This window comes from Bradyrhizobium sp. WYCCWR 12699 (genome assembly GCF_032144035.1).
In the GTDB taxonomy this organism is placed as follows: domain Bacteria; phylum Pseudomonadota; class Alphaproteobacteria; order Rhizobiales; family Xanthobacteraceae; genus Bradyrhizobium.
Genome location: NZ_JAVTJN010000032.1, coordinates 278,244 through 333,393 on the forward strand (window position 1 = coordinate 278,244; position 55,150 = coordinate 333,393).

58 protein-coding genes (2 of these 58 only partly in view) are annotated in these 55,150 nt (G+C 62.6%); 21 read left to right on the forward strand and 37 right to left on the reverse strand.

Annotated elements, in window-relative coordinates:
- The 3 genes from RPS27_RS16135 to RPS27_RS16145 all read left to right on the forward strand — a co-directional run.
- A protein-coding gene (locus RPS27_RS16135; RefSeq protein ID WP_313754115.1) for a hypothetical protein crosses the window boundary here: on the forward strand, positions 1-748 show its 3' portion. 110 nt of this gene lie to the left of the window's left edge; the window shows 748 of its 858 coding nt (coding positions 111-858); its start codon lies beyond the left edge, outside the window; it ends in the stop codon at positions 746-748.
- Positions 749-1,269: 521 nt separating this feature from the next.
- Positions 1,270-1,674 (forward strand): hypothetical protein, encoded by a 405-nt coding sequence (locus RPS27_RS16140; RefSeq protein ID WP_313754116.1) that lies wholly within the window; start codon positions 1,270-1,272, stop codon positions 1,672-1,674.
- A 2,095-nt stretch (positions 1,675-3,769) separates the two neighbouring features.
- A complete protein-coding gene (locus RPS27_RS16145; protein ID WP_313754117.1) occupies positions 3,770-4,546 on the forward strand; it encodes a hypothetical protein in 777 nt (258 codons plus the stop codon).
- 381 nt (positions 4,547-4,927) lie between these two features.
- Here RPS27_RS16145 and RPS27_RS16150 read toward each other — a convergent pair whose 3' ends face one another.
- From RPS27_RS16150 to RPS27_RS16230, 17 genes are all read right to left on the reverse strand, one after another.
- On the reverse strand, positions 4,928-5,755 hold the full coding sequence (locus RPS27_RS16150) for a hypothetical protein (RefSeq protein ID WP_313754118.1): 828 nt from the start codon (positions 5,753-5,755) through the stop codon (positions 4,928-4,930).
- Between the two features lie 670 nt (positions 5,756-6,425).
- Entirely contained in the window at positions 6,426-6,704 is a 279-nt protein-coding gene (locus RPS27_RS16155; protein WP_313754119.1) for a hypothetical protein, read from the reverse strand.
- 83 nt (positions 6,705-6,787) lie between these two features.
- Positions 6,788-7,402: an NYN domain-containing protein gene (locus tag RPS27_RS16160; protein WP_313754120.1), complete on the reverse strand. Its 615-nt coding sequence runs from the start codon at positions 7,400-7,402 to the stop codon at positions 6,788-6,790.
- Positions 7,403-7,879: 477 nt separating this feature from the next.
- Positions 7,880-8,296, reverse strand: coding sequence for a hypothetical protein (locus RPS27_RS16165; protein WP_313754121.1), 417 nt, complete (start codon positions 8,294-8,296; stop codon positions 7,880-7,882).
- Positions 8,297-8,488: 192 nt separating this feature from the next.
- The gene (locus RPS27_RS16170) at positions 8,489-8,806 is read right to left on the reverse strand and encodes a DUF1648 domain-containing protein (protein ID WP_313754122.1); all 318 of its coding nucleotides are present in this window, start codon (positions 8,804-8,806) and stop codon (positions 8,489-8,491) included.
- Positions 8,807-9,759: 953 nt separating this feature from the next.
- Positions 9,760-10,140, reverse strand: coding sequence for a P27 family phage terminase small subunit (locus tag RPS27_RS16175; protein ID WP_313754123.1), 381 nt, complete (start codon positions 10,138-10,140; stop codon positions 9,760-9,762).
- Between the two features lie 146 nt (positions 10,141-10,286).
- Positions 10,287-10,541 carry a hypothetical protein gene (locus RPS27_RS16180; RefSeq protein WP_313754124.1) on the reverse strand — a complete coding sequence of 85 codons (255 nt, stop codon included), beginning with the start codon at positions 10,539-10,541 and terminating at the stop codon, positions 10,287-10,289.
- Between the two features lie 4 nt (positions 10,542-10,545).
- A complete protein-coding gene (locus RPS27_RS16185; RefSeq protein WP_313754125.1) occupies positions 10,546-11,076 on the reverse strand; it encodes a hypothetical protein in 531 nt (176 codons plus the stop codon).
- Positions 11,073-11,282, reverse strand: a complete 210-nt coding sequence (locus RPS27_RS16190; RefSeq protein ID WP_313754126.1) for a hypothetical protein — start codon at positions 11,280-11,282, stop codon at positions 11,073-11,075. The genes RPS27_RS16185 and RPS27_RS16190 overlap by 4 nt, the downstream gene beginning before the upstream one ends.
- A gap of 11 nt (positions 11,283-11,293) precedes the next feature.
- Positions 11,294-11,626 carry a hypothetical protein gene (locus tag RPS27_RS16195; protein ID WP_313754127.1) on the reverse strand — a complete coding sequence of 111 codons (333 nt, stop codon included), beginning with the start codon at positions 11,624-11,626 and terminating at the stop codon, positions 11,294-11,296.
- Between the two features lie 170 nt (positions 11,627-11,796).
- Positions 11,797-12,420, reverse strand: a complete 624-nt coding sequence (locus RPS27_RS16200) for a hypothetical protein (RefSeq protein WP_313754128.1) — start codon at positions 12,418-12,420, stop codon at positions 11,797-11,799.
- Positions 12,421-12,566: 146 nt separating this feature from the next.
- Positions 12,567-14,378 (reverse strand): DUF3987 domain-containing protein, encoded by a 1,812-nt coding sequence (locus RPS27_RS16205; RefSeq protein WP_313754129.1) that lies wholly within the window; start codon positions 14,376-14,378, stop codon positions 12,567-12,569.
- 108 nt (positions 14,379-14,486) lie between these two features.
- Positions 14,487-14,891, reverse strand: coding sequence for a hypothetical protein (locus tag RPS27_RS16210; RefSeq protein WP_313754130.1), 405 nt, complete (start codon positions 14,889-14,891; stop codon positions 14,487-14,489).
- 86 nt (positions 14,892-14,977) lie between these two features.
- Positions 14,978-15,913 carry a ParB N-terminal domain-containing protein gene (locus RPS27_RS16215; protein ID WP_313754131.1) on the reverse strand — a complete coding sequence of 312 codons (936 nt, stop codon included), beginning with the start codon at positions 15,911-15,913 and terminating at the stop codon, positions 14,978-14,980.
- A complete protein-coding gene (locus RPS27_RS16220; RefSeq protein WP_313754132.1) occupies positions 15,910-16,317 on the reverse strand; it encodes a hypothetical protein in 408 nt (135 codons plus the stop codon). The genes RPS27_RS16215 and RPS27_RS16220 overlap by 4 nt, the downstream gene beginning before the upstream one ends.
- Before the next feature lie 231 nt (positions 16,318-16,548).
- Entirely contained in the window at positions 16,549-17,817 is a 1,269-nt protein-coding gene (locus RPS27_RS16225; protein ID WP_313754133.1) for a hypothetical protein, read from the reverse strand.
- A gap of 302 nt (positions 17,818-18,119) precedes the next feature.
- Positions 18,120-18,947, reverse strand: coding sequence for a L,D-transpeptidase (locus RPS27_RS16230; protein ID WP_211418536.1), 828 nt, complete (start codon positions 18,945-18,947; stop codon positions 18,120-18,122).
- A 315-nt stretch (positions 18,948-19,262) separates the two neighbouring features.
- On the opposite strand from RPS27_RS16230, the gene RPS27_RS16235 reads away from it, so the two are divergent.
- Positions 19,263-20,048: a protein phosphatase CheZ gene (locus RPS27_RS16235; RefSeq protein ID WP_194406026.1), complete on the forward strand. Its 786-nt coding sequence runs from the start codon at positions 19,263-19,265 to the stop codon at positions 20,046-20,048.
- 114 nt (positions 20,049-20,162) lie between these two features.
- On the opposite strand, the gene RPS27_RS16240 is transcribed toward RPS27_RS16235, so the two are convergent.
- On the reverse strand, positions 20,163-20,684 hold the full coding sequence (locus RPS27_RS16240; RefSeq protein ID WP_212067954.1) for a hypothetical protein: 522 nt from the start codon (positions 20,682-20,684) through the stop codon (positions 20,163-20,165).
- A 316-nt stretch (positions 20,685-21,000) separates the two neighbouring features.
- On the opposite strand from RPS27_RS16240, the gene groES reads away from it, so the two are divergent.
- From groES to RPS27_RS16255, 3 genes are all read left to right on the forward strand, one after another.
- The gene (groES, locus tag RPS27_RS16245; RefSeq protein WP_097657489.1) at positions 21,001-21,297 is read left to right on the forward strand and encodes a co-chaperone GroES; all 297 of its coding nucleotides are present in this window, start codon (positions 21,001-21,003) and stop codon (positions 21,295-21,297) included.
- A 117-nt stretch (positions 21,298-21,414) separates the two neighbouring features.
- Entirely contained in the window at positions 21,415-23,046 is a 1,632-nt protein-coding gene (gene groL / locus RPS27_RS16250; RefSeq protein ID WP_211418537.1) for a chaperonin GroEL, read from the forward strand.
- A 196-nt stretch (positions 23,047-23,242) separates the two neighbouring features.
- Complete coding sequence (locus tag RPS27_RS16255) at positions 23,243-24,454, forward strand: hypothetical protein (RefSeq protein WP_211418538.1); 1,212 nt, start codon at positions 23,243-23,245, stop codon at positions 24,452-24,454.
- A gap of 166 nt (positions 24,455-24,620) precedes the next feature.
- On the opposite strand, the gene RPS27_RS16260 is transcribed toward RPS27_RS16255, so the two are convergent.
- Together RPS27_RS16260 and RPS27_RS16265 are read right to left on the reverse strand one after the other, a co-directional pair.
- Positions 24,621-25,019 carry an META domain-containing protein gene (locus RPS27_RS16260; RefSeq protein ID WP_212067953.1) on the reverse strand — a complete coding sequence of 133 codons (399 nt, stop codon included), beginning with the start codon at positions 25,017-25,019 and terminating at the stop codon, positions 24,621-24,623.
- 132 nt (positions 25,020-25,151) lie between these two features.
- Positions 25,152-26,816: an L-lactate permease gene (locus RPS27_RS16265; protein ID WP_212067952.1), complete on the reverse strand. Its 1,665-nt coding sequence runs from the start codon at positions 26,814-26,816 to the stop codon at positions 25,152-25,154.
- A gap of 314 nt (positions 26,817-27,130) precedes the next feature.
- Between RPS27_RS16265 and RPS27_RS16270 the strand changes: the two genes are divergently transcribed.
- Positions 27,131-28,888: an ABC transporter ATP-binding protein/permease gene (locus RPS27_RS16270; RefSeq protein WP_211418541.1), complete on the forward strand. Its 1,758-nt coding sequence runs from the start codon at positions 27,131-27,133 to the stop codon at positions 28,886-28,888.
- 69 nt (positions 28,889-28,957) lie between these two features.
- On the opposite strand, the gene RPS27_RS16275 is transcribed toward RPS27_RS16270, so the two are convergent.
- The 5 genes from RPS27_RS16275 to RPS27_RS16295 all read right to left on the reverse strand — a co-directional run bounded on the left by RPS27_RS16275 (position 28,958) and on the right by RPS27_RS16295 (position 34,958).
- Positions 28,958-29,974, reverse strand: coding sequence for a TorF family putative porin (locus tag RPS27_RS16275; protein WP_194406020.1), 1,017 nt, complete (start codon positions 29,972-29,974; stop codon positions 28,958-28,960).
- A gap of 76 nt (positions 29,975-30,050) precedes the next feature.
- The gene (locus tag RPS27_RS16280) at positions 30,051-30,818 is read right to left on the reverse strand and encodes a hypothetical protein (RefSeq protein ID WP_313754134.1); all 768 of its coding nucleotides are present in this window, start codon (positions 30,816-30,818) and stop codon (positions 30,051-30,053) included.
- 30 nt (positions 30,819-30,848) lie between these two features.
- Positions 30,849-32,171 (reverse strand): glycolate oxidase subunit GlcF, encoded by a 1,323-nt coding sequence (glcF, locus tag RPS27_RS16285; protein WP_212067950.1) that lies wholly within the window; start codon positions 32,169-32,171, stop codon positions 30,849-30,851.
- Positions 32,168-33,406 carry an FAD-binding protein gene (locus RPS27_RS16290; RefSeq protein WP_212067949.1) on the reverse strand — a complete coding sequence of 413 codons (1,239 nt, stop codon included), beginning with the start codon at positions 33,404-33,406 and terminating at the stop codon, positions 32,168-32,170. The genes glcF and RPS27_RS16290 overlap by 4 nt, the downstream gene beginning before the upstream one ends.
- Positions 33,407-33,464: 58 nt before the next feature.
- Entirely contained in the window at positions 33,465-34,958 is a 1,494-nt protein-coding gene (locus tag RPS27_RS16295; protein WP_212067948.1) for an FAD-linked oxidase C-terminal domain-containing protein, read from the reverse strand.
- A gap of 267 nt (positions 34,959-35,225) precedes the next feature.
- On the opposite strand from RPS27_RS16295, the gene cycA reads away from it, so the two are divergent.
- The gene (gene cycA, locus RPS27_RS16300) at positions 35,226-35,621 is read left to right on the forward strand and encodes a cytochrome c-550 CycA (RefSeq protein ID WP_194406015.1); all 396 of its coding nucleotides are present in this window, start codon (positions 35,226-35,228) and stop codon (positions 35,619-35,621) included.
- A 199-nt stretch (positions 35,622-35,820) separates the two neighbouring features.
- Here the strand turns inward: cycA and RPS27_RS16305 are convergent, their stop codons facing one another.
- Positions 35,821-36,777, reverse strand: a complete 957-nt coding sequence (locus tag RPS27_RS16305; RefSeq protein ID WP_212067947.1) for an alpha/beta fold hydrolase — start codon at positions 36,775-36,777, stop codon at positions 35,821-35,823.
- A 332-nt stretch (positions 36,778-37,109) separates the two neighbouring features.
- Between RPS27_RS16305 and RPS27_RS16310 the strand changes: the two genes are divergently transcribed.
- Positions 37,110-37,292 carry a hypothetical protein gene (locus RPS27_RS16310; protein ID WP_194406013.1) on the forward strand — a complete coding sequence of 61 codons (183 nt, stop codon included), beginning with the start codon at positions 37,110-37,112 and terminating at the stop codon, positions 37,290-37,292.
- Positions 37,293-37,329: 37 nt separating this feature from the next.
- Here the strand turns inward: RPS27_RS16310 and RPS27_RS16315 are convergent, their stop codons facing one another.
- The 3 genes from RPS27_RS16315 to ykgO all read right to left on the reverse strand — a co-directional run bounded on the left by RPS27_RS16315 (position 37,330) and on the right by ykgO (position 38,594).
- Complete coding sequence (locus tag RPS27_RS16315; protein WP_194406012.1) at positions 37,330-37,590, reverse strand: hypothetical protein; 261 nt, start codon at positions 37,588-37,590, stop codon at positions 37,330-37,332.
- 126 nt (positions 37,591-37,716) lie between these two features.
- Complete coding sequence (locus RPS27_RS16320; protein WP_211418547.1) at positions 37,717-38,349, reverse strand: tetratricopeptide repeat protein; 633 nt, start codon at positions 38,347-38,349, stop codon at positions 37,717-37,719.
- Positions 38,350-38,468: 119 nt separating this feature from the next.
- Positions 38,469-38,594: a type B 50S ribosomal protein L36 gene (ykgO, locus tag RPS27_RS16325; RefSeq protein WP_006611362.1), complete on the reverse strand. Its 126-nt coding sequence runs from the start codon at positions 38,592-38,594 to the stop codon at positions 38,469-38,471.
- 340 nt (positions 38,595-38,934) lie between these two features.
- Here ykgO and RPS27_RS16330 point away from each other — a divergent pair, with 340 nt between their 5' ends.
- Positions 38,935-39,819 (forward strand): amidohydrolase family protein, encoded by an 885-nt coding sequence (locus RPS27_RS16330; RefSeq protein WP_063197425.1) that lies wholly within the window; start codon positions 38,935-38,937, stop codon positions 39,817-39,819.
- 200 nt (positions 39,820-40,019) lie between these two features.
- On the opposite strand, the gene RPS27_RS16335 is transcribed toward RPS27_RS16330, so the two are convergent.
- A complete protein-coding gene (locus RPS27_RS16335) occupies positions 40,020-40,754 on the reverse strand; it encodes an SDR family NAD(P)-dependent oxidoreductase (protein ID WP_211418548.1) in 735 nt (244 codons plus the stop codon).
- A gap of 85 nt (positions 40,755-40,839) precedes the next feature.
- On the opposite strand from RPS27_RS16335, the gene RPS27_RS16340 reads away from it, so the two are divergent.
- The gene (locus tag RPS27_RS16340; protein WP_249132064.1) at positions 40,840-41,259 is read left to right on the forward strand and encodes a winged helix-turn-helix transcriptional regulator; all 420 of its coding nucleotides are present in this window, start codon (positions 40,840-40,842) and stop codon (positions 41,257-41,259) included.
- A 10-nt stretch (positions 41,260-41,269) separates the two neighbouring features.
- On the opposite strand, the gene RPS27_RS16345 is transcribed toward RPS27_RS16340, so the two are convergent.
- Complete coding sequence (locus RPS27_RS16345) at positions 41,270-41,617, reverse strand: MerR family transcriptional regulator (protein ID WP_194406008.1); 348 nt, start codon at positions 41,615-41,617, stop codon at positions 41,270-41,272.
- A gap of 84 nt (positions 41,618-41,701) precedes the next feature.
- Between RPS27_RS16345 and RPS27_RS16350 the strand changes: the two genes are divergently transcribed.
- The 4 genes from RPS27_RS16350 to RPS27_RS16365 all read left to right on the forward strand — a co-directional run bounded on the left by RPS27_RS16350 (position 41,702) and on the right by RPS27_RS16365 (position 44,893).
- The gene (locus RPS27_RS16350) at positions 41,702-42,712 is read left to right on the forward strand and encodes an NAD(P)-dependent alcohol dehydrogenase (protein WP_313754135.1); all 1,011 of its coding nucleotides are present in this window, start codon (positions 41,702-41,704) and stop codon (positions 42,710-42,712) included.
- Positions 42,713-42,779: 67 nt separating this feature from the next.
- Positions 42,780-43,511, forward strand: coding sequence for a haloacid dehalogenase type II (locus tag RPS27_RS16355; protein ID WP_212067945.1), 732 nt, complete (start codon positions 42,780-42,782; stop codon positions 43,509-43,511).
- A gap of 27 nt (positions 43,512-43,538) precedes the next feature.
- Complete coding sequence (locus RPS27_RS16360; protein WP_211418551.1) at positions 43,539-44,006, forward strand: YbaK/EbsC family protein; 468 nt, start codon at positions 43,539-43,541, stop codon at positions 44,004-44,006.
- A gap of 56 nt (positions 44,007-44,062) precedes the next feature.
- Positions 44,063-44,893, forward strand: a complete 831-nt coding sequence (locus RPS27_RS16365) for an adenylate/guanylate cyclase domain-containing protein (RefSeq protein WP_194408176.1) — start codon at positions 44,063-44,065, stop codon at positions 44,891-44,893.
- A gap of 77 nt (positions 44,894-44,970) precedes the next feature.
- On the opposite strand, the gene RPS27_RS16370 is transcribed toward RPS27_RS16365, so the two are convergent.
- Together RPS27_RS16370 and RPS27_RS16375 are read right to left on the reverse strand one after the other, a co-directional pair.
- Complete coding sequence (locus tag RPS27_RS16370) at positions 44,971-45,327, reverse strand: hypothetical protein (protein WP_211418553.1); 357 nt, start codon at positions 45,325-45,327, stop codon at positions 44,971-44,973.
- 342 nt (positions 45,328-45,669) lie between these two features.
- Positions 45,670-46,656, reverse strand: a complete 987-nt coding sequence (locus RPS27_RS16375) for a tripartite tricarboxylate transporter substrate binding protein (protein ID WP_212067944.1) — start codon at positions 46,654-46,656, stop codon at positions 45,670-45,672.
- 147 nt (positions 46,657-46,803) lie between these two features.
- On the opposite strand from RPS27_RS16375, the gene RPS27_RS16380 reads away from it, so the two are divergent.
- Complete coding sequence (locus RPS27_RS16380; RefSeq protein WP_211418555.1) at positions 46,804-47,061, forward strand: hypothetical protein; 258 nt, start codon at positions 46,804-46,806, stop codon at positions 47,059-47,061.
- Here RPS27_RS16380 and RPS27_RS16385 read toward each other — a convergent pair.
- Positions 47,039-47,986, reverse strand: a complete 948-nt coding sequence (locus tag RPS27_RS16385; protein ID WP_212067943.1) for a LysR family transcriptional regulator — start codon at positions 47,984-47,986, stop codon at positions 47,039-47,041. The two genes, RPS27_RS16380 and RPS27_RS16385, sit on opposite strands and share 23 nt — an antisense overlap.
- A 121-nt stretch (positions 47,987-48,107) precedes the next feature.
- Between RPS27_RS16385 and RPS27_RS16390 the strand changes: the two genes are divergently transcribed.
- The 3 genes from RPS27_RS16390 to wrbA all read left to right on the forward strand — a co-directional run bounded on the left by RPS27_RS16390 (position 48,108) and on the right by wrbA (position 50,269).
- Positions 48,108-48,860, forward strand: a complete 753-nt coding sequence (locus RPS27_RS16390; protein WP_212067942.1) for an SDR family NAD(P)-dependent oxidoreductase — start codon at positions 48,108-48,110, stop codon at positions 48,858-48,860.
- A gap of 37 nt (positions 48,861-48,897) precedes the next feature.
- A complete protein-coding gene (locus RPS27_RS16395; RefSeq protein ID WP_212067941.1) occupies positions 48,898-49,596 on the forward strand; it encodes a pirin family protein in 699 nt (232 codons plus the stop codon).
- A gap of 73 nt (positions 49,597-49,669) precedes the next feature.
- A complete protein-coding gene (gene wrbA, locus RPS27_RS16400; RefSeq protein WP_212067940.1) occupies positions 49,670-50,269 on the forward strand; it encodes an NAD(P)H:quinone oxidoreductase in 600 nt (199 codons plus the stop codon).
- Between the two features lie 83 nt (positions 50,270-50,352).
- Here wrbA and RPS27_RS16405 read toward each other — a convergent pair whose 3' ends face one another.
- From RPS27_RS16405 to RPS27_RS16415, 3 genes are all read right to left on the reverse strand, one after another.
- On the reverse strand, positions 50,353-51,498 hold the full coding sequence (locus RPS27_RS16405; protein WP_212067939.1) for a GNAT family N-acetyltransferase: 1,146 nt from the start codon (positions 51,496-51,498) through the stop codon (positions 50,353-50,355).
- A 101-nt stretch (positions 51,499-51,599) separates the two neighbouring features.
- On the reverse strand, positions 51,600-52,952 hold the full coding sequence (locus tag RPS27_RS16410; protein ID WP_212067938.1) for an O-antigen ligase family protein: 1,353 nt from the start codon (positions 52,950-52,952) through the stop codon (positions 51,600-51,602).
- 3 nt (positions 52,953-52,955) lie between these two features.
- Positions 52,956-54,056: a glycosyltransferase gene (locus RPS27_RS16415; protein ID WP_212067937.1), complete on the reverse strand. Its 1,101-nt coding sequence runs from the start codon at positions 54,054-54,056 to the stop codon at positions 52,956-52,958.
- 245 nt (positions 54,057-54,301) lie between these two features.
- Between RPS27_RS16415 and RPS27_RS16420 the strand changes: the two genes are divergently transcribed.
- Positions 54,302-55,150: the 5' portion of a glycosyltransferase gene (locus tag RPS27_RS16420; protein ID WP_212067936.1), read on the forward strand. The gene runs 144 nt beyond the window's last position; 849 of the gene's 993 nt are visible here — the first part of the coding sequence; it begins with the start codon at positions 54,302-54,304; its stop codon lies off the right edge, out of view.

Here is a 55,150-nt window from a genome sequence, read left to right on the forward strand (position 1 = left end):
TTGGCTCTGCCGCAGCTGCGAAGATGTTTTCAATTCATATGAGACGCCTTTCGCAACCCATATATTCCATCCTTACGACCGCAATCCTGCAATTCATGTCCGTTACACGGATTGGATGCTTAAATTCTGTGTTTCTGTTGCTTGGCGCTCGCTCCTCTATTTACAGGAGGAGTACGGCCCCCGGGAGTTTAATGAACGACAGATTGAGCTAGCCGAGCAAGCGCTACAAACTTGGGCACGATACCTGCGTGGCGAATACAAGCACATTGGTGATTTCGAAGTTCACATCCTTCCATTTGGTGAGATTGCGGAGCATCAGGGCTTATCTTTCCCGCCAAATATCAATCGATACTTGATGAGAGCCATCGAGATTAACGCCGGATCGAGTGAATCAACCAGCTTTGTGTTTTCGAAGCTCGGACCATTCGCGATCTTCGGCTTTATAGAGTTAAAGCACCCTAAGCGCTGGAAGGGCACCAGAATCTCTGAGCGCAGCGGTTGGTTTCGACCGGGCGAATATAAAGTGCCAATTGAACTGGCCGAGTTCTTATCGGAAAGAGCAGTTCTGGGAAGGCAAGCAATGGAAAGAATATCACCGACTCAGCAGCAGAAGATAACAGAAGCCGTTAGGGCTAATCTTGGTCGCTTTGCACAGTCCGGTCTCTTTCGCGCGATGAAGCGCGATGTAGAAATGTTTGGTTCGCATGCCTTCACAAAATACGCGGCTAAGAACGATGATCCGACGTGAACGTCTGGTTCGCCGCGCGGAGAACAAGGCAACAAGTGTACGTTGGGCTCAAGAGGTGAAAAACATGAAGCAGTCCCTCGTCGTTGTGGGAGTCGTCGCCTGCAGCTTGTTCTCAGCTCATCCAGCTGTCGCTGAGCTACCGACTGAATTCTTGGGTCAATGGGCCGTATATCCTAGCGCCGAAAAATGCGGGGATGCCGAAGGGATATCAGTCTCGCCACAACGCGTCGAATGGAATCACGAGGCCACGTGTGGACGGATCGACAGCGTGCGCCCCGGAAGAACCCCTGACAACACCATAGTCAGCATGACCTGTGTGGATGCGGAGGGTTGGCAAAATGGAAGGCCGCGACCACCTCGAACATTTCGGGATACGCAGATTTGGCTCTTCTTCAAGGTTGGAGAGGCAGCCTTCATGGCGCAAACTTCAATGAAAGACAAATCTACGAACCTTTTCAAAAAATGTAATTGACCGACTTTGCCAAGGTTGTCCGACCCCGTACGTGAACTAGGACATCGAAATGAGAAAACTAATTCTTGCAGCGGCGATGTGCTCTGCAGTCGGCAGCTACGTGCATGCTGCCGCTCAGAAGAAGATGCCGATAGATTTCATTGGCGAGTGGTGCGCCCCGGAGAAAGACGGTGACACAACCACCTACACGCTGCCCAGTTGGACCGAAGATCATAAATGCACCGATATCCTGTCCATCGATCAATGGCAGTTCGTTTTCAACATGGGCGGCGAGGAGGAAATTTACTGCGATCCTGTGAGTGTGCGAACGAAGGCGGACACGGCGCCATCCGGCACGGCGTACTTCGCTACAATTTCGGCTAACTGTTATGCGGGCACTGCTCCGGATCGCAAGACACGCCGGACGGTTGAGTTCGAGCGGTACAAGGGCCGCCTGATGCTCAAATCCAAGTAGCGGCCGCGCGAAAGCAAAGGGCCTGCTCTCGCGGGAAGTGGAGCGCAGGGCCTCAAGTCCCGCGCTCCAGAAGATGTCGTTTCTCTATGAGACGGTTCGGAGCCGCCGACGCAAGCCCGTCACCGTAAGCAGCTCAGGACTTAGTCCTTGGGCCGAAAGTGAGCGCGCACATGCTCGGGCCGCCGATGGCGAACGCGAACGTAGGAACGCACCCAGTGCTTCTGGCGTTTACGCATCCGTAAACCTCCACACAGGTGGTCTTGGAGGTCCGGTTGAAAAGCTCGCACGAACATGCAAGTCTGCGAGTGTGCCCCGCGATCATGCCGAGTCTCCAACCGGGACCGGTTTACGCGGTCTGAGGCCTGCATCACGGGCAAGGTGGTGCAGGCCTTTACGCTATCAGGGGCCGACCGCATGCCCCAGACGCGGCTAACGTCATCCCATCGATCAGTGTCCATCATCATCTGTCATGCGTGCTGAATTGCAGCGCATGAGAGTGACCGCTTTCTCCCAAAGCTAAAACCGGAGCCGTTACCGGACCGTTCCTCAGGCCGTTTGGAATCAGCGCGAGCACATGGGAGACATTGGACACCCGGGTGCCAACGCGACGCAACGCACATCGTAGGCACTCTATGAGTTACGAACAGGGCCTGCCTGTTATTTGTGCGAATCCCTGTCTATATTGGCGCACTTCCAGAAAATGTCACTTGGTCGCAACATCCGGGCATTGCCGGGGATCAACCACTAAAGCGCTGCGGCATCCGATCAATGCTCCACGCAAGAGCTTCCGAATCATCAGACCCGCTTGGCCGCGAGCGCAGCGATCGGGTCGGGATGGTACGGGCTAATGCCGTGCGACACCATGCGCTTCGGCAGCCACGCCTGTTTGACGTTCGAGAGGTCCGCGCCAGAGCCGTCGACTCATCCTCACGAGGCAAAGGGGCTGAAGGGTCGTTGGCCTGTGCCGCGCGAAGATCGTCATGCATGGAGTAAAGGCGGCCGGCTGAACGCGAACAGTTGGTTGGCTATCTCGTCGCTGCGCCACCCAAGCGCGCCAGCCCAGCCTCAATCACGGCGATGTCGCCCTCGATCTGCTGGATCGTACTCGTGCAGTCGATCCCGGTGCATGCATTGAGATCTGCGATAAGTTTGCGGCGCTGTGTCCGAAGCTCATCAAGAGCGGCTTGGTCCCTGAGGGAAACGTAACCCTCCACGATCAGCTCGATAGCACCTGACACTTCATACCCCCCGAGCCTCACGCACACCCTCAAGCACTCCCCAAGCTAGGTCCGGGAGCGCACCAATAAGGTTACGCGTCTCAATCCCGCGCCTGGAGTTCGTATAGAACAACGCGCTTCCGCAACTCGTGCGCAGTGGCCGTCAAATGGGAGCCAACGGTCAGCCCGAGCCGCTCTAATTTCAGGAGAGCAACGGGATCACACACTCGATAGACAGTCCGGCTCCCAACACTGCAATGGCGCGCTGCTCCTCCGCGTTGAGATCAGTCCAGGAGATGCCCTCCGCCACCGGCCTCATTTGGTCCATGGGCTCCTCAAAATCCAAACGCGCGCCTGATCTGCCGCAGCATATCTATGGCCGCGTCGGTGTACCGCCCGTTGGTTAGGTATCGATCCAGTTGCGCTGTGCTAATCAGCGCCACGACTGCCGCTGCTAAGCCCTTAAACATCGGGCCTCTCCTGAAAGAGACCGCCAACCGGGCGTGTCGAAGTATTTAACCGTTCTTAGAATGCTCGCCGCAAATGGCGGCCTAATACGCAAATGGTGACATTGACTGGTAACCAGTTCCTTAATAGGCGATGCACGCCGTGGTATGAGGCGAGCGCTGCCATGACCGTTGCTGGTTATGTGCCGCGACGCGCGAACTGATACGTGCGGTCACGTCCGATGTCGGCCTGAAAACAGACATTGCAGTGAACCGCACCGCCGTTCTGCTAAGGGCCAAACGGCGACATCGGGTCTTCGTGCAGCAGCGACAAGCCACCTGCACCTTCCATTAACGAAACTGGCGAGATGGCTGGAGCAACATAATTTCGGCTCGTGTAATGTGACCTTGCTCCCACCGAATAGGCTGTGAATGGCTCCCACCCATATCGCCACCGGATTTCTTACAGCTCTCGCTCTATTGTTGGGCGCGTGTGAGGCTTCTGCGGAATTTCTGCCTGGTAACCCTTGCCCTGATGGCTACACGTGCTTCTCGGCGGAACCGCGCGACGGAGTGTGCAAACATCCTGACGTGGTTCTGGATGACAAGTTGAAGGTCACGCGGTTTGAAAACGATCAATTTTCACCAGAAAGGGAACGCGCGTGTATTGGACAAACGACCGGAGCCGTCGTTCGGGGCGGCGCTGGCCTTCAGCTAAAGCTCGATAATGGCAAGATGAAATTGTTCAAAGACAAGGCCGATTGCGAGCGAAATCCCGATACGTGCGAAATCTTCTCTCTGTACGACTATTTCCCGAAAGACAGATTATTCTTGGTCCACGATCAGGGATATGAAAGCGACGCTTGGTTTTTGGTTAGCCAACGAGATGGTCGTCAACGGAGGATTGTCGCACCTCCAGGCTATTCACCTAGCAAACGATGGTTAGCCTCGGTTAACGCTATCGACGGCCCGAGCGACGCCAACAACGGCTTCGACATTCTTCCGGCGGATATGAACGCGAGAGGACCGGCCATACATTATAGGCCGACGGAGTACGAAAATTGGGAATTCGTCCGTTGGGATGGCGATGAACGCCTCTTGCTAAATGTGACGGTTCATGAGGATGGCGGCTCGGCGATGCTGACACACCCAGCCGAAGTAACGTTGCTAAACGGGAGGTGGGTTCTCAACAAGTGGTCGCCACGCTAATCCAAGTGCGGTCGGTCAGGTCCGCTTTGGATCACAAGCAGCGGTCGTGGTAGACTGCATTGACGTCCGGTCTACTGCTGGCAACGGACATGGCCACGCACCCGTGGAGCACATCCGTTTATACCTCGACCGTTCGCCGGCTCACGCCCGCAGAAGCGGGAATGTGCACCACGACGTCGCGGATGGCGGCTTTGAGGAGCGCTCCGCTAGAAGGGTCGGGAAGCGAACAGACCCGCTCCCTAGTGTCAGCAACACTGACAAATGATAAATGCTGGCGCTCAGGCCCGGTGGTCGTTGTAGGCTGCGACTGGCCGGGGCCGATTTGCCGCTTCGTGGGCGACGCCGCCACGAGGCCTGCCTCATTAGTTGCGACTACTCCTGTCAGTCTGCAAACTCTAGTTCAAACCGGCCGACGCCGATCGGCTTAGAAGTAAATTTGACTGTCTTGCCTGAGATGGCTGCCAAGGTTCCTGATGCGAATTTGAAGACCGCCTTGCCTGAACTCTCCGTGCCAGCAGGTTTCCCATCTTTCATCACGACCGACCCGGCACCTTCCAGCATCTGCGTAACCGCAAACCCTCCAGTCGAACGATGGGTGCCGCCAGCTAACAAGAACGTTCCCTTGGTGCCATCCCACTCCGAGATGTTGATCGCAGAATAAATCGCGCCTTTCAGAAGACCATCTACGCCAACGCAGGAAAACTGGATACTGGTTAAGTTGTGTCCACTGCGATCGCCTATCGGCTCCGTGTTGCCATTGCCGACAACGTTGCATTCATAACGCCCGATAGTATCCGCCCGCGCCCCGCCGGTCGCACCCACCAAGACGAGTGAAGAGCACACGATAGTGGCAAAGAAATGCACTTTCATTTGGACTCTCCTTCTGATTGGACCGAGGAGAGCTTGCTCCAGAAGGCGAAGCCATTCCTTGACGGAAATCAACGTCTGGATTGAGGAACGTATCGCTTGAGGAGCGCCCGTGGTTTTTCCGCGAACAGAGCCGTGCCCGAGCGTCAGCAAATACTGACCGGGTTTCATGTCGTAAGTCGTTTTAGGGTTGCGATTGCCGGGGCCTGTTTTGCTTTCTCTGACGCAGATCAACGAGCCGCTCCGCGCACGAAGCAAGAGGCTCTTGTTGCGGAGCTGGACCGCGATGGCCACGACACGACAGATGCCCTGGCTCTTCTTGCCACCATGCGACACAGCCAAGCCTGCACCTGCAGGATCGCGACCGGCTATTGACGGAGTTCGGACGCTAGCCGAGCATTTGATATTCTTTTCGTCCGTTTACGTCTGCGAGCACAAGATCGCTGTACCCTGGCCGCTTCAGCGGCTGTGACACGCCGACGCAGCTCTAATAGTTCGCAATATGCTGCACGAAGCGGATCGTCGTAGTCGGGCGTCGCCGGCTGCTTTGAAGAATTCGTCGTGCCGTAGGATGAGTATCTAATCATCTTGAACACGCTGCGCTTGATATGCGCAGAGCGTATCAGGGCATTCTTGCCACGCAACGGAAGACGTTGGTTAAGCTTGATGTCTGCGCAAAAGGTTAAATCTGGAACGCCTCGCCACGCTGACCTTGCGCCTAATCGGCCCCGATGACTACTCGGTTTGCGAAGGCGGTCAGCCCATCGGCCGCACTCGCTACACAAGCGAGCGCGTCCCCGGCGTGTGGCGGTGGACTATCGTGGTGACGCTGCCCGGCCTGCCGTTCGGCGACGCGGCAACGCTCGACGAAGCGAAGTTCAAAGCGGCGTGGGACGCGTTCAAGGATCAGCACGGGGCTGGGAAGATCGCGAAGGCGTTCGAGACGATGGCGCACGCGAACCCGGGCGAAAAGGTTCTGGCGACGAGGAGCGCTCGCCAGTCGTGTGAATCCTCACGCCGCCGCCCGCCTCTCCAGCTCCCGCCACAGCGCCTGCGCCTGCCGATGCCATTGTCCGCCGCCCGTGTATTCCGGGTACTCAGTCTGGCCCTCGTCCGGATCGACGATGGCGGGCCACTGCCAGGGCTTGAGCTGCAGCTCATCGTGCAGCTCGTTGTGCAGCTGCTGACTGAGTTCGCCATCGCAGCCCTGCATCTGTTTGAACAGCTCGATCGCGCGCGGCGTGATATGCGAGCGCGGCGGGCGGTTGATCGGTGTGCGGGTTGTGACCATGGTACACCTCCAATGAAGGCACGGCGCAATGTCGGCTTTCTGGGTTTTAGCCGTCAGGGAAATAGAACACACGTAAGCGGCGATTAGTGTTCGCTTTCATCTTGCTTAGGCCCACGCAAGACGCTGTCGGAAGGCAAGCGTCTCTCGCGGTAACCGGGGCGATCGGCGGAGATGCGGGCGATGCGGGGTCCCAATTCGACAATGTCCATGAAGACATCGGCCTGTCGACGAAGCTCATCTGCAATCATTGGTGGTTGGGTGTCTATCGTGGAGACAACAGTGACATGGACCCCGCGTCGCTGCACCGCCTCGACCAACGGACGGAAATCGCCATCGCCGGAGAATAGCACCATTTGGTCAAGATGCTCAGCAAGCTCCATGGCCTGGACGGCAAGTTCAACGTCTAAGCTGCCCTTGATTTTGCGACGCCCGTGGGGGTCGATAAACTCCTTGGCCGGCTTAGTTACGACGGTGTAGCCATTGTAGTCCAACCAATCGATCAAGGGTCGGATTGAAGAGAACTGTTCATGGTTGTCAAAGACGGTGGTGTAATAATACGCGCGAACAAGCCTCCCGCGGCCCCCAAAATCCTCCAAAAGTCGCTTGTAATCGATATCGAATCCGAGAGCCTTGGCGGTTGCGAAGAGATTTGCGCCATCGATGAACAAGGCAATGTTGCGTGCTGTATTTGATGACATGAGGCGATACTCCGGCCCTGCCGATCGATTTCGATGGGCACCGCGATGTGGATTTTGGAGTGAGGAGGGGCCGCAATTCGCGGCAGTCCGGCACCATCTACCGCGCGTCTGGGTAAGCGCAGTGCGCCACCGCAAGCAACAGCAAAACGCTAACGCGTCGTTCCGCTTGCGAGTCTAGCCCGCACAAAATTGATCACGGCGGGCATCTGGTAATTGAATTAGACTAGGTTGCAGGCGCTCAAATTTCAAACCTCAAGCATGTGACGTTACGTCGCATCAAGAGGAGCAATGGCAGGTCGGCCAATCCACCGTACTACTCAGTTCGGGGTGACTTCGGTTTCTGGCCCCGTTGCTGCCATGCTGGGTTGCCGGTTCGAGGTCCGTAGCTGGGGGTGAACCAGACGTAGCGAGCCGCCGGTTCAAGGTCTCAGGTTGACCCAAAGCTGACTCGATTGCTGACGGCCTGCCTTGCCAACCTCAGATTTTGCCTAGTTGGCGATTAGTCCAACTGCCCCTGAAAAAGATGTGGCTGGCTATCTGTTCAAAGCGGCCAGCTATGAACTCAATTCGTCCGACGGCACGCTGATCGAGCCCACCGCCGCATGAATCCCGTTCAGCGTAGATTTCGACAATCTGTCCGTCCGAACTGCCTCTGATTGATTGTAGCACTCGACCACGAGCCACATGAAAAGGGCGCATTCCCGCAATCTCATGAATTCTCACCTCGATGATCTCGACTTTGGCAATGACCTCGCTTCCTTCCGCTGCCGGTGGGACCGCATCGACTAGGATCCGATGTTCGAATTGAGGACCACGGCAAGCCACGGCAGGAAAAGTAATCAGCACAGCAAAGATTGTGCTCGCGAGCCCTGCTCGACCGATCATAGCGGTCACCTCCACCTTCTTGTTTGGCAGTGGGTTATCATAACGGGTCAGGCACAAAACAATAGGATTCGATGTCGCCTTCTGGCCCGATGCTGACCCTCGCTCGGAGAGGCGCAACGTCTGCTTTCGGTAGGTGGGCCGACCAAGCCGCAGCGATCTTTCAAGGGCAGCTTGTGACCCAGAGGCGACTTGCGGGACCGTTCAGATGGTCGCTCTCGCCTTCATCAAAACGAACAGGTGAGAACCGGCGGCGATCAGCGAGAAAATGACTATCCCTAAATCAGCACCGTGCACATGCTGCGGCGCGTATGTCGAAGCCAACCAAATGAAGAGCCGAACGGCCACCATGAAGATAATCATTCCCCACATGGCTAACCATTTTGGAACGTACCATGTTGGCTCGCCATTCGGTCCCCATTGCATTGCAACGCGGTCGCGTCCGATCCGAGGACCAATATAAAGATTGAATGCGACCACCAACGCAACAGCGAAGCCAAATACGTAATCTGCGGGTAGCATGCTTTGCGCCTTCCAAAAGAACCGGCCAAACCTATCGCGAGACGAAGAAGCAATCTATGCTTGTCTAAATGGAACCGCTCGCGCCATTTCTTATGGTTGCTGTCCGGTTGACCGATTACGCGACGGCCGCTTGTGGCCCGTTACTGCCATGCTGGGTCGCCGGTTGGAGGTCCGTAGCTGGCGGTGAACCAGACGTAACGAGCCGCCGGCTCAAGGTCTCAGGTTGACCCGAAGCGGACCACCAGCATCTAGCCAAGAGGCGGGTGCATTCTATGCCATTTTGCACGCGCGGTTTCTTCTGATCCGCCGCGTCGTACTTCATCTTCTCTAAAATGTTTCCAATACCGGCGGGTGCAATATGTCCCGCACAGCAAAAGGAAGACGAAAAGCAGGACAAGCGGAAGAATGACGCTTTTCGCGAACTCGGTTGGATCGAAAATCTTCAGAAAGAAAAACAGGGCGAGACATACAACTCCAGCAACCGCAAAGCCTCGCACTCGAAATCGCCAAACTCGGACTTCGTCTGAAACATTCATCCTGTTCCTTCAGGGTACATACGCTCTCGCGGTTTAACCGGCTCTGCGGCTTTCGTCTTCGAATGGCGGACGACTGAGATGTCTCGTGAGACGCCCCTCATTACCCCATCCGTATCGCTTAGCGAACGGAATGTAGACAAGGCAGGCTAGGCCTAAGGTTATCAGCACCACGACGAGGCTGAGGCCGAGGAACATGTACGCGCTTGATGTACGCGCTTGATGTGCCCGCGACGACGAGGCCGAGCATAAGGGTGGAACGAATGCTGAAAGGCGACATGCCCGCTAAAGTAGCACGACGACCTCTCAGTTGGCAGCTCTCTGCCGATTAGGGTTTGCAGACCCTTAAGTCAGCTTCTGGCCCATCTCTGCCCTCAGGAGGTCCCGCCATCCCGTCCGCACTTGAAGGTAAAGCGGGCTCTAGTCCCCGCGCCACCCAATGCCGCCGCTCAGCGGCCGTCCCGGCGACTTAACCACTTCCAAATTCAGGCCGAGCCGCTGCAGGCTTCGCGTGATGTACGCTCGGCATGCCAACTCAACCTTCAGCGCCGGATGCTCGCGCATGCCGGACTTTGTCATGATCATGGGACCGTCGCGCGCAACTTCGTCGGCCAACTGCTCGGCACGATCCAGTGCGGCGCAAATCTGGGCTAGGATTTCGACGCCGCCAACATCCTCGATGCGATACATCGCCTGAACACGATCCCAGAGCGCGGCCCCATGCACACCAAGCTTCCTCGGCGGAGCGATTTCAGACGATGTCGATCCGACGACGGACAGAGGCGGTTGCTTGCGGATCATAGCCGCTGATCCCTAATGCTTTTGTCATGTTCGCTGCGAAAACCGCTCGCGCGATGAAAGCTTAGTATCGTTTCAATTTGACCGTGGCATCGGTCGGGCATCGGGCCGGCCAAAAAAGAAATGCATTCCCCCCCGACCAAAACCCTTCAATGGATCACGCGCGGCTCTTCGCCAACTTCAAGTCCAGCTTCAAGCCGATCTGCGACATCACGCAGGAGTTTGCAGCACGCACGCTTATGCAGCTCGGACAATTGGCCGGCCAGATAGTGCATCAAGACTGCAAGCCGCGCGATGAAACGCAACCCGTCGCCGTCCTCTTCGATCATCGAGCCGATCAGCATTGCGGCGCGCTCATAGAACGGCAACGACCACATCGCTCGTTCTGCCTCGTCATGCGGCATGATCTTACTTCCTCAATCTTGTGACCTTTCCGGCGCTGCGATCGATGGCATCAGTTTCAATCTCGTCGAGCCGCGCTTCGATGGCATCGAGCCTCGAATCGATGCTGTCGAGCCGCGATAACACTTCCTCGCGCAACGTGTTCACCGCAGTATCGGCGCCGCCCGTCCGGATCATGCGCTCCATTGGTCCGGTGATCGACGCAATTTCATCGCAGACCTCTTCGATGAGCCTGACCGTTCCCTCTCTGGTCGCAAGCTGGGACGTGTTACCGAGACGCTGATCGATCACTTGATTGACGAAACGCGTCCAATCCGCCGCGTACGCGTCTTGACTGATCTGCTGCTGTTTCCGTTCGGCAAGCATGGCCGCAACGGCCCGCTTCTCGACGTCAGTTGATGTTGGCTGGCGCGAGGGCCTCCAATCGGTCCGGTGAGTACCGTTATCAACGTCGCGGCGGCGCTCGCGCCGCCGAACCAGGATGGCATCGCATTCGGCAGCCTGTCGATCGATCTCTGCAGTTTCTTCGCGCGTCATCGTTGCCTCACAAGATCACAACACGGCGCTGATGGTCGCTGCTTCGCCGAATCAACAGTGCGACCGCGAAGCCTAAGCAGCAGCGCGTCAGCTTCAGCGGCCGCTTCGTCGATCTGGGCAAGCTGCTGATCGCTCAGAACCGATGAAACGATGCGGCGGTCTCGCTCCGCCGCGCTCAGCCAAGTGCGTTTCAGGATGTCCGCCATTGAAATTCATTTCATGTCGTCAGAACCGCTCGGCCCGAAAAAGAGAGGCGGCCCTTTGCATCGCGGACAAGAATGCCGCGCAGCTCGGGCGACGCCGCTTCCCACATCAGAAGATCATCGGCGGCGAACCGCACATAACTGTTGCCTGTCGCCGGGCCGCACATCGTCGCGAGCGCAAGATAGGCGGCGAGGGTATCCCGCACGACATGCTCTTTCGTTGAGCCGTCGTAGATGACCTTAAGCAGCTCTTTCTGTTCGTCCGTCAGCTCAACCCGATCACCTTTGCGGACTCCGCTTGGGACGCGACAGAAATGCACGATCCACCGAATGAGCTGTTCGCTCATCGGCATCATCGTAGGAGCTGCCTCGACCGGCTCGGGCGCTCTTGCGGGCATCTCGGCGAATACGATCCTAGTCATCATCGGACCAGCGCGGCCGGCAAACTGAGGATACGGTGCTCATGCTGTGCAGCGTAGACCCGGCCGAGCCTTTCACGACATCACGCGTGATCTCATCAGTCGTCCTTGAATTCCGGACGCCAGCGCTCGATGAAGTCGCTGACGACCTCCTCCAGCTTCGCTCTCACCAGGGCAGGCTTCCGCGTCTCCTCGATGCTGGCGCGGCGCGACGCCTCCAGCGCCTTGGCGAAGTCGTGGGTATGCACGTCGATGCGGCGGGACCTGAGCCCCTTGGCCTTCCGCTTATTGGTCCGACGTCGACGGACGGCGGCGAGGTCGTCGCTCAAGATGCGAAACCAGCGGCCCTTGCCGATCGTCGGCGCCGCGTTCGCCAGACCAGCCGCACACAGCGCTACCGGCGACCCCTGCTGCGCGTCCAGCGCCGGGGCTGTCTCGGACCGGGCGATCTCGGCCAGCGCCTGGGCGGGGCGGCTACGCACGGCTGATCCGGTTTTTGTGGCGGCGCGCTGAACCCGCAACGGTGCCCTGCCGCTGATGCGCAGCTGCCCGGCCGGCACCCTGATCACGACGCCGGCCCGCTCACCGGTTTCCGGGTTGATCCGAAAGCAAGGTCCGGCCGCCGGGCGTTCGGGCTCGGGGCGGCGCCAGCCGCGCACGACGACGACGTGGCCGGTACGCAAGGCCCGGCGCTGAGCTTTGTTGATCCGATGTCCGGGCATTGTTCGGTTTCTCCCGCAGTTAATGTTCGTCCAGTTTGTCGATACGCGGGCGCGAGGGCAGAGCCCAAACGTCGCCAATTAAAGTTCCAAAGCCCCTATTCTGAAGTAGTCCGCACCCGCGTATCGACAAATTGGACAAACTCCCTCTATGGTGATTTGCGCGGCGACCCCATCAGCGAGGCGACGAAAGCCTTGCGCTGCTCCTCCGTCTGCCGTTGCTGGTCGAACTGGGCGGCCACTTTGGGGTTGACGGCCCATTCCCGCTGAAGCGGTCCGGGCTTCGTCGGTTCGAGCCAGCCGGCGGCAACCAGCGGTGAAACGCAGGTCTGCAGGTCCAGCACCGACACGCCGCGCAGACAGGCCACATTGCGGATCAGATCACGCGAGGTGACGACCTTCTGCCCGCTGGTCAGTATCCAACTGGCGATCTTGCGCAGGCGCTCGCCACCGGTCAGCTCTTCGGTCGAGCGATAGAACTCCACCGCATGCGGCAGGATGAAGTCAACGACCAGCGTGTGGACGTGGGCGAGCGTCGTCGCCCCGATCTCTCTGAATGGATTTTCCGGATTGGCAGCCATGTGCAGGATGACCGCGAGCCGACCCGCGATGCCGGGAAGCTTGCCGATAAACGCCTGCAGCCCGTCCGCCAGTCCGGCGGCGGCCTGTTCAAGGTTATGGAGATGTTCGCGTAGCCCGTTCATTCGCGTGAGCGCGTCGTCGGACAGAGAGAACCGACGAGGCGGCGCCTTGATCAGCTTATAGACGAGGGCCTGATAGTCTTCGCGGTTGTCGTCACTCTTACAATCCTGTGCAAGGCGCGAGGCTCGCATGATGACCGGCACGAACCGTTGCAGCAATCCATCGCTGGTCAGCCCATGTAACTCCATCAGTTTGGCGGGCTGGATGCCGCCGATCAGACTGACCGACAAATTGTCGATGTAGAGTTCGCCGCGACCGATGCGATCAACCGCATGTGGTCCGCCATCGAAGGCCTGCAGCCAGAAGCCGCGATCAGCACCGGCACCGCGCGATGAACTGTACTTCTCCATACCGCCGATCCAGCCGGAAAATTCGTCACGCTTCACCAGCAAACCGTGCGGACTGCGCGAGAGCATTTCGCCTAGCTTCTCCGTCGTGGTGTCGAAGACGACGTAGCGCGGCGGCGGATTGGGCTTCTCGAATGTATAGTCTTTCTGCTTTGCGAGCGCCTCGTACTTCTGCAGACTGTTTTCATAAATTTTCCGCAACTCGTTCTGATGCCGCTCCAGTGGCCGAGTCACATCGTTGATAATCGGTGTCTTCTTGCGCGATGGATCACCGACCAACAGTGTCCACATGCGGGGATGCTCCCACCAGTTGCCGTTGCGCATCATCTTCACCGCGAAGCGATGATCCAGCGCGCCGCTAAAGGTGGTCAGCGCAGCCATGGCCAGCGCGGCAGGATCACAGCCGATCACCGTAGATTGAGAGGTGACATAGCGTTGCACCGTCTGAGGCAATACCTGCAGCGGAAACTCGGGCACGATGTAGCGTTCCCACGGATCGAATAGCGGCTCCGATCCTGACGACTGCGATGACGATGACGCCTTCGCTGCATTGAGCAAGGTGGCTTCGCGCTGCGTCAGCGGTTTATCCGCGACGGTTGCGAAATCGCCGTTGCCGAACCACACCAAGTCCGACTGCACACACCCGACGATCCATTGCGGATATTCAGTTGCCCACTCCTTGGCGATGGCGAAGGCGTCCTCATAGTCGCTGTACCAGCCGTCGAAGGCGGCGACGTCCTCGTCCGGGACACGTCCGCTGCCCGGCGCATAGCGGATGATGCCCCAACTGTCTTGTTCGTGAGGCTGCGGAACAGCGGGCCTGACCGCGACGTCCGGCGCATGGCCTCTGGCCTTCGTGAAGTCGTGCGGGCTTGTCTGTGCCGCGCCGTTGGGATTAAACTGGTCCTGCATCTCGGACTTCCTTGGTCAGGTCGGTCGAATGCGCTCTAAACTTCCTTGCTCTGCTCAGGTGCTGCCGCCCGACGTGGATTGAGACCGCGCCGGGCGGTTCTGCGTTTGTCAGGCGTCATCGCGCCACAACGAACGGCAAATGCTCTGCATCTGAGCCTCGCAACGTGAATAGCGCTCGATCACGCCGTCCAGTATTGTCCACTTCATGACGTCTTCAGCTGCGCTGTCCCAGAACTCGGCAAACTGCATCAGTTCACGCTTGGCATCCTCCTCTTTTGTGCACAGATACTGAAGATAACGATGGCCTTCTTCGTGTTGCCCACTAGTCTCTCGCTGCTGCTCGCGTGCGGCGATAATCTGGCAAAGTATTTCCGCTAGCCGATCTTCTTCAGCCAGCTTCGCGCGCTCGATCTCTTGAGGATCATCGATGCTGCGCAATATCTCGCGTCCTTCGGGACTGTTGATATCGTAAAACTGGCCGTCATCGATCAGCTTGGTGACATCATCACTCATGTTCACTCTCCTCTCGCTCTCGGTGTTGCCCTCGGCCCGATCTCGAAAATGCAAAGCCCGGCGCGCTGATCGGCCGGGCGTGGTGGTCATTGCGCAGCCTCGCGGGCTCGCTTCAGAAACTTCGGCATGCCGGTGTCGTCGTCGACATCGTCGAGCAGGCCCTTGGCGGCGGCCTTATCGCAGAGATCGTCCCACTCATGGTCGTGGCCGACATACTCGCCTTCCGCATCCGCTTCGGTCGCGCGCAGATGACAAAAATTCTCATAGCCCTTTTCAGCAGCGGCCTTGGTCTGCTCGGACGACAGCGGACTGCCGCTCTTGAGCAACGGTTTGAGTAACATGCGAATGCTGAATGCAAGGCAATCGAGCAACTGATGCTGCTCGGTCGCATCGCGAATGGTGCCTATAGCCTCAACAACATCGCGAACACGCCATGCCAGATCGTTATGTGCAGCTTGGCTGCGCCCGCCTTTATCGATCCGTGTGTCCAACTTGGACACGTCGCCCTTGGTGGTCCTGCGCGCCCGGCCGTCCTTGCCGACTGTCCTCGTCAACTGGTCAATCTGTCCAGTTGATTCCAGCTCGGCCCGGACGGTGCCGACCGTCACATGGCTGGCCTTCACCGTCTCAGCGATCTGGCGGTTGGACTTCTCCGGCGTCGCCTTCAGCAGCTTGGCGATCAGCTCCCGCTTCTGCTCGGTGGTGAGATGGCGGCGGTGGATGTTTAGGGAGACAGCGAGAGCGTAAGGATCGCGGGTGCTTTCGCAGTGACCGACGACACGGAAGTGCTGATCTTCATCGAGTCTAATCCCGGCAGCGAGCAGCGCCCTCAGCCGGTTGCGACCGTCGAGTAAGTATTGCACGTCACCGGCAACGTCGTGCCAGATGATAATAGGGTAGAGTAGCCCGCTCTGCTTGATGTCCTCGGCCAAGGCGTCGAACTCTGCGCCCTCCATCATCGGAAACAGCTCGGCCGCCGGATGGACCGGCAAGACGTCGCGCCAAGAGTTCGGTGCGGTCATGACGAGGCCTCCACGCTCTCGCGCGCGGCTGTGCTCGCCTGCTCTCGCTCGCGGCGCCAGTCGGCGGCGGCCTCCAGCGTGATCCGGACGTAGCCGGACTTGCGCTTGCCCTTGTTGACCCGCGTCTCGTCCTCCGGGACAGTCGCGCGCATTTCGCGCGGCCCTTTTCCGGCGGCCCTCAGCTTGTGATAGTAGGCCGGGCTCATGTCGTGGATTTCGCAGAACTGCGGAATCGTCAGGACGGCGGGCGGTAGCGGCGGGCTCTCGGGCTTCTTGGGCCGGCCTCTCTTCTTGGTGTCTGTGGCTTTGCGTGCACTCTGCTTGGCAGTAGCGCACTTCGCTTTACGATTCAGTTTGCCCGCGACCTTGGCAGCCTCGATCGCGGGGCGGACATGCTGTCGCATGACGGCCTCCAAAAAAACGATCCTTGGCAAGCGGGCGATTTGCAGTCTGATGGGCGTGGATGGCAATGTCACGCCTGCGATTGCGGGCGCGCCGAAAATAAAGTGTGGTACGACGAGTCGGTTTTCGCTTGCGGCCGACAAGTTTGGGTTTGTAGTGCGAGCCGAAAGTCTGATTCACACAAATGCATGAAAAAATCGGTTTGCGTGCAGAGCGAGCCGCGCACCAATTTATCAGCGACTCGTCGCCGCCCTGATCGTGATCGGCGTGACGTTGCTCGCGGGCCCAGGTCGCGAATGATCGATCAGCGAGGCGCGCGACAGCTCATCGCCCTTCTTCGACTTGTTGATGTAGCGCGCATAAAACGCTTCGATGACTTGCGTGCTGGTGTCGTGATTTGTGGCGACAAGCGCCATCGGCGTCCCGCTCAGCAGCGCACGATTGATCGAGCTGTAGCGAAGGCAGTACGGCAACAATGTTGTATCGAGCCCGAGGCTTTTGATCACCGCGCGGAAGCGGTCCGCGACGTCCCAGACCTTGACGAGCAGCGGCTCGTTGCCGGTACGGGTGTTAGCCTTCTGCCTGAGCAGCGCAGCCAGTCGCGGCGAGATCGGCACATCATAATCTTTCTTCTTCTTGGCCGTCTTTTTGCGAGTCAGGCCCTTGCGCGACTTCGGCACCGTCAGCACCGGCTTGGCCGGGTCATCGTCGTTCAGATGGCGCGGCTTCAACCGCCACACTTGACTTTCTCTGGCGCCGCATTCGCTCATGATGTCGATCAACAGACCGAAATCGTCACCGCGCTCCGTTGCTTCATCGTGACAGGCATACATGATCGCGGTGACTGTCGCATCCGGCAGGATGAAATTGTTGCGCACCGGCTCGGTCTCGTCGTCGTCGTTCTTGGCCGGACCGCGCAACCCTTCCTTCCACACCTTGCGGTTCTTGATCCGGGCGTCATCGTCGGCCGCCTGATTCAGCGCCGAGCGCAGCGACTTGGCGTAGCGTGCGACCGACTCCGGCGCCAAACCCTTCGCCAGCATCGAGGCCCACCATGTGGTGAAGTCGCGCTTCTTCAGCAGCGCGACCGACTTGCCGGCCAACATGGGGGGCAGATGCTGCTTCATCAGCGTCGTGGCGTTATAGGTGCTGCGACCGGCGGCCTCCAGATCGTCCTTGTAGGCCTCGACCGATTCGAGCACGGTGGCGACGGCGCCTGAGTTGCCTTCGCCGTCCCGCGCCAACGCGAAACACTTCTCGACCATCTGCGGATAGCTCAGGATCGTTTCGCCGTTAGCGTCTTCACGATCATCCGCAAGACCGATCTTGCGCACATATTCAGGCTTGCGCTTGACGAGCAGCGACCATGATCCCGCCGCCAGTGCATTCTTGCGATAGAGCGCATGGATGCACGGCGCGAGCATCTGGGTATGCTTGCCCGGTGTCAGTCTTGCCCGGCTGGTGCGGGTTTCCAATTGCGATGAGCGTATCCGTGGCGCCATGGCTGATCCCTTCAGTCCCTCAAAAGTCCCTAACTACTGGATAGATAGGGGTTGAGCAGGGTAGAGCGCAATGGACAAAATGCAAATGATTACAGTCGCTTGTGTAGGATCAGTGTATCAGAGTAGGGTGCCGTGGGCAGCGCTTTTTCCCCTTGTGGGAGAAGGTGGCGCGAAGCGCCGGATGAGGGGTATCTATCCACGAACTCAAATCGTGAGAGTGGGACTCGCGGATAGATACCCCTCACCCGGCTTCGCCTACGGCGAAGCCACCCTCTCCCACAAGGGGAGAGGGTAAAGACGAATCACATCACCACGACCTTGGTGCCGACATTGACACGGCCATAGAGGTCGATGACGTCCTCGTTGCGCATGCGGATGCAGCCGGAGGAAACGTTGGTGCCGATGGTCCAGGGCTCGTTGGAGCCGTGGATGCGATAGAGCGTCGAGCCCAGATACATCGCGCGGGCGCCGAGCGGGTTCTCGGGGCCGCCTTCCATGTGCCGGGGCAAATCGGGGCGACGGGCGATCATCTCCGCCGGCGGCGTCCAGTCCGGCCATTCGCGCTTGGCCGTGATCGACTTCACGCCTGACCAGGTGAAACCGGGGCGCCCGACACCGATGCCGTAGCGCATCGCCCGACCGTTACCCTCGACGAGATAGAGGAACTTGTTCGGGGTATCGACCACGATCGTGCCGGGAGTTTCCTTGCCGCTATAGTCAACGAGTTGTTTCTCGAATTTCGGATCGAACTGACGCTGCCGCGGATCGACCGCGTCCTGCTGCAGCGCGCCTTGCTGATATCCGCCTTGCTGATATCCGCCCTGCATCTGCGGCTCGCCCATCGGCGGCAGACGGCGCTGATCGTAATAACCCGGCTGCTGCTGATACACCGGCCGCTCGGGCGCGTAGGCCGGACCGCGGCCGGGACCATCGCCGAACAGGAACTCGATGAAGCCGCCGCCCATGTTGGCATTGGAGGCGACGCGCACCGGTGCCGGCGGCACCTGCGGCGCATAGAGCACCGCGGGCGGATCGTTCGGCACGGTGTTGTCAAACGCGCTGGCGTCGTTCGCGCCGGCAATGAAGGTGCAAGCGCTGGCGAGCAGCGCGACAGGCATTTTCTTGAACATCGACGTACTCTGTACTGTTTCGTCTAGATCACATGCGTCGTGGAAGGCGCCTGGCTGATCCGCCGCCGCGACGTGGTCAATAAAGAGCAAAAGCCGTTTTGTTTGGTAAACGGAACGCGGGTTTGGATTCACCACGTCGTCAGGCGCACGGCAATTTGGCGATCAGCGTTTATTTTTGATGAACGCGGCGCGGCCATGGTTAATCGCTTCTTTGCACGGCGTCGCGCGAGCCCGCACAACAGTTCCTGCTGTGAACTTCGTGTTAAATCGCTTCTGTCTACAAAGACGCGTGAGTGAGGTGGGGGGAGTATCCTGATGGCTGTTCACCGCAAACGTTTTCGCGTTGAGGATATCGCTGGTGGCGAGATGCCGATTTTGGACGTAACTGAAGAGGCAATCCCGATGCATAGCGAGATCATGGCCGAGCTACGTGCGATCCGCGCCCAGATGGCGAAGGGCGTCGTGGCGGCACCGCTGTCCGGCAGCGCGGCCATGGCGGCGATCGATGCCTCCACCGCCCACGAGCTTTCCGAAGCCCGCACCATGCTCGAAACCTATCGCGCGCAGATCGAACAGTGCGAGAAGCTGAAGGTCGAGCTCGACCTCATCCACGACGCCATCGATCGCACCAAGCGCGAGATCGCGACGCTGCACGGCAAGAGCTTCGACGGCGGCGAGATGGCCAAGGTCAATGGCGAGCTCGGCGCGGTGGTCGGCGGTACCGAGCAGGCGACCCAGCAGATCCTCGAAGCCGCGGAATCGATCGACCAGGCCGCCAGCGCGATGTCCAAGGTGGATTCGATCGACCAGCAGAAGCGGCTCGCCGACGACATCCAGGAACGCGTCATCTCGATCTTCGAAGCCTGCAACTTCCAGGACCTGACCGGCCAGCGCATCAGCAAGGTCATGACCACGATGAAGTTCATCGAGCAGCATATCAATGCGATGATGGACATCTGGGGCGGCGTCGACGCCATCAAGTCGCATGTGCCGGCCCCAGTCGACAATCGCACCGAGGACGAAAAGCTCCTCAACGGTCCGAAGCTCTCCGGCGACGTCGGCCACGCCTCGCAGGACGACATCGACGCGCTGTTCGACTGAACGGACGCGGACCGACAGAAAAAGCAAAACGCCGGCGCGAGCCGGCGTTTTTTGTTTTGGCTGTATCACCAGCAACATCCCCCCTCTCACACAAGAGGAGAGGGGAAGAGCAAATCACGCTCTCGGCGCGCAGCGGACGTAGACCATGTTGCCGTAGCGGGTGGCGGCGTCCTTGTCGATGAAGCGGGTGATCAGGACGCGGCCGTCGAAGGAGACGATTTCGCGGTCCTGCTCGCCGGGGGTGGGTCCCGCCGGTCCGATGTAGTTCTTGCCGCTCGGCGAGCCCTTCAGCCGCAGCTCCTGCGGCGTCGCCTGGTCGGCCAGATGCATGATCACGCCGCCGGAGGAACCGGCGGTGATCACGTAAGGGTTCTTGCACTGGGCCCGGGCGGCCGCCTCGGTGCGGGCGCGGTCGGCCGGGTTCTGGAACGAGGCCAGGCCCCAACGGCCCACGATCTCGTCGGCGCGAATGGTCGCAGGCATTTCGGGAGCAACGCCCGACTCGGCGTCGGGCGGCGGCGAGGACGACGAGAAGGACGGCAGGCTCATGCCGCCGCCGCAGGCGCCCAGCAGCAGCGCCAGACAAGAGGCGGCCGCCAGATTGGCAACCGTGCGCGCGTGAGCTGAACTGATCATGGCATTCCCCCGGACAAAACCATGGCCGCACCCCTCCCGCAGCCAAGCGCAAAAAAGCTGCCGGAGCAATGACGTCCTTTGATACGTCTGCGCCCCGAACAAGTTTCCAATGCCAACATCCTATATCCGCCTCAACAACCGCTTAACCACCTTTGCTTGACAGGATCGCGGCCAAGCCATATTTCCGGGCCCACTATTAGCACTCGGAAAGCCCGATTGCTAAGCGCGCCGTTCGATCCTCGGGATAGGGGCCGGACGGAAGCGCCGCCCCACCCACTTCCACACCTTCCGAAGCGAGCCTCCAAAGGGAAACGTCATGGCTAAATCCAAATTTCGTCCGCTGCATGACCGTGTCGTGGTCAAACGTATCGACGCCGAGGAAAAGACCAAGGGCGGCATCATCATTCCCGACACCGCCAAGGAAAAGCCGTCCCAGGGCGAAATCGTCGCCGTCGGCCCCGGCGGCCGTGACGAGGCCGGCAAGCTGGTCCCCATCGACCTCAAGGTCGGCGACCGCGTGCTGTTCGGCAAGTGGTCGGGCACCGAGGTCAAGATCGACAACGAAGACCTCCTGATCATGAAGGAGTCGGACATCATGGGCGTTCTGGCCTAAGGCCATCCGCCTGAACAGCCGCTGAATGTGATGCCCGGATCCGAGCGGTCCGGGCATCCATCATTCCGCCCGACAGCACAAGACAAGACACATCACGAAACACGAGGGACTGCAGACATGGCTGCCAAAGACGTCAAATTTTCCGGGGACGCGCGCGAACGCATGCTGCGCGGCGTCGACATCCTCGCCAACGCCGTCAAGGTGACGCTCGGCCCAAAGGGCCGCAACGTCGTCATCGAGAAATCGTTCGGCGCGCCCCGCATCACCAAGGACGGCGTCACCGTCGCCAAGGAGATCGAGCTCGAGGACAAGTTCGAGAACATGGGCGCCCAGATGGTGCGTGAGGTCGCCTCCAAGACCAACGACCTCGCCGGCGACGGCACCACCACCGCGACCGTGCTGGCCCAGGCCATCGTGCGCGAGGGCGCCAAGGCGGTTGCCGCCGGCATGAACCCGATGGACCTCAAGCGCGGCATCGACAGCGCGGTGGCCGCCGTCATCAAGGACATCGAGAAGCGCGCCAAGCCGGTCGCCGCCTCCTCCGAGGTCGCCCAGGTCGGCACCATCTCGGCCAATGGCGATGCCGCCATCGGCAAGATGATCGCCCAGGCGATGCAGAAGGTCGGCAACGAGGGCGTCATCACCGTCGAAGAGAACAAGTCGCTCGACACCGAAGTCGACATCGTCGAGGGCATGAAGTTCGACCGCGGCTATCTCAGCCCCTACTTCGTCACCAACCCCGAGAAGATGACCGCCGAGCTCGAGGACGCCTACATCCTCCTGCACGAGAAGAAGCTCTCGGGCCTGCAGGCCATGCTGCCGGTGCTGGAAGCCGTGGTGCAGTCGGGCAAGCCGCTCGTCATCATCGCGGAGGACGTCGAGGGCGAGGCGCTGGCCACGCTGGTCGTCAACCGGCTCCGTGGCGGCCTGAAGGTGGCCGCGGTGAAGGCGCCGGGCTTCGGTGATCGCCGCAAAGCCATGCTCGAGGATCTCGCCATCCTCACCGGCGGCCAGCTCATCTCCGAAGATCTCGGCATGAAGCTCGAGAACGTCACGGTCAAGATGCTGGGCCGCGCCGGCAAGGTCGTGATCGACAAGGAGAACACCACGATCGTCAAGGGTGCCGGCAAGAAGCCGGAGATCGAGGCCCGCGTCGGCCAGATCAAGGCCCAGATCGAGGAGACCACCTCGGACTACGACCGCGAGAAGCTCCAGGAGCGCCTCGCCAAGCTCGCGGGCGGCGTCGCGGTGATCCGCGTCGGCGGCGCGACCGAGATCGAGGTCAAGGAGAAGAAGGACCGCGTCGAGGACGCGCTCAACGCCACCCGCGCCGCGGTGCAGGAAGGCATCGTCCCCGGCGGCGGCGTCGCGCTGCTCCGCGCCAAGAAGGCGGTCGGCCGTCTCAGCAACGCCAATGCCGACGTCCAGGCCGGCATCAACATCGTGCTGAAGGCGCTGGAAGCTCCGATCCGCCAGATCTCCGAGAACGCCGGCGTGGAAGGCTCGATCGTGGTCGGCAAAATCCTGGAGAACAAGTCCGAGACCTTCGGCTTCGATGCCCAGAACGAGGACTATGTCGACATGGTCGAGAAGGGCATCATCGACCCGGCCAAGGTGGTGCGCACCGCGCTGCAGGACGCCGCCTCGATCGCCGGTCTGCTGGTGACCACCGAGGCCATGGTCGCCGAGTCGCCGAAGAAGGAAGCCGCGCCCGCCATGCCCGCCGGCGGCGGTATGGGCGGCTTCTGAGGCCGACTTCACCTGACACGATTGCGAAGGCCGCCTCCGGGCGGCCTTCTTTTTGGGAACGATGGGGACCGCTTTCCAATTCAATCCACGGCCAAAAACCACTACGGTGGCGCCGATTCTATTGTTTGAGCATGATCTTTTCGGAAAACCGCTTCACACTTTTCCGGATCATGCTCGTTGCTCGAGGATGTCGTCGATGCGCGCGCTTCTGGTTTGTTCGACAGCCCTGTTGGCAGTTCTGCTGGCAGTTTCACCGGAGGTCGCCTCCGCCCAGATGAAGCTGTCGCCCAAGGCCACGGCGCCCGGTGGCGTGGAGACGCGCTATTTCACCTCGATCGACGGGCTGATGGACGGCAATGCCGACGTGATCCTGAAGGAGACCCGCCAGGGCAAGACGGTCACGGCGGCCGTGCTCGACGTCTGCTATCCCGTCGCGAAGAATTCCGACCGCAAGGACCGCTTCGTCGTCAATCTCCAGGTCGCGGGCCAGAACCTGACCGGCACCACGCAGAGCGTCGGTGAGAAGGCGCCCGTCAGCGTCAAGCTGCTGCGCAAGCAGAGCGGCGACACCTTCGAGTTTCGCGGCCAGATCAGCATCGGCCAGGTGGTGACCGAGGTCACCTCGCCCGACAATTCCGATCTCAGCGAGAAGGAATTTCAGGATAATCAGACCTCCGACGACGGCATCACGCCCCAGCCGAAGGATTTCACCGACGTCTCGCCGGAGGCGATTGCGGTCAAGGTGAAGCTCGACACTGCAACCGACTTCCTGAAGAGCCTGAAGGGCCAGGACGTCGAGGTGACGCTGGCGAGCCTCAATGTCGGCTGCGATGCGCTGCGCGCAGGCGAGCAGACCATCAACATGTCGGTCGATCCCGAGCGCGCCGGCGCGCTGCTGGCGAAGTTCAAGGCGACGCCAGGCGTCACCGCCGCGGGCTGGACCGCCGGAATGACCGAGATGGACCGCACGATCCGCTTTCCCGCGGCCGACTGGCGCGAGGGGGACAAGATCAACCGCAACAAGCTCGCGAGCACTGTTGCGAACGTCCTGAGCCGAACGCTCGCGGCAAAGCCGGTCTCGCAAAGCTTCAACCCCGCCACCGGCAAGCTCAAGCTGGTGTTCAAGCGGCCGAACCAGGATTTTCCCGCGCTCGAGCTGACCGACACGATCGAGGTCGCAGGCCTCGTCTCGCCGGACAAGCCCGGCACCACCGACAAGCTCATGCTCTGGATCGGCAGCCCCGCGACGACGACCGCCGACGAGAGCAGCGGGCCTAAGCTCAATCTCTCCGACGACGCCTCGGTGGACGAGGAAGGCGAGCAGCCCGACGACAACGGTTCGATCGAGGCGCTCGCCAAGGAGCTCAGGGGCCAGCGCTGGGACGCCGACAAGTCGGTGTGGAAATAGGCCGAGCTGTCGTGCCCCGGACGCAGCGCAGCACTTCAGTGATGCGCTGCTGAGCGGGGCCCAGAGCCACAAGCAAAGTCGCGGATGAAAGACTGGGTCCCGGCTCTGCGGCGCATCGCTTGCGCGCTGCGCCTTGTCCGGGACACGAGGGCAACGTTCGCGAGAGTTAATTCCCCGTCGTCCTGAAGCGCAGCGACTTCGGGCCGATCAGCGTCAGCACGTCGCCCTGGCGCTTCCAGGTCTCGACACTGGAGAGGGCCGCGACGAGCTCGTCGTCGGCCTGGGCTCTCGCCGGCGGGCAGGAGCGATCCTGGATCTGCCCGGGCACGAAGATCACGGTGTTGCCGGCGACCGAGAACTGGCCCTTGCCGCCCTTGCACCAGAGCTCAAGCACGACCTCGCCATGGTCGCCGATCTCGATGTTCGGAATCCGCTTGGAGCCTGCTTGCGGCAACGCTTCCAGCGTCATCTCGGTGCCGAACGGAAAGCCGTCCTCGGCACGCGCGAGCGTGGACATCGCGAGCATTGCAACCGCCGCACACACCATCTGCTTGAGCGAAACCATGAGACCTCTCGTCCGACCCGATTTGCGGCACCTTCTATAAGACGGCGGCCCCATTGAGAAGGTTCGCCCGCACGCAAAAATCCCCGCGGGGGGCGAACCTCGCGGGGATTTGTCGAAGCCGGACGTGGCCCGTTACTTCAGGACCAGCGCCGTGAACGGATAGACATAAGCCTGCAACGTCACGAGCACACCGACGAGGCAGGCCAGCACGATCGAGTGCCAGAACACGAAGCGCAGGATCGTGCCCTCGTGGCCGTACCAGTTGGTGGCGGTGGAGGCGACCACGATCGACTGCGCGTCGATCATCTTGCCCATGACGCCGCCGGACGAGTTCGCCGCCGCCATCAGCACCGGCGACAGGCCGAGCTGCTCGGAGGTGATCTTCTGCAGGTTTCCGAACAGCACGTTGGACGCCGTGTCCGATCCCGTCAGTGCGACGCCGAGCCAGCCGAGCAGCGTGCCGAAGAAGGGATAGAGCACGCCGGTTGCGGCGAACGCCAGACCCAGCGTCGCATCGACGCCGGAGAGCCGCGTCAAGGTGCCGATCGCGAGCATCGCGGAGATCGTGATCAGCGAGATCGCGCACAGGCGGATGGTGCGGCCGTATTCAGTCAAGAGCCGGCCGGGACCGACGCCCATCAGGACACCGGAGATGATCGCCGCGATCAGCATGCCCGTGCCGGTGAACGACAGATAGGTGAAGCCGAACACCGCGCTCTCTTTGGTCGGCCCCGGCGCCACCGGCGGCATCTTGTTGATCATCTGATGCAGCTCGGGCACGGGGTAGTTCCACACGAAGATCGAGTTCGCCCAGGTCTTGAAGGCGCCGTTGCCCCAGATCAGCATCACGATGCAGACGATGATCCACGGCAGCAGCGCGCTGAACAGCTCGCTCTGCGTCAGGGGCGTCTTGTCGAGCGGCTTGGCCGCCGCCATGGTGGCCGCCGATTCATCGCGGCCGCGCAGCGCCGGCGACAGCCAGAGCTGCCTGGGCTGCCAGACCTTCAGGAACAGGATCAACGCGCCCATCGAGATCAGCGAGGCGCCGATGTCGACGATCCAGGGATTGACGTAGTTCGAGATCACGAATTGCGGGACCGCGAACGAGATGCCGGTAACGAGGATCGCCGGCCAGACGTCCTTCATGCCCTTCCAGCCCGCGAACGCCCACACCACCCAGAACGGCACGATCAGCGAGAAGAACGGCAATTGCCGGCCGACCATGGCGCCGAGAATGTAGGGATCGAGCCCGGTGACCGAGGCGAGGCCCTGGATCGGCGTGCCCAGCGCGCCATAGGCGACCGGCGCGGTGTTGGCGATCAGCGACAGGCCTGACGCTGCGAGCGGCGAGAAGCCAAGGCCGATCAGAACCGCACCGGTGATCGCGACCGGCGTGCCGAAGCCCGAGGCACCCTCGAAGAACGCGCCGAAGGAGAATGCGATCAGCAGCAATTGCAGCCGCCGGTCCTCGGTGACGCCGCCGATGGCGCGCTTGAGCAATTCGAAGCGTCCCGTGCTCACCGTCACCTGGTAAAGGAAGATGACGTTGAGCACGATCCAGCCGATGGGGAAGAAGCCGGTGACGATGCCGAGCACCGAGGCCCGGATCGACATGTTGGCCGGCATGGTGAAGACGAAGATCGTGATCAGATTGGCCACGATCACGGCGATGATCGCCGCGATATGCGCCTGGACGCGGCCGCTCGCGATCAGGACCAGCAGCGTGACGACCGGCACCGCTGCCGCAATCGTCGACAGCACCGGGCTGTGCAAGGGATCATAGATTTGATTCCACATGGTCTTCCTCCCCCACGCATGTTTGCGGCAGGCGGCCCGCGTGGAGAGCCGAACCTGCTTGACGCTGAAGCGATAACCCCCGAGCTGGACGCGAATTCCTCGCGACTGTGGCGGTTCCCATCCGCTCACAAGCTCGCGAAATCCCGGAGCACCCCTACTCCGCGCCGTCGAGCACCATGCTAGGGTTGCCGGGTGCGACAAGACAACGCAAATTGCAGACCTTGCGACTTTAGTCTAAGCGCGCCGCTTTCCGCCATGGCTTCAAGTCCTTGGCTCCGGGCACTTGTCCACATTCCCCCGAGGAGACCCGCTCTGTGAAGAACATCAGCGCCACGCTCGCGATCGTCTGGCGAATCGCCGTCCCTTACTTCCGGTCGGAGGACAAATGGGCCGGCCGCGGCCTGCTCGCCGTCGTCGTCGCCATGGAGCTGGTCCTGGTCGCGATCAACGTGCTGCTCAATCAATGGCAGAACCGGTTCTACAGCGCGCTGCAAGCCTACGACCTGCCCGAGTTCATCAAGGAGGTCTGGATCTTCCTCGGCCTTGCCTTCACCTTCGTCGCGCTCGCCGTCTACAAGCTCTATTTGAACCAGTGGCTGCAGATCCGCTGGCGGCAATGGCTGACGCAACATTATCTCGGCGAATGGCTCGACGGCGCCACCCATTACCGCATGCAGCTCAAGGGCGATGCCGCCGACAATCCGGACCAGCGCATCACCGAGGACGTCAAGACCTTCGTCGAGCAGACGCTGACCATCGGCCTTGGCCTTCTGTCCTCGGTCGTGACGCTGGCCTCCTTCGTCGTCATCCTCTGGGGCCTGTCCTACAAGGCCCCCTTGTACATTTACGGCACCGATATCGTCGTCCCCGGTTTTCTGGTCTGGGCCGCAGTGGCGTATGCGATCGCCGGTACCGCGCTGACGCACTGGATCGGCGCCCCGCTCATCAATCTGAACTTCGAGCAGCAGCGCTTCGAGGCCGATTTCCGCTTCAACCTGATCCGCGTCCGCGAGAATTCCGAGCAGATCGCCCTTCTGAAAGGCGAGAACGCCGAGCGCGGGCGTCTGCTGCAGCGCTTCGGCTTCGTCATCGGCAATTGGTACGACATCATGAGCCGGACCAAGCGCCTGACCGCCTTCACGGCCAGCTACAGCCAGGCTGCCACATTATTTCCCTATGTCATGGTGGCGCCCGCCTATTTCGCCAAGCGCATCCAGCTCGGCGACATGATGCAGACCGGCTCGGCGTTCGGCAGCGTGCAGGACGCGCTGTCCTTCTTCGTCACCGCCTATCGCTCGCTCGCCGAGTGGCGTTCCGTGATTGCCCGCCTCGACGGCTTCGAGATGTCGGTCAGTTCGGCCGCCCACGGCGCGGCGCTCGAGCCGACCATCGACGTCGCGCCATCGCAGGGCAAGGCGATCGCGCTTGAGCAATTGCTGGTCAAGCTGCCGAACGGCACGCCTCTGGTCGCAGCCGACGGCTTCACGATCCAGCCTTCGGAGCGGGTGCTGGTGACCGGCCCCTCCGGCTCCGGCAAGTCGACACTGTTCCGGGCCATGGCCGGCATCTGGCCGTTCGGCACCGGAACGATCGCCATTCCTGAGAAGGCGAAGCTGATGATGCTGCCGCAGCGGCCGTATTTCCCGATCGGCCCGCTCGGCGACGCCGTCATCTACCCGGCCGGGCACGGCTCCATCGCGCCCGAGAAGATTCGCGACGCCCTGGTTGCGGTCGGCATGCCGCGCCTGGCGGAGCGGCTCGACGAGGACGGTCACTGGAACAGGACATTGTCGCTCGGCGAGCAGCAACGCCTTGGGCTCGCCCGCGCGCTGCTGCATGGGCCGGACTATCTCTTCCTCGACGAGGCGACCGCCTCGCTGGACGAACCATCCGAGGACCGGCTCTATCGGCTGCTGACGGAGAAGCTGCCACAGGCCACCATCGTCTCGATCGGCCACCGCTCGACGCTGGACGCCTTCCATACCCGCAAGGTGGCGTTGGTGCAGGACGACGAGATCCACGTCCTCGGCAAGGCCGGCGAGCCGGCCCGGGAGCCAAGCGCGGCGCGCTGAGCACCCGCCCTCAAAACAAAAGGGCGGCAGATTGCTCTGCCGCCCTGGTAGATGGTCTCGGGACGAAGCTTACTTCAGGTTCGTCATCGCCGTCAGGTCGAAAGACAGCTTGGCAATGCCGGTCGCACCGCACCACTTGGAGCCGACGCCCGACGGATTGATGCTGCTGAAGCTGCCGCTGAAGGTGGCGGTGTTGTCGCTGGTGAACGCGTTGCAGTTCGCCTTCGAAAGATCGGTGTCGGAGTAGCGAAGATCCAGCGTCGCGACCTTGTAGGTGAAGCCGACACCGATGTTCCAGGTGTTGTAGTCGGCATATTTGATGCCGTTCGGGAACGGACCGCCACCCAGCGGGCTGGCGATGCCGGTGCCGTAGAAGGAATCGGAGGTACCGAACCACTGACGGCCGAATTCACCCGACACGTACATGCCGACGCCGCTCGCGCCGAAGGTCGTGCTCGGCGCGGTCCACTTGGCGGTGACCGAGGTGTAGTTGCCCCAAGCGCCGGTGTTGAGGAAGTTCGGCGAATAGTACTCGTTGAGGCCGACGCTCCAGTTGTCGTTGATGGTGTAATTCACCTTGCCATAGACTTCGAAGAAGCTGACGTCCTTCTTCATGACGTTGCCGTTCACCAGGGCGTTGGTGGCGCACTCTGCGCTGAGCGCGTTGCCAGCGGTGTCGACGGGCGCGCCGTAATAGCAGGTCCCACCCGGATACAGGTAACCCCAGACGCCGATATCGAAGGCGAAGGCGCCGAAGGTCGGGCGGATACCGCCGTAGATGTCGATCTCGGCCGCGGCGCGGTTCGGGAAGGAGATGCTCTCACCGGCCACGCCGATATAGAGCTGGAAGTCCTTGGTGACGTTGTAGCGCGGCTCGAAATAGGCAGCGACCGATGGCTTGTGGTTCGACTGGGTGATACCGCGGAAGACGTAGTCGTTCATGATCGCGGCGCCGAAGGCGACATCCCACGGGTCGAAAGCAACCACCGGCGGGGCCTTCTTGGCCTTCACCGCCATGTCCGCCGCGAAAGCCGAACCCGTCGTCACCATTGCCAGCGCCGTTGCCAACAAAGCTACTTTCTTCATTTCGATCCCCATCACCAGTTCTTACCCAGTCGGATCCCGGAAGCCCCCCGGGGCGAACGACCCGCGCAAAATCGCGTTACCGCGACAATTTGGATTGAGGGATGTGGGCCGTGAAGCAAAAATCACGGGCATCTGCCGACTTTTTGGGCGTTTTGGCGATTCCACGAAAGGTTGTCGGGCTGTGTGTCTTCTCGATCACATTATATGCCTTCCAAAATGCACGGAGGGACCGTGCAAGTACGGGGAAGGCAGCCAGCGTGGCTGCCGGGCTACGAATCAGCCACGTAACGGAAAGGGCGGCTTCCGGAGGTAACCCATGGCGATGCAAAAAGGCCGCAGCGTCACCGCAGCGGCCCTCCCGTTGGCGATCGCCGTTCTGGCTGGGACCTAGCTCTGCTCCTCGGCCGGCGCCGCTTCCGCAGAAGACGAAGGCATCGCCCAACTTGTCTCGGCTGCCGGCTCGGGCGCGGGAGCCGGAGCAGGCGGCGGTGCTGACGGCTTCGGCGCGGGAGCTGCCTTCGCCTTCTTCGGTGCCGCCTTCTTCGGTGCAGCCGGCTTGGCGGCTTTCTTCACGGCCTTCTTGGCCGACTTCTTCGGAGCCGTCTTGGCGGCCTTCTTCCCAGCCTTCTTGGGGGCAGCCTTCTTCGATTTCTTGGCAGATTTCTTGGCAGATTTTTTGGCAGACTTCTTCGCGGACTTCTTGGCTGCCTTCTTTGCGGTTTTCTTCGCCGCTACAACCTTCTTGGCCTTTTTGGCCATCTTGCTTTTCTTCTTCTTCGCTTTCGCCATCGTGATCCTCCTGTTGCCGCCGAACAATGGTCGATCGGGCGTCTTCAGTCGTCACCCCCGGGAGGAAAGTTCAGGCCCTGAAAGCTCAACCTTGCGCGTTCAGTGCCGGCCGCGACCCGCCCGTAGCCCAATCGAGAAGCTCAATCGTGTGTACGACCGGAACTGACGTGCCACTGGCTATCTGCACCATGCAGCCGATATTGCCCGCGGCAATCATGTCCGGCTCGACGCTCGCGATGTTGGCGACCTTGCGATCGCGCAACCGGCCCGCAAGCTCGGGTTGGAGAATGTTGTAAGTCCCCGCCGAACCGCAACACAAATGGCTCTCCGGCACATCTTTCACCACGAATCCATTCTTGGAAAGCAATTCTTTCGGAAGGCTCGTGATTTTCTGCCCGTGCTGCAACGAACATGCGGAGTGATAGGCGACGACGATGTTGTCCTGTCGCGCAGGCGATTCCAATCCGAGGCCGGCGACGTATTCGGTGATGTCCTTGGCGAGCGCGGACACCTTCGCCGCGTCGGCCGCAAACGCCTTGTCCTCGCGCAGCAGATAGCCGTAGTCCTTGATCACGGTGCCGCAGCCGGACGTGGTGACGAGGATGGCGTCGAGCCCCTCGCCTGCCGCTTCCTTTTGCCAGGCGGTGACATTGGCGCGGGCGCGGGCCAGGGCGTCGTGGTCGTTGCCGAGATGATGGGTCAGCGCGCCGCAGCACTGCTCGTCCCTGACCAGGACGACCTCGATGCCGTGGCGGGTGAGGAGGCTGATGGCGGCCTGGTTGATGCGCGGCGCCAGCACCTGCTGGGCGCAGCCCTGGAGCAACGCGACGCGGCCGCGCTTCTTGCCGAGCGCCGCGAACACGCTGCCCGGCAGGGCGCCCCGCGCGGGCAGGCGCTGAGGGGCCAGCGCCAGCATTGCCTTGATGCGCTGGATCAGGCCGGGCGTAGCCGAGGGTCGCGGCGTCGGCAGGAACACGGCAAGCGGACGGGCCAGCCGCGCCAGCACCATGCTGATGCGAAAACGCTGCGGGTCCGGCAGCACGAAGGCCAGCACCTGGCGCAGCAGCCGCTCGGTCAGCGGCCGCTGATAACGCTGCTCGATCCTGACCCGGGCCTGGTCGACGAGGTGCATGTAGTTCACCCCCGAGGGGCAGGTCGTCATGCAGGCCAGGCACGACAGGCAGCGGTCGACATGCTTGACCACTTCCGCCGTCGGCGCCTGGTCCTTCTCCAGCATCTCCTTGATCAGATAGATGCGGCCGCGCGGGCTATCGAGCTCGTCGCCGAGCAGCACATAGGTCGGACAGGTCGCGGTGCAGAAGCCGCAATGGACGCAGGCGCGCAGGATCTTGTCGGCCTCGGCAATGTCGGGATCGGCGAGCTGCGTCAGGGAGAATTCGGTCTTCATGCCGTGGCGCCCCGCGTCAGCCGCCCCCGGTTGAGGATGGTCTTCGGATCGAAACTGGCGCGGACCCGCTCGCTCAGGGCGGCAACACCCGACGCCTGCGGATGGAACACATCGACATTGCGCCTGACGTCATCGACCGCCCGGATCAGCGTAGCGTGCCCGCCGAGCGCATTGGCACGCGCGCGCACCATCGGGCCATGCGCGTCATCCTTCGGCGGCAATGCGGCCCAGATCAGGCCGCCGCCCCAATCGTAGATCACCTCGCCCCCCGTCTCGCTCGCCAATTGCGTGCCGAGCACCGCACCGGAGGCCGGCGGACACACGATCCGCCAGACCGGCCAGGCGCCGAGCGCGCCGCTGGCCGCGAACGGCAGCACGTCGCGGATCGTGGCCCATAGCGCCGCGGAAGCCGCGTCCTCGATCAGCGTCGCGGTGCCAAACGGCGCCAGCAATTCACGCAGCGAGCCGGCGCGATGGGCGGCGGAGGCCGTGATGCCTTCGAGCCGCAGCATGGTCAGCGCCTCGCCCTGGCCTGCGATGTCGCCGAGCCCCTCGGTCTCGGCCCGGAGCGCCGATTTCGGCAGATGCGCGGCAGCCGAGACGTCGAAGGGCGAGCCGAGCGCCGCGGTCATGGCCTTGTTGGCGATGGCATCGTCGAGCCCGCGCAGCAGCAGCGTCCGCTCCGCCTCGGGCTTCGGCATCACCTTCAGCGTGACCTCGGTCATGACCGACAAGGTGCCCCAGGATCCCGCCAAGAGCTTGCAGAGGTCGTAGCCGGTGACGTTCTTCACCACCTTGCCGCCGGTCTTGAAGCTGTCGCCGAAGCCGGAGACGGCGTGCGCCCCCAAGAGGTGGTCGCGCGCCCCGCCCGCCCTGATCCGGCGCGGACCGGCGAGCCCGGCTGCGATCATGCCGCCGATGGTGCCTGATGGCGGCATGCCGAGCAGCGGCGCCGTGTCCATCGGCTCGAAGGCGAATTGCTGGTTCTTGGCATCGATCAGCGACAGCACGTCGGCCAGCGGCGCGCCGGCCTGGAGGGTGATGATGAGCTCGTTCGGCTCATAGGAGGTGATCGCATTCAGCGCGGAGAGGTCGAGCACCGCGTTGGTTGCCATCGCATGGCCGATGCTGCGCTTGCTGCCATGACCGATGATCTCGAGCGGCTGCTCGTTGGCAATCGCCGCGCGCACCACCTCTTCGACGTCTTTGGCATCTCTGACTTTAAGCGTATCCACGGTAGAGGCGGTACCCAAGTTCAGAATGAAAAGCAATTCGACGCTTGCAGCGATCGCGTTAGAACCGCGGCAGATCCGGAAACGCGAGCTTGCCCGCATGGACATGCATGCGGCCGAGCTCGGCGCAGCGATGCAGGGTCGGAAATACCTTTCCGGGATTGAGCAGGCCCTGGGAATCGAAAGCGCATTTCAGCCGTTGCTGCTGGTTGAGGTCGATCTCGCTGAACATGTCGGGCATCAGGTCGCGCTTCTCGATGCCGACGCCGTGCTCGCCGGTGAGCACGCCGCCGAACTCGACGCAGGCGCGCAGGATGTCGGCGCCGAACGCCTCGGCGCGCTCGATCTCGCCGGGCTTGTTGGCATCGTAGAGGATCAACGGGTGCAGATTGCCGTCGCCGGCGTGGAACACGTTGGCACAGCCGAGCTGGTATTTTTCGCCGAGCTCACGGATGCGCGCCAGCGCCTTCGGCAGCGCGCCGCGGGGAATGGTGCCGTCCATGCAGAGATAATCGGGCGAGATGCGGCCGACCGCCGGAAACGCCGCCTTGCGGCCGGCCCAGAACAGGTTGCGCTCGGCCTCGGAATTGGAGATCTGCAGCGTCACCGAGCCGCAGCCTCGCGCGATGGTCTCGACCCGCGTGATCAGCTCGTCGACCTCGATCTTGGGGCCGTCGAGCTCGATGATGAGCAGCGCCTCGACGTCGAGCGGATAGCCGGCATGCACGAAGGCTTCGGCCGCGTGAATCGCCGGCTTGTCCATCATCTCCATGCCGCCGGGGATGATGCCGGCGCCGATGATGCGCGCCACGCATTCGCCGGCCGCCTCGACCTCGGCAAAGCCGACCATCAGCGCGCGCGCCGTCTCCGGCTTCTGCAGGATGCGGACCGTGATCTCGGTGATGACACCGAGCAGGCCTTCGGAGCCGGTGATGACACCCATCAGGTCGTAGCCGGCATTCTCGCACCCCTTGCCGCCGATGCGCAGGATCTCGCCGCTCATCAGCACGATTTCGCAGCCGAGCACGTTGTTGGTGGTCATGCCGTATTTGAGGCAGTGCACGCCGCCGGAATTTTCCGCGACATTGCCGCCGATCGAGCAGGCGATCTGCGAGGACGGATCGGGCGCGTAGTAGAAGCCGGCATGAGCGACCGCCTGGCTGATGGCGAGGTTGGTGACGCCGGGCTCGGTGACGACGACGCGGTTGTCGAAATCGATCTCGCGGATGCGCTTGAACTTGCCGAGTCCGAGCAGCACGCCGTCTTCCAGCGGCAGGGCCCCGCCTGACAGCGATGTGCCGGAGCCGCGCGGCACAACCTTGATACCTTGCCCTGCACAATATTTCAGGATGAGCGCGACCTGCTCGGTCGTCTCGGGCAGCACCACGACCATCGGCGGCTGCCGATAGGCCGTGAGCCCGTCGGATTCATAGGCCCGCATTTCGGCCGGCGTATCGATCACGCCCTCGCCGGGGACGATTGCGCGCAGCGCGGCAACGATCTCAGCGCGCCGCGCAAGCACGGCCTGGTCGCTCGCGGGCATCATAATGGCCATGACTTATCCTTCCGGCTCACGCCGCATGATCGATTTTGTCTCGGCAAATCAATCACGTCCGCGCCCGTTTGGGTAGGCTATCCGAAAGTCGGATCGACGATCCCTCACCAGTTCGCTCTGGGACAAGTCGGAAATCATGAAACCTGTCATGGTTTGGTGGCTTGTCCAAGCCGAGCAGGCCTGCCAAAACCGGCAGGTCGGGCGATTGCCGATCCGGCAAGAGACCGACCAGGCCAGACCCACCAGGGAAGAGACGAAGAGCATCCGATGACAAAATTGACCTTTGGCGCACTGACGATCCTCACCATGATTGCCACCGCACCCGCCGCGATGGCGCAGGATGTCGCGGCCGGCAAGACATCGTTCAACAAATGCCTGGCCTGCCACGCGATCGGCGAAGGCGCCAAGAACAAGGTCGGCCCCGAGCTCAACGGCCTCAACGGCCGCAAGTCGGGCACCGTCGAAGGCTACAGCTATTCGGACGCGAACAAGAATTCCGGCATCACCTGGAACGAGGCCGTGTTCAAGGAATACATCAAGGACCCCAAGGCCAAGATCCCCGGCACCAAGATGGCGTTCGCCGGCATCAAGAACGAGACCGAGATCAACAATCTCTGGGCCTACGTCTCCCAGTTCGACAAGGACGGGAAGACCAAGCAGTAAGCCCGCAAAAGACAGTCGCTGCAGCTTCGGGCTCCGACCCAATCAGGACCGAAGCTGCAGTTTTTGTTTGGCGCCCGCTCTCCATGGCGTCATCGCGATAATCCAGTGCACATCCCGGCTGCAGTGCCGTAGCGTGAGCAAAGGCGCAAAGCGCCGTGCCCACGATCTCAGCCCGGAGCAGCGTTCACTCGAAAGCGCTCTAATCGGCCGCCGCTTGCGCCGGGACGATTCTTCCGATCAACGCCTCGATCTCCGTCTTCACCAGATCCGGCACCGCGTTCTGCACCATGTGGCCTAGATCGGGCAGCACGATCAGCTTCGCATTCGGCACCATGGCCGCGAACGGGCGGGCGTGGATGGCGGTCCTCACCGTCTTGTCGGGCTCGCCGGCGATGATGGTGACCGGGGCTTTGATCTCGCCATAGCGCGGAGCCTGCGCGGCGACGGCTTGCTTCAGCGTCACCAGATCATAGGCGTTGGCGATGAATTGGCGCGGGCGCAGCAGCAGGGGCGTTGCGGACTCCTGCACGAAACCATCAGGCATCACCTGCGGCAGGAACACGCTGCGCGCACCGGCGTCAGTGAGGAAATAACCGAGCGGCAGGGTGATGGTGTAGGCGAGCAGCGGCCCGATCACCGGCGTCGCGATGATCTCGTTGTAACGGCCGACACCGCCGCGCCAGGGATGGGTGACGGGCGCGAGCATGACGAGGCCCGCGACGCGGGTCTGATGATCGAGCGCCAGCCGCGCGCCGAGCGCGCCGCTCCAGGAATGCACGACGAAGACCGCGCGCGCGATCCCGAGCTTGCCAAGCGCCTCGTCGATCATCCGCGCCTGGACCTGCGGGGTGGAATCCTCGCGCCGCGCGCGCGTGCTCCAGCCATGGCCGGGACGATCCACCAGGATGACGCGATGGGTCCTGGCGAGGAGGTCGCCCAGCGGGCGCCGCATCGCTTCGAGATTGGCACTTGCGCCGTGCAGCATCACGATCGGCACCCCCGCATCGCGCGGGCCGATGTCGACGACGTGAAGCACAGCGCCCTCGACCTCGACCATCTCGCCCTGCGGCGGAAAGGCGCGCTGCACGGCGACGATTCCGGCCTGCGTGACCAGCGCCAGGACAACCAGCGCCGTCACGACTGACATCACGATCATGGAGATAATCCGGGAGATCCAGGGCACAGGGCAGCTACGGGTCCGATGGGTGGCAGTTTCGCGGCCTCGGCTTTCGTTGCGTCCACCGAAAATGCCGGGGCTGTGGATATGTGCATAATTGCGGAACGTAAAAACTCAATGGAATCAACAATATTCCAAGAGGGCACGCAAGCCTCGGAACAGCTTCATGCGGCCGTCATCGCGGTTTCCTTATAATCGCCATGGTCGGTTCCGCCATCTAGGCGCGGGTGGGCGCCGATCTTCCTCGCAGGCCTCAGGGGATGTGGGAAAGATCGGCAGAAATTGTCCTGGTTTGAACCGGAGGAATTTCGATGAGCTTCAGATCAAACGACACTGCGATCGACGAAATCGTCGCGAGCTGCAACGGCGACCTGCGCGGTGCCGTGCGGGCGCTGCTGCTGATCAACGAGCATCTCGAGACGGAGCTGGCAAAGGCTTACGCCGCAGCCGCCGATCGCGGCCTCGTCGAGCGCGGCGGCAGCGTCTTGCATTAGCTCGTCCTGCATCAGCTCGTCTTGCATCAGCTGCAGGCTAGTTCGTACCGTCCTCGTCCTTTTCCTCGTCCGGCGTGAGCGCGGGACAGACGCGAATCGTCGAACGGGCAAGCTTGGCATCGGCCCTGGATTTGTAGGGACCGTCGCCGAACCAGATATCGCCGATGATGACCGGATTGCTGGTCACGATGTTGCACTTTCCGGTGGCGCGGTTGCCGACCACCCAGAACAGTCCGTCGGCGAAGCTCACCGTCCCCGACGCCAGCAGCAAGCACCCCGCAAAGATCAAACGCTTCATGGCTTTCGCTCCTGCCATGCAGGTAGGCTCGCGGCGGCGCCGGCAATAGTGCTCACGATGCCGCGCTTCCGATCGTGGTTAATCCATGCGGGCTGCAATCGCTCGAAAGCTGATCGAGTTGTTCGGCTAGATATCGCGTCCCTCGACCTTCTCGGTCAGCGCCTTGACCTGGTCGGGGATCTTCTCGAGATGCGGATTGACGGCGAGCGCCTTGCGGTAGGCGTCGAGCGCGCGCTTCTCGTCACCGACCTCCTGCATGATCATGCCGAGACCTGCGAGCGCGCCGAAATGGCGCGGCTCCCGGACCAGCACCTGCTGGATATCCGCGAGCGAGCGGCCATAGTCGTTCTGCATGTAGTAGAGAGTGGCGCGCCGGTTCCAGGCCTCGATGTAGTCGGGCCTGAGCTTGATGACAGAGTCCAGGAGCTTGATCGCGACCTCGATCTTCTTGGCGTCGACCGCGGTCTTGGCGCGCGCCATCAGCAAGGACGCGGTGTCGCTCGGCGTCTGCAGCCAGATCGCCCAGATCCGCGCTTCGACATGCTTGGCGCTGGCCTCGTCGGGCGCCGCCTTCAGCGCGCCGAACAGGAAATCCAGATTCTTGGTGCGATCGACCTTCGGCAGCTTGGCCGGCGCTTCGGGAAGCTTCTTCTGCTTGCCGGGGGGTTCAGCCTGCTGTGCCAAGGCCGGCGCGAGCCCAGCGGTTCCCAGCACGAGGGCCAGACACAGGGTGCGCGCGAAAAGGAATCTCACTGCCATGGTGAAAGTCTAAACGCGCAAAGCCGCCCTTGCAAAGCAAAGGCGGCGTCAAACTCGTGTGAGCCGTGGTCTTGCGGAGCGCGTCAGGCGTCCGGCAGGGCAATATCAGCCTTTGCTGATCAGCCCTGGCGAGCCTTGAAGCGGCGCTGCACCTTGTTGATCACATAGACCCGGCCCTTGCGGCGGACCAGGCGGTTGGCGCGATGGCGACCGCGCAGCGATTTCAGCGAGTTACGGACCTTCATGGCGGAATCCTGAACGTTCGAAAGGCCGTGTTCGGCACTACCGTTGCGGCACGCGCGAATGTGGCAAAATGAGATTTTTCCCGCTGGCGGACGACCGCCCGGGACGGGGCGGTTCTTAAGGCATGGCGGGAGGTCATGTCAATGTTAACTGCCGCGTTCCCAGCCGGCAAATTCTGGAAAACAACCCCATGCACAGTAGATGCGGCCGGATCGGCCCGATTTGGCCCGTCCGGGCTCGACCGAGCCAAGGACTTTTGCGGACAGCGATTTCGCCGCCACCGATGCTTGCCAATTTCGTTATATCATATAATCAATTTGGCAACCCGTCGGGAGGACACCCATGCCGAAGCTGAAGCTGCCTGATATCGACAAAGTCGTCGCCATCGACATCCACACCCATGCCGAGGAGCCCTGCGGCTGCCACCCCGACGACGGCTATGACGATTTCCAGGCGCAGATGGCGGAATACTTCAAGTCGCCGAACAAGCATCCGCCGACGGTGCCGGAGACAGCGGCCTACTATCGGTCCAAGAACATCGCCGCCGTGATCTTCCCGGTCGATGCCGAGCGCGAGACCGGCTTCCGCCGCTACAACAATTACGAGATGATCGAGGCCGCCTCCGACCATCTCGATGTCCTCATCCCCTTCGTCTCGATCGACCCGCACAAGGGCAAGCTAGGGGCCCGCGAGGCGCGCAAGCTGATCGAGGAATACGGCGTGCGCGGCTTCAAATTCCATCCGACCATGCAGGGCTTCTACGCCAACGACCGCATGGCTTATCCGCTCTACGAAGAGATCAACAATGGCGGCGCGATCGCGCTGTTTCACACCGGCCAGACCGGGGTCGGATCGGGCATGCCCGGCGGCATGGGGATGCGGCTGAAATATTCCAACCCGATGTACATGGATGACGTCGCGGCCGATTTCCCCGACCTCAAGATCATCCTCGCCCACCCCTCCTTCCCCTGGCAGGAAGAGGCGCTGTCGGTCGCGACCCACAAGCCGAACGTCTACATCGACCTCTCGGGCTGGTCGCCAAAGTATTTCCCGCCGATCCTGGTGCGCTACATCAACTCGATCCTGCAGGACAAGATGCTGTTCGGCTCGGACTGGCCTGTCATCACGCCGGACCGCTGGCTGTCGGACTTTGCCAAGATCGAGATCCGCGACGAGATCCGGCCGAAGGTGCTGAAGGCGAACGCAAGGAAGATCTTGGGGATCTGAAGGGCGAAGCGGGCTTGAGTTGAATCGAGCAGGCGGGCTCGGTGCACCTCTCCCCCCCTGTGGGAGAGGTCGCGCCGGAGGCGCGGGTGAGGGTTCTTTCCTCTAGGGGATTATCCCGCTGTGGAGACACCCTCTCCCCAGCCCTCCCCCGCAAGCGGGGGAGGGAGCACACCTTCATTGGGGCGGCATTCGACCGAATCTCAGACTTGCGCGAGGCCTCCGTCGACGAAGACCTCGCCGCCGGTCATGTAGCTGCTGTCCGAGGACGCCAGGAACGCGGCCACGGCGCCGGTCTCGCTCGGGGCGCCGACGCGTCCGATCGGCGTGGCGCTGCCGAGTGCATCGAACGCTTCCTCGCCGACGATTTCGAGTGCCAGCTCGGTCTTGGTCGGCCCCGGCGACAGCACATTGACACGGATGCCCGTGCCGCGCAGGTCCTGCGCCCAGCTGCGCGCGAGATTGCGGATCGCGGCCTTGGTCGCGCTGTAGATGCTGAACTGCGGCGTGCCCATGACGCCCGTGCTCGAACCGGTCAGGATGATCGACGCGCCCTGCTTCATCAGCGGCAGGGCCTTCTGCACGGTGAAGACCAGCCCTTTCACGTTGACGTCGAAGATATGATCATAATGCTCGACCGTGATCTCGCCGAGCGGCGCGAACAGCCCGGTCCCTGCATTGGCGAACAGAACGTCGAGCGTGCCTCGTTCCTTCCTGACCGTCTCGTAAAGCCGATCGAGATCGGACAGATCCGTCACGGAACCCCTGACGGCGCGCGCCGAGGATCCGAGCCTCGCCACGGCGGCATCGAGCTGCTCCTGCCGCCGCCCGAAAATGTAGACGAACGCGCCTTCATCGACGAACCGTTTCGCCGCGCCAAATCCGATGCCGGTGCCGCCGCCGGTCACCACTGCCGTCTTGCCTTGTAGTCTGCTCATGATGTGCTCCTTCACTGAGGTTGCACTGAGCTGGCGGCGTACCCACCTATAGACAAGTATGCACCTTTTGGTAAGTACCCAAAAAATGTCAGACTCGATTGCGCCGACGTCACCACCGGTCCAGAGCTGCACGCCGACCCTGCCCGGCTTCACCTGCGGCCTGGACGCGACCCTGCGGGTTGTCTCCGGCAAGTGGAAGCCGCTGATCCTGTACTTCGTCGCCCAGGACGGCCCGACTCGCTATGGCGAGCTCCGCCGCGCCATACGCGACGTCAGCGACAAGGTGCTTATCCAGCAATTGAAGGAGCTGGAGGCCGATGGTCTCGTGAAGCGCACCGACTACAAGGAGGTGCCGCCGCGGGTGGACTACAGCCTCACCCCTTTGGGCCATAGCCTCGCCCAGGCGCTCGTGCCGCTCTGCACGTGGGGCACGGAGCATATGGCGGAGGTCAGCCGGGTGTTCGCCGAGCGCGAGGGCTGGACGGCAAAGCGAGCAGGAAGCTGACGCGTTCCGATCAGTTCACGCTTGCGAGATAACCGGCCAGAATCGTTCGGCTCTGGCTGAGTGTCTCGATGCGCTCATTGATCAGATCGACTTGCTCGGCAAGTATTTTGCGTAGCTCGTTGCACGGCGTGAACGCCGGATCGTTATTCCGCACGCATGGCAGCAGGCGCTGGATGGTTTCGAGCGTCATGCCGGCCGCGCCAAGCATCTTGATCCGCCGCACGGTTTGCTCTTCCGCCGGACCATAGTCACGATAGCCGGAGGTGGTTCGCTGCGGCGCCAGCAGCCCTTCCCCTTCGTAGTAGCGCAGCATTCGGACGCTGACTCCCGTCCTTCGGGACAGCTCGCCAATCTTCATCAGAAAACCTCTTGACCCTTACAGCGCTGTCAGACCTTACAGGGTCGGCTCATCCAAGTGAATGCCGCTTGAGAGGGCGCAACGATGAAAGCCTATCATTTGAATAGCCATGCTGGTGCCGGCCGCCTCGCGCGCGCCGACGTCAGCAAGCTCGAACCCGCGAGTGGCGAGGTTCGCATCCGGGTCGAAGCCGCGAGTCTGAACTATCGCGATCTCATCACCCTCGACCGCGCGGGCCAGAACGAGCTCAACGGCCGCGTGCCGCTCTCCGACGGCGCGGGCGTTGTCGACGCCATCGGCTCCGACGTCGTGCAATGGCGGCCCGGGGACCGCGTCGCCGCATCGTTCTTTCGCGACTGGATCTCCGGGCCGTTCAAGTCGAGCTATGTCCCGTCATCCCTCGGCGGCAACGCGACGGACGGAATGCTGGCGGAGTATGTCGTGCTGCCGGCAAACGCGCTCGTCGCCGTGCCGCCGCATCTGTCGTCGGTCGAAGCCGCGACCTTGCCCTGTGCGGGCGTCACGGCATTCCACGGCCTCGTCGTACGCGGCGGCATGGGCAAAGGCGACACGCTGCTGGTGCAGGGAACAGGTGGTGTCGCCTTGTTCGGCCTTCAATTCGCAGCGGCGCTCGGCGCCCGCGCCATTGTGATCTCGTCCTCGGACGAGAAGCTCGCACGTGCCAGGGCGCTCGGCGGTTCGATCCTCATCAACTACCGAGATACGCCTGACTGGGACGTCGCCCTGATGAAGGCGACGCGCGGCGAAGGCGCCAGTCATATTCTCGAACTCGGCGGTCCCGGCACCTACGACAGGTCGCTGCGATCGGTCGCTTCGGGCGGCAAGATCGTCCAGGTCGGCGTCTTGACCGGCTTCGGTCCCAAGCCCGACCTGTCGCGCCTGCAATGGGAGAATGCGGACATCATCGGAGTGACGGTCGGATCGTTGGACCATTTCACGGCGATGAACCGGTTCTTGACCGAACACGCGATTCATCCCGTCATCGATCGAGTCTTTGGGTTCGACGAGGTCCCCGAAGCCTATGCGCATCTGCGCAGCGGCGTCCATTTCGGCAAGGTCGTCGTGAGGCTTTAGCTTGGTGGATCGATCTCGCGTTGCCGGATATAGTCCCTGCGCCCGCAACGATCCGGAAGGACACCCCATGAGCGTCAACGCCGTCGTCTTCGACGCCTATGGAACGCTCTATGACATCCAGTCGGTGGCCGAGATCACCGAGGACACATTTCCGGGCTATGGCGAGATCATCACGCAGGTCTGGCGCATCAAGCAGCTCGAATATACCTGGTTGCGTTCGCTGATGGGACGCTACCAGGATTTCGCGGCCGTGACGCGCGACTCCCTCGCCTATACGCTGCGCGTGCTCGGGCTCGCCTATGAGCGCGAGGCGTTCGAGCGCGTGATCGAGAAATATCTGCACCTCGATCTTTATCCGGATGCGACCGCAGCGCTCACCGCGCTGAAGCCGCGCAAGCTTGCGATCCTCTCCAATGGCAGTCCTGACATGCTGAATGCGCTGGTGCGCAATTCCGGGCTCGACCGCCTGCTCGATGCCACCATCAGCGTCGATGCGAAGAAGATCTTCAAGCCGAGCCCGCAGGCTTATGAGCTGATCGGCGAGGAGCTCGGGACCGCGCCGAATGAGGTCCTGTTCGTCTCCTCCAATCCCTGGGACGTCGCGGGGGCAAAATCGTCTGGGCTCAAGGTCGCCTGGATCGAACGGGTGACGCCCGAGGCGATGGCGCTGGCTTGCGTCGAGAACGAAGTCGTGGCACCGCTCACCATGTTCAAGGCGATCCGCACCCAGATGGACGAGCTCGGCTTTGCACCGGACCACCGTGTCCGCGCGCTGTCCGAGCTGCCGGGGATTGCCTAGAGATCGCCGCCCGCCCATGAGAAGTGAATGAGCCTGGAATCCGTTCGCGCCTTCTTCGCCGAAAAAGCCCCTGATATCACCGTGATGGAATCGCCGATCAGCTCGGCCACCGTGCCGCTGGCCGCCGAAGCCTATGGCGTCGAGCCCGGAATGATCGCCAAGACGCTGTCCTTGCGCGTCGGCGAGCGCGTGATCCTGATCGTGGCCGCCGGCACCTCGCGGATGGACAACAAGAAGGTCAAGGCGCAGTTCGGCGGCAAGCCGAAGATGCTTGGGCTGGAAGAGGTCGCCGACATCACCGGCCACGAGGTCGGCGGCGTCTGCCCATTTGGCCTGAAGGCGCCGCTGCCGGTCTATTGCGACGTCTCGCTGAAGGCGTTCGACGTGGTGGTGCCGGCCGCGGGCTCCACCCATAGCGCGGTGCGCATCACGCCGGAGCGGATGGCCGAGCTGACCGCCGCCGAATGGGTCGATGTCTGCGAGGTCAGGCCGTAAGGCGGCCTGCACGATGCCTGATGCATTTGCCGGTCAGGGAGGCTAGCATGGCGGCCATGACCGACGACAAAGTGAAACGACGACTGACCACCGTGCTGTGCGCAGACGTGTACGGCTATTCGCGTCTCATGGAAGCGGACGAGGCCGGAACGCTGGAGACGCTCCGCCGCTACCGCACGGCCATTGCGCGCCTGGTCGAGCGCCATGACGGCCGCATCGTCAATACCTGGGGCGATGCCGTGATCGCCGAGTTCGCCAGCGTCGTCGAGGCCGTGCAATGCGCGGTCGAGATCCAGCAGGAGATCTCCAGTCAGGCTTCGCAGACGCCTCAGGCGAGCCCGATGCAGTTTCGCATCGGCATCAACCTCGGCGACGTCATGGTGGACGGCTCCGACATCTATGGCGACGGGGTCAATATCGCATCGCGCCTGCAAGAGCTCGCCGAGCCCGGCGGCGTCGTGATCTCGAGCTCCGTCTACGATCAGGTCTACAACAAACTGTCCGTCGGCTTCGACTGCCTCGGCCAGCGCCCGATGAAGAACATCGCCCCCTTGACCAGCTATCGGTTGACCCTGGGTGGCCAGACAGCCGAGCCCGGAAGCGTCCCGATCGCGGCAAGCGCGCCGTCCTCGGAGCGCGCGCGTGCTCCGCGGATGGACGAGCGGCGCGTGTCATCCTCGGCCACGAATGTCGTCTCGGAATGGCTCACAAGGGTGCCTCGCCCGGTTGCAGCGGCCCTCACGGTCTCGGCCTTCCTGATTGTGATCAATCTTTTCACCAGCCATAAGATCTGGTTCCATTGGCCGGTCGCCGCCATTCTGTTCGGAGTGGTGATGCGGATGGTGCTCGGAAACCGACCGGAATCGGACAGCAGAACAGAACGCTGAACGAAGCAGCACGGCCGCAACTGCGGCCGGGCATCCCTCCGGACCTCGCGCTCAACAGAGCCTACGCTCGACAGCGCCTAATCGTCATAGTCGTCATAAGGACGCGGTTGCACCTGTGAAGGTGGCGGCGGCGCGTTGTTATAGCGCGGCGGCGGTGCGACGCGGTTGCGCGGGACCTGCTGCTGCGGCGGCATCTGGTTGTTGGACTGGAAGACGGCGCGACAGCCGCTCGAGAGCTGCGGTGTGTTCTGCTGCAGACAGGCCGTGATGCGGCTCACGTCCGGAATCTGATCGCTGCACAAGCGCCACACATCCGGTGTGCAGGCCATCTGTTGTTCCATGGTCCCGCGATATTCTTCGGCGAATGCTGCGCCCGGCGCAACGATGCCGCCGATCGCGAGCACGACACCCAGCGCTATCCGCTCTGTTCGCATGTCCGATCCTTCCCAATCCTCTCGAATTCTCATCAATCAATGAGGCGGCAGCCGGTTCTGACCCAACAACAAAATGTGAAAATGCCGGCCGGAACCGCGGCATCGCCTGGCGCCGCAGTCCGTGGCGCCGCCGCAACAGGGCTGGCGCAAACCAGCGTCTTGCGCCTTTCGCCATAAGCCATTTCGCATCACGCCAAGAAGCGCGGCGAGCTTCCCGCTAGCAATGGGGCTGGAATGAGGACATCGTCGATGCCGACTGCAAGACCGGCTTGTGCGCCAAACGTCACATATGACCGGCATTCGCTGCAGGGCGTGGTCCGCAGCGAGTTCTGAACGGGCGCCCTACTCCACCTTGCCGATCTTCTTCACCGCCGCGATCAGCCGCGTGCTGTCGGTCGCGACGAATTCGGAGAAGGCCGGCGCGTCCTGATAGGCGACCAGACTGCCCGAGGTCTCGAAGGCCTTGAGCACGTCGGGGCTCGTCATCACCTGCGCCATTGCCTCGCGCAGTCGGCTCGCAATCGGCGCGGGAAGAGAGCTCTGCGCGAACAGTCCGGCCCAGATGTACATCTCGACGTCCTTGTAGCCGAGCTCCTGGAAGGTCGGCACGTCGGGGAAGCTTGAGATGCGATGCGCGCCGCAATTGCCGAGCACGCGCAGCTTGCCGTCGTCGACCTGCGGCTTCAGCGTGCCGGGTGCAGCGGCGATGGCCTGCACGGTGCCGCCGAGCAGCGCGGTGAGCGCGGGACCTGCGCCGCGGAACGGCACGTGCAGCAGCTTGATGCCGGCGCTATTTGCGAACATCTCCATCGCCACATGCAGCGTGCCGTAAGGCCCTGACGAGCCGTAGGTGATCTGGCCCGGACGCTTCCTGGCGTCCTCCACGAAATCCTGTGCCGTCTTCCACGGCGCGGACGCCGGCACCGCCAGCAGCGTGGGATCGGCGAGCACCCGCGCGATCGGCATGAACTGCGACACCTCGTAGGCGGCCGGACGGTCGAACAGCCGATCGGCCTCGGGCAGCACCGCGAGCGAGGACAGCGTCATCAAGAGCGTGTAGCCGTCGGGCTCGGCGCGCGCCGCCGCGGCATTGCCGACCGAACCGCCGCCGCCGCCGGCACGGTTGTCGACGATGACGGGCTTGCCGAGAATCCGCTCCAGCGCCATCGCCACCGGGCGCGCCGCAAGATCGGCCTGGCCTCCGGCCGGAAACGGCACGATCAGGGTGATGTTGCGCACCGGATAGGTTTGGGCGAAGGCCGGATCCGGCAGAGCCGCCCGCAACAACGGCAATGCCGCAACGGCGCGCAAGAGATCGCGTCGATCCATGATGGGCCTCCCCCTGATTTTCTTATGTCGCTGCCAGCCTAACGCGCCAGGCGGCAAGAACAAGACGTTTACGAAGCGTTCACCATGCCCGCCTCCGCCTGGAACGCATGTCTGGACCCGCTGTTGGCCTCTCAAGGAGAGTGAACGATGCGGAATCTGGCGACCATCGACGTCGCGCTCGACGAGATGCTGGTGAATCTCGCGGCGATCGTTTTGCGGCTTTCAAAGCCCGAATTGACGCGGACACCGGAAGCGCGGCGCGCCCTGACGCAATCCGTCCATCAATACGGCGTTTGCGCCGCACGATCGCGCGACCCGCGCGTCCACGAATTGAAGACCCAGCTCGACGAGACGCTGAAGCCGAGTCTGCGCATCGTGGCGATCAACGGCGTGAAGGTGTCGTAGGTCGAACACCGCGCGGCCGCCGCTTGCAGGTGCCTGGGAGTTGGGCCGCGAGGAAATCGCCGAGCGCTTCGACGCGGGCGGGACGCGGGCCGCCGGGCGGGGTCACCAGATGCACGGCGCCTTCGGGCTGCTTCCAGTCTTTCAGGATGACTTCGATGGCGCCTGAGGAGATCGCTTCGCCGACGATGAACTCGGGCAGCTCGGCAATACCGAGGCCGGCGATCAATGACGGCATCACGGCTTCGCCGTTGTTGACGCGGAGCTGTCCACCCGGCCGCACGCTGGCCTGCTCGCCAGCCGAATTGGTGTAGTGCCAGATGTTGGGCGTCGACATGTAAGCGTAGCTGAAGCATTTGTGCTCGGCCAGATGCATCGGATGCGTCGGGCGACCATGCTTCTTCAGATAGGACGGTGCGGCCACCGTGAAGCGCGGCATGGTGAAGAGCCGGCGCGCGATCAGCGAGGAGTCCGGCAGGCGCGCAATCCGCACCGCCATGTCGAAGCCCTCGCCGATCAGGTCGATCGTCGCATCGCTCAGGTGCAGGTCGACCGAGACTTCCGGATAGGCCGCGAAGAATTCCGGCAGCAGCGGCGCCACCGCCTTGATGCCGAACGTCATGGGCACGGCGAGCCGCACCAGGCCGCGCGGCGCCACCGATTGCGCCAGCGCCTCGTTCTCCGCCGCCTCGCCGTCGGCCAGAAGACGCGTCGCGCGCTCGGCGAGCTTGTGGCCGGCATCGGTCAGCGCGAGCCGGCGCGAGGTGCGGTTGAACAGGCGCGCGCCGAGCCGCTCCTCCAGGCGCGTGACCGCCTTGGACACGGTCGCCTTGGACATCGAAAGCTCGCTCGCGGCCCCCGCAAACGACCGCAACTCCACGACTTTTGCGAAAATCGCAAGGGCCTCGAAATCCGGGAGTTTTGCCATGGAGACCGATCCGCCTAGGTTATTTATGGAAACAATGCGTTTCAACAGTTTCTATTTCTATACCACAGGCGGAGGCTTATCCAAGAGGTCAATCGCAGACCCAAGCAATGGAGAAATCCAAATGACCAAGAAGCTCTCAGGCAAGGTCGCCCTCGTCACCGGCGGTTCGCGCGGCATCGGCGCGGCAAGCGCCCGCGCCCTCGCCGACCAAGGCGCGGATGTCGCCGTCAGCTATGTCGCCTCGCCGGACAAGGCGGAAGCGGTCGTCGCTGAATTGAAGGCCAAGGGCGTCAAGGCACGCGCCTTCAGGGCCGACCAGGCCTCGGCCAAGGACGTCACGCAGCTCGTCAACGACGTCGCCAGGGAATTCGGCCATCTCGACATTCTCGTCAACAATGCCGGCGTCGCCGCCGGCGCGGCCATCGACGACGCCAAGGCCGACACGGATGCGCTGGCGCGTCAGGATCAGATCAACGTGCATGGCGTGATCGCGGCGATCCGCGCCGCCTCGCAGTTGATGGGTGAAGGTGGCCGCATCGTCACCGTCGGATCGATGCTGGCCGACCGCGCCTCGTTTCCCGGCCTTGCCGACTACGTCGCCACCAAGGCGGCTGTGGTCGGCTACACCAAGGGCGCGGCCCGCGACCTCGGCCCGCGCGGCATCACGGTCAACGTGGTGCAGCCCGGCTCGATCGACACCGACATGAACCCGAAGGACGGCGGCGAGTTCGCCGAGACCCAGCGCAAGCAGCACGCGCTGCAACGCTTCGGCCGTCCCGAGGAAGTTGCAGCCGGCATCGTCTTCCTCGCAAGCCCCGAGGCCTCCTTCGTCACCGGCACCGTGCTCAACGTCGACGGCGGGTTCGGCGCCTGAGCAAGGCGCCGACCGTTCAACTCAAGGAATCACGCAGATGATCGAACTCAGACCTTTCGACAAGCTCGGCGGCGCCGACCATGGCTGGCTGAAAGCAAAGCACCATTTCTCCTTCGCCAGCCATTATGACCCCAACAATATGGGCCACGGCGCCTTGCGCGTCTGGAACGACGACGAGATCGCGCCGAACACCGGCTTTCCCGCCCATCCCCACGCCAACATGGAAATCATCACCTATGTGCGCGAGGGCGCGATCACCCATCAGGACAGCCTCGGCAACGAGGGCCGCACTGAAGCGGGCGACGTGCAGGTGATGAGCGCCGGCAGCGGCATCCGCCACTCCGAGTACAATCTGGAGCCGACTAGGACGCGCATCTTCCAGATCTGGATCGAGCCGACGCAGCGCGGCGGCCAGCCGACCTGGGGCTCGAAGCCGTTTCCGAAGTCGGACCGCTCCGGCAAGCTCGTGACCATCGCAAGCGGCGTTGCGGGTGATGCCGACGCGCTGCCGATCCGCGCCGATGCACGGGTGCTCGCCACCACTCTGAAGGCCGGCGAGAGCGCGGAGTACGCGCCCGAGAGGTCGCGGCACCTCTATCTGGTGCCCGCGGCAGGCGCGGTCGAGGTCAACGGCGTGCGCGTCAACGCTCGCGACGGCGCCGCGATCCGCGACGAGGAGCGGTTGACGATCACCGCGCTGGAAGATTCCGAGCTCGTGCTCGTCGACGCGGCGTAACCACACAGCGACTCGTCATGCCCGGGCGTGCCCCGGAACAACAAACTCAACTCGTCATTCAACGGAGACCACCATGACCAAAGTTCTCGTCCTCTATTATTCCGCCTATGGCCACATCGAAGCGATGGCCAACGCCGTCGCCGAAGGCGCGCGCGAGGCCGGCGCGAGCGTCGACATCAAGCGCGTGCCCGAGCTGGTGCCGGCCGAGGTCGCGAAAGCCTCCTATTACAAGCTCGACCAGGCCGCGCCGGTCGCCGAGATCGCAGACCTCGCGAATTACGACGCGATCATCGTCGGCACCGGCACGCGCTTCGGCCGCATGGCCTCGCAAATGGCAAACTTCCTCGATCAGGCCGGCGGCCTCTGGGCCAAGGGCGCGCTGCACGGCAAGGTCGGCGGCGCCTTCACGGCGACCGCGACCCAGCATGGCGGCCAGGAAACGACGCTGTTCTCGATCATCACCAATTTGCTGCATTTCGGCATGGTCGTGGTCGGCATGAATTACGGCTTTGCCGGCCAGATGAAGCTCGACGAGGTCACCGGCGGCGCGCCCTATGGCGCCACCACGATCACCGGCGGCGACGGCAGCCGCCAGCCCAGCGCCAACGAGCTCGCCGGCGCGCGCTACCAGGGCCGCCAGATCGCGGAGACCGCCAAAAAGCTGCATGGCTGAACTCCATGGCTGCTCCATGGCTGAACTTCATGACTGAGCTGTAGGCTGATGCGATCGCGGCATTCCCCTTCGGGAATGCCGCTTCAGCGTATGCCTTTGCCCATGGCCCGTGCGGCAAGGGCTGCGGCCGCGGGATAGCGGCGCAGGCCCTGCGCGGCATGATCGCGCCAGGCGTAGGGCAAGCCCCGCCAGGACAGCGCGACGCTGACGTCCGTCAGCGGCACCCTCTCGGCGCCGAAGCGCCGCTTGTAGTCCTGATTGCCGATGCTGAGGTCGAAGCGACGCACGCCCTCTGCATGCAGCGCCGCCATCGTGCGCTCGGTGACGAGCAGTCCCGGCGAGCAGCTCGACCATGAATCGCCGGCGTGACTGATGCGCAGCAGGTAATAGGTCGCGCCTTGCCTGATGCCGAACGACGTGCCGACGATACCCTCGTCGCAGACCAATGCCGACACGACCGCATGGCCTTCCGTAACGCCCTGGCGCGCGACCTCGCGATAAAATCGCGCATGAGTCTCGTCGTTGAGGACGAACCGCGAGCCGAGCCGGCGCATGCGCGCCTGCTGCTGGACATCCATCACATCCATCAGTTCATGTGCGCGCGCGACATCCGTGGCGATCTCGAAGCGAGCACCCGGGTGCCGGCTGAAGACGCGCCAGCAGCGCGGCATCTGCATGCGCTTGATCGAAGCCTGATAGTCCCTGTAGTCGTGCCCCATCAGCACGAGATTGCCGTTGAGCGAGGAGGACCCGATCCGCCCGAGTGACACCAGCGGATTCGGCTTGCCGCCGATTTGAGCCGGCATCTTCCTCAGCCGAAGCAGATCGAAGCGGTCCGGCAAGGCGCACAGCGCCTCGACCAATGCCCTGCTGATCGCATGCGCCGCCGCAGCGTCCAACGCGACATCGGACGCCAGGATCGGCGCGTTGTTGTCGGAGACGCCGAGATCGGCGAATTCGACGATGCGGATGCCGCGCCTGACATGGCTCATCATCGGCACCATCGCGATCGTCTTGCCGGTGGCGGCATCGGAGATCACGGCGATCAACGGTGCGACGTCATCGAACGCCTGGTACCAGGGACCGAGCCAGTAGCCATGCTGAAAGGCAGTACGATGTCCGACAGTCAGGCGCGACGCAGCCTGACGCCAGTCACGTGCGAAATCGATCGCGATGTCCGAGGTGCCGGACACAAGACCATCCAATTGCTCGACGCCGACAACCGACATCGGCGGGGCATACGATTCCTGAGTGTTTCCGGATAGATCATGTTTTGTCGCAGACCGGCTTATCGTTAAGCTATCGCCACTGCCGACAGACGCGAAAGCTCTCATGGCGCCGGTTCCGTCTGCGCGACGCATTGGAACCGCGCCAGGAAGTGCAGGCCGGCCACGGCCAGAACGAACATGAACCAGATCGGATTCTGCCGTTCGAGCAGGAAGGTCTCGGTCGCTCCGTAATACAGGCCGAACAGCCACACGGTCAGGAACAGCTTGGCCAGCGCGCCACTGCGGCTGTGAGCCTGGGCTGACTGGAAATTGCCGAGCGGTGCGAGCACGAAGACGAGGATCACCAGCAGCAAGCCCGGCAGGCCGATGGTGACCGCGAGGTCGAGATAGCTGTTGTGGCTGTGCGCCGCGGACGTCGCCCATTCGGCGCCCTGGGCGGTCTGCCGGGCCGTGACGTCGTCCCAGAAAGCCGCGTAGCCGTGCCCGATGATCGGCTTCTCGGCGACGGCCGCGAGCGCGAACTCCCAGATCGCGGAGCGGCCGGTGAAGGTGGGATCGAGCGGCAGCAGCCGCGTCAACGCTCCGAGCGCGGGGCTCATCACGCTGCCGACCGTCAGCAGGTTCATCACGAGCAGCGGCACGAAGCAGATGATCCGCTTCAGCCACAGGCCGGGCGTGAGATAGGCCAGCGACGCGAGCGCGTAGATCGCAAGGCAGAGCACCGAGGAGGTCTTGCCGCCGGTGAAGATCAGGAAGATGCCGGCGAGCGCCGCAATCGCCGGGCCCATCACGAACGAGCCCACGGCACACAGATAGATGCCGACATAGACCAGGATGGTCATCACGGGCGAAGCGACGTTCTTGTGGCCGAAGCTGCCGCGCCAGTCGCCGGCGAGCTGCGGCTCGGCGATGTCGAGCGCGGAGTGGATCGAATATTGCGGCGCGAGGAGGACGCCGAGATAGCAGAGCGCGAGCAGCACCAGCGCGGCCGCACCCAGGCACAGATTGAAGCTGCGCTGCGTCGGCGGCAGCAGCGGCAGCAGGATGGCGAGCGACGTCACGCTTGCGAGAAGCGCGAAGCGCTGGATCGACACACCGCGGCTCTCGGACAGGACGATGTTGATCAGCAGCCAACCGACGAGACAGAGATGAAGCGGCGTCACCAGGCTCTTCAACGCCGGCCCATCCGTGGTCGCCACGAACAGCACCGCAACCGCGGCCAGGAGGCCCCAGGACAGATAGGCCAGCGCCATTCGTCCACCGCCGATCGTGGTGACATCGGCATTGCGCAGGTCAGGGAAGGGATCGAGCGTCACCAGCACCAGTAGCAGCGACGCGACGGCGACGAGACAGCGCGCGGCCTGCACGGCATTCAGCTGCGCAAGACCCTCGCACAGCATCCGGCCCAACGATCGGGCCTCGACGTCGCTCATGTCGGCGGCGCTGCGGTCCATGGTTCAAGACATCTGGTGACGCCGGTGAAGCTCTGGCTCGGGGCGCGGCTCCGCTGAGAGGCCGTCAACGGGCGCGCCGGAACTCTGCCCCTCCGGCTGCCGCACGATGCTTCGCGCGATTTCGTAATATTGCAGCGCGCGTTGCTCGAGCGTGAGGTTGTCCAGGATAAAGCCGCGCGGATCGAACGCGCCGGCGGCGCACCCGGCCCAGAAATTGTCCCAGCCTGCCTCGAAGCCCGCGATGTCCGCGAATTTGGCCCCGCAGCGGTCGTCCCAATAGGGCACCGACGACACGGGCGCGAACTGCACGCGATGCGGATAGTAGTCGGGGTCTCGCCACGGTCCGCCCGGATCCCAGGCGAACACAGGCACGCCGCAGGACAGGGCCTGCTGATAGGCGATGCCCTGGCTTTCGTTCTGGCACAGGAAGATCATCGCGCGCGAGGCCGCCAGCGCGGCCTGAAAATCCTCTTCCTTGTAGCTGCCGTAACGCAGCTCCGTGAAGGAGCATCCCTCTTTTCGCAGGCGAGCGCGGACGGGCTCGATCAGCTCCGGTGCGTAGCGCTCGCGATCCCAGTGCACCTTGTCGTAGATCAGCACATCGAAGGTCTTCTGGGAGGCGCGCGATGGCGCCCACAGATCCGTGTCGATGCCGATCGGCCAAGCCTCGGTGTCGGGCCAATGCGGCCGGTACATGTCGACGTACCAGGGGCCGGGCACCACGACCTTCTTCACCGGCAGACGCTTGAACAGGTCAGGATCGTCGAGCGGATGATTGTGGGCGGCGACGCCGAGCAGGATCGGATTCTTCCACGCGAACTTGTCGAGCAGGAAGGTGCGGCCGATGATGCAGGCCAGCTCCTCCGGATGCTGTGCGATGTAGCCGTAATCATTGACACGGTAGCGGATGCCGAGGCGGTCGAGCCCCGCACAGAGATTGAGGAACACGCGCAGCTGGCCGCTCATGCGCGGCTCGCCGAGCAGCAGGCGGCGCGCCATGCGCCGCAGATGCCGGTCGCCGGGAAACCAGCGATCGTCCTTGTCCTCATAGAACAGGTTGAGGATCATCGCATCGGGGTCGTGTTCGAACGTCTTTGCGGGCACTGGATCCATCCGCGGCAGCCAGATGCGCATTCTCGCATGGGACCGGCCGTCGCACTCTTCCGAATTTGCCACAGGCTTAATGCCAGCGGCTTAACGCTAATTGACGAAACCGCGCCGACGCGCGCCTTCGCGGCGACGATCCGGCCGCAATGCGGAGTATCATTGGCGCGCAGCCAATGCTGCGATCGACCGCATCATCCCCTCACGCAGATGCACCCTGGTTAACAGACTCTTAAAGGCGAGCCGTGGCCCAGATCACCGCCGAAGACGTTCTCGATTTGCCGGCCTCCACGCGCATCGTTCCGGCGGTACGCCAGCCGCTGCCGTCGGGCTCGACCCATTCGGTCTCCGTCGTCATTCCCGCCAAGAACGTTGCGGCCTATATCGGTGAAACCCTTGCCAGTGCCTTGGCTCAGGGTGAGGTGAGCGAAGTGATCGTCGTGGACGACGGTTCCACCGACGACACCACCGCGATCGTCCGCGCCATTCGCGACCCGCGGCTGCGCCTGATGACGAATGATTCCGCCGGCGTATCGGCGGCGCGCAATCTCGGCGCGCGCCATGCAAGCGGCGAGTGGCTGCTGTTCCTCGATGCCGACGACCGCCTGCGCTCCGGCGCGGTAGCCTCGCTGCTGGCCGCGGCACGCGGCGCGCCGCGCGCGGTTCTCGTCTACGGCGACTACAATACGATCGACCATGAGGGACGCCAGATCGGCCGGCGCGACCTCTTGAGGGGACGCCGCAAGCCGTCCGGCGACGTACTGACGCGGCTCGCGGCCGGCAATTTCATCGTCAATGGCGGCATCGCGCTCGCCCGCGCGGAAGCTTTCCGTGCCATCGGCGGCTTCGACACGTCGCTGCGATATTGCGAGGACTGGCATTGCTGGTGCCGCCTCGCCGCGATCGGCGAGTTCGAATTCGCGCCAAAGCTGCTGCTCGATTATCGGCTGCACACGGCCAACACCATGAACGCCGCGGTCCGGACGCCAAAGGACTTCCTTCCGGCGGTCGAGCGGGTGTTCGACGACGGGTTGATCCTGGCCAGATTGCCCGAGGGCATGGCTCCCAGGCTGCGCCTCACCGCCGAGCTTCAT

Bases quoted from the DNA above. Each gene is read 5' to 3' on its own strand.
- RPS27_RS16140 (WP_313754116.1), top strand. From the start codon at position 1,270: ATGAGAAAACTAATTCTTGCAGCGGCGATGTGCTCTGCAGTCGGCAGC.
- RPS27_RS16145 (WP_313754117.1), top strand. From the start codon at position 3,770: ATGGCTCCCACCCATATCGCCACCGGATTTCTTACAGCTCTCGCTCTA.
- RPS27_RS16155 (WP_313754119.1), bottom strand. From the start codon at position 6,704: ATGGTCACAACCCGCACACCGATCAACCGCCCGCCGCGCTCGCATATC.
- RPS27_RS16160 (WP_313754120.1), bottom strand. From the start codon at position 7,402: ATGTCATCAAATACAGCACGCAACATTGCCTTGTTCATCGATGGCGCA.
- RPS27_RS16170 (WP_313754122.1), bottom strand. From the start codon at position 8,806: ATGCTACCCGCAGATTACGTATTTGGCTTCGCTGTTGCGTTGGTGGTC.
- RPS27_RS16175 (WP_313754123.1), bottom strand. From the start codon at position 10,140: ATGATCCGCAAGCAACCGCCTCTGTCCGTCGTCGGATCGACATCGTCT.
- RPS27_RS16180 (WP_313754124.1), bottom strand. From the start codon at position 10,541: ATGCCGCATGACGAGGCAGAACGAGCGATGTGGTCGTTGCCGTTCTAT.
- RPS27_RS16185 (WP_313754125.1), bottom strand. From the start codon at position 11,076: ATGACGCGCGAAGAAACTGCAGAGATCGATCGACAGGCTGCCGAATGC.
- RPS27_RS16190 (WP_313754126.1), bottom strand. From the start codon at position 11,282: ATGGCGGACATCCTGAAACGCACTTGGCTGAGCGCGGCGGAGCGAGAC.
- RPS27_RS16195 (WP_313754127.1), bottom strand. From the start codon at position 11,626: ATGAGCGAACAGCTCATTCGGTGGATCGTGCATTTCTGTCGCGTCCCA.
- RPS27_RS16200 (WP_313754128.1), bottom strand. From the start codon at position 12,420: ATGCCCGGACATCGGATCAACAAAGCTCAGCGCCGGGCCTTGCGTACC.
- RPS27_RS16205 (WP_313754129.1), bottom strand. From the start codon at position 14,378: ATGCAGGACCAGTTTAATCCCAACGGCGCGGCACAGACAAGCCCGCAC.
- RPS27_RS16210 (WP_313754130.1), bottom strand. From the start codon at position 14,891: ATGAGTGATGATGTCACCAAGCTGATCGATGACGGCCAGTTTTACGAT.
- RPS27_RS16215 (WP_313754131.1), bottom strand. From the start codon at position 15,913: ATGACCGCACCGAACTCTTGGCGCGACGTCTTGCCGGTCCATCCGGCG.
- RPS27_RS16220 (WP_313754132.1), bottom strand. From the start codon at position 16,317: ATGCGACAGCATGTCCGCCCCGCGATCGAGGCTGCCAAGGTCGCGGGC.
- RPS27_RS16225 (WP_313754133.1), bottom strand. From the start codon at position 17,817: ATGGCGCCACGGATACGCTCATCGCAATTGGAAACCCGCACCAGCCGG.
- RPS27_RS16230 (WP_211418536.1), bottom strand. From the start codon at position 18,947: ATGTTCAAGAAAATGCCTGTCGCGCTGCTCGCCAGCGCTTGCACCTTC.
- RPS27_RS16235 (WP_194406026.1), top strand. From the start codon at position 19,263: ATGGCTGTTCACCGCAAACGTTTTCGCGTTGAGGATATCGCTGGTGGC.
- RPS27_RS16240 (WP_212067954.1), bottom strand. From the start codon at position 20,684: ATGATCAGTTCAGCTCACGCGCGCACGGTTGCCAATCTGGCGGCCGCC.
- groES (WP_097657489.1), top strand. From the start codon at position 21,001: ATGGCTAAATCCAAATTTCGTCCGCTGCATGACCGTGTCGTGGTCAAA.
- groL (WP_211418537.1), top strand. From the start codon at position 21,415: ATGGCTGCCAAAGACGTCAAATTTTCCGGGGACGCGCGCGAACGCATG.
- RPS27_RS16255 (WP_211418538.1), top strand. From the start codon at position 23,243: ATGCGCGCGCTTCTGGTTTGTTCGACAGCCCTGTTGGCAGTTCTGCTG.
- RPS27_RS16260 (WP_212067953.1), bottom strand. From the start codon at position 25,019: ATGGTTTCGCTCAAGCAGATGGTGTGTGCGGCGGTTGCAATGCTCGCG.
- RPS27_RS16265 (WP_212067952.1), bottom strand. From the start codon at position 26,816: ATGTGGAATCAAATCTATGATCCCTTGCACAGCCCGGTGCTGTCGACG.
- RPS27_RS16275 (WP_194406020.1), bottom strand. From the start codon at position 29,974: ATGAAGAAAGTAGCTTTGTTGGCAACGGCGCTGGCAATGGTGACGACG.
- glcF (WP_212067950.1), bottom strand. From the start codon at position 32,171: ATGAAGACCGAATTCTCCCTGACGCAGCTCGCCGATCCCGACATTGCC.
- RPS27_RS16295 (WP_212067948.1), bottom strand. From the start codon at position 34,958: ATGGCCATTATGATGCCCGCGAGCGACCAGGCCGTGCTTGCGCGGCGC.
- cycA (WP_194406015.1), top strand. From the start codon at position 35,226: ATGACAAAATTGACCTTTGGCGCACTGACGATCCTCACCATGATTGCC.
- RPS27_RS16305 (WP_212067947.1), bottom strand. From the start codon at position 36,777: ATGATCGTGATGTCAGTCGTGACGGCGCTGGTTGTCCTGGCGCTGGTC.
- RPS27_RS16310 (WP_194406013.1), top strand. From the start codon at position 37,110: ATGAGCTTCAGATCAAACGACACTGCGATCGACGAAATCGTCGCGAGC.
- RPS27_RS16315 (WP_194406012.1), bottom strand. From the start codon at position 37,590: ATGAAGCGTTTGATCTTTGCGGGGTGCTTGCTGCTGGCGTCGGGGACG.
- RPS27_RS16320 (WP_211418547.1), bottom strand. From the start codon at position 38,349: ATGGCAGTGAGATTCCTTTTCGCGCGCACCCTGTGTCTGGCCCTCGTG.
- ykgO (WP_006611362.1), bottom strand. From the start codon at position 38,594: ATGAAGGTCCGTAACTCGCTGAAATCGCTGCGCGGTCGCCATCGCGCC.
- RPS27_RS16330 (WP_063197425.1), top strand. From the start codon at position 38,935: ATGCCGAAGCTGAAGCTGCCTGATATCGACAAAGTCGTCGCCATCGAC.
- RPS27_RS16335 (WP_211418548.1), bottom strand. From the start codon at position 40,754: ATGAGCAGACTACAAGGCAAGACGGCAGTGGTGACCGGCGGCGGCACC.
- RPS27_RS16340 (WP_249132064.1), top strand. From the start codon at position 40,840: ATGTCAGACTCGATTGCGCCGACGTCACCACCGGTCCAGAGCTGCACG.
- RPS27_RS16345 (WP_194406008.1), bottom strand. From the start codon at position 41,617: ATGAAGATTGGCGAGCTGTCCCGAAGGACGGGAGTCAGCGTCCGAATG.
- RPS27_RS16350 (WP_313754135.1), top strand. From the start codon at position 41,702: ATGAAAGCCTATCATTTGAATAGCCATGCTGGTGCCGGCCGCCTCGCG.
- RPS27_RS16355 (WP_212067945.1), top strand. From the start codon at position 42,780: ATGAGCGTCAACGCCGTCGTCTTCGACGCCTATGGAACGCTCTATGAC.
- RPS27_RS16360 (WP_211418551.1), top strand. From the start codon at position 43,539: ATGAGCCTGGAATCCGTTCGCGCCTTCTTCGCCGAAAAAGCCCCTGAT.
- RPS27_RS16365 (WP_194408176.1), top strand. From the start codon at position 44,063: ATGACCGACGACAAAGTGAAACGACGACTGACCACCGTGCTGTGCGCA.
- RPS27_RS16370 (WP_211418553.1), bottom strand. From the start codon at position 45,327: ATGCGAACAGAGCGGATAGCGCTGGGTGTCGTGCTCGCGATCGGCGGC.
- RPS27_RS16375 (WP_212067944.1), bottom strand. From the start codon at position 46,656: ATGGATCGACGCGATCTCTTGCGCGCCGTTGCGGCATTGCCGTTGTTG.
- RPS27_RS16380 (WP_211418555.1), top strand. From the start codon at position 46,804: ATGCGGAATCTGGCGACCATCGACGTCGCGCTCGACGAGATGCTGGTG.
- RPS27_RS16385 (WP_212067943.1), bottom strand. From the start codon at position 47,986: ATGGCAAAACTCCCGGATTTCGAGGCCCTTGCGATTTTCGCAAAAGTC.
- RPS27_RS16390 (WP_212067942.1), top strand. From the start codon at position 48,108: ATGACCAAGAAGCTCTCAGGCAAGGTCGCCCTCGTCACCGGCGGTTCG.
- RPS27_RS16395 (WP_212067941.1), top strand. From the start codon at position 48,898: ATGATCGAACTCAGACCTTTCGACAAGCTCGGCGGCGCCGACCATGGC.
- wrbA (WP_212067940.1), top strand. From the start codon at position 49,670: ATGACCAAAGTTCTCGTCCTCTATTATTCCGCCTATGGCCACATCGAA.
- RPS27_RS16405 (WP_212067939.1), bottom strand. From the start codon at position 51,498: ATGTCGGTTGTCGGCGTCGAGCAATTGGATGGTCTTGTGTCCGGCACC.
- RPS27_RS16410 (WP_212067938.1), bottom strand. From the start codon at position 52,952: ATGGACCGCAGCGCCGCCGACATGAGCGACGTCGAGGCCCGATCGTTG.